Genomic DNA, 53,468 nt, shown 5'->3' with positions numbered 1-53,468 from the left:
GCAGGCCGTAGTTCTCGCCGGCGACCACCACCTCGGCACGGCCGATCGGCGTGCCGTTGACCTTGATCACGAGCGGCGTGCCCGCCACGGCATCGAGCTCCACCACACTGTCGTGCTGCAGGGCCATGACCTGGTCGAGCGTGATGTCGGCCGAGCCCACCTCCAGCGTCAGCGTGACCGGGATCTTGCGCAGCATCTGCGCGAAATCGCGGCGCGGGCGCTGCGGCGCGGCCACAGGGGCCTCGGCCAGCGGCAGGTCCTCGTCCGCGAGGTGGGGAGGAAGCTCGTCCAGCAGGGTGTCGAATCCGGGGTTGTCTTGGCTCATGGGAGTAGCTCGCCAGCGTCAGGCTGCGTCGTTGAATGCGGTGAGCCACAGCCCACCCTTGTGCTCTGCCACCGTGGCGGTGAACAGGCGCGAATCCTTGATCAGGACATCGGCCGTCTGGAAGCTGACCGGAATCACATCGCCCGGGCGCAGGTCCATCACCTCGCCCAGCGTCATGCGCCGGCGCAGCAGGCGCGCCGACAGGCGCAGGGGAATGCGCCCCGCCAGCGGGCGGGTTTCGGCATGCAGGCGCTCGCGCCGGGCCTGGGAGCGGCCGGTGGTCAGCTGGGCCAGCAGGCGCTCCATCCAGGCGTCGTCCAGACCGATCTGCACTTCGGAGCGCAGGCCCCAGCCGGGCTCCTCCACGGTCAGCACGAGCGACCAGGCCCCCACGGCATCGCGCGATTGCGCCAGCCATTGCACCGCAGCGTCGCCTTCGCTGTCCGGCTGCGGCCCCATGGCCAGCGCCGCCAGGCCGGCCTGCACACGCTGCGCCAGGGCCGCCACGAGGTCCTCGCCGAGCCGGCGCGCCAGCCGGTCCTCGGTGGCCGTGAAGGGAATGGTCGCCGGATCCAGCACCGCGCCGCTGCCCACGCCATAGCGGCAGTGCAGCAGGCGCAACAGCAGCTCGCGCTCCACCGCCACCCCCATGCGCCCCTGCGCCAGGCCATACACCTGCCAGCGTGGTGACGGGCTGGCAGGGCGGTGCGCCATGCGCGCCTCGGCTACGGCCAGGCGCGTGCCATAGCGCCGGTTCATGCCCTGGCGCAGCAGGTCCGACAGGTCGGCACCGAACTTGCGCGCAAACGGCGCCAGCAGGTGCACCGGCCGCCCCAGGGTGCGTGCGTCCAGGACGGGATGGAGCGCAGCCGAGTACTGCGCGGATTGCGTCATATCAAGCCAAACCGATGAGAGTTGAACAATGCTGCGTGTAGGACAACGATTACGGCCTTGACCCGGCCAGTTGGGCTATATTGGTCTGCATCCAGAACAGCAGCAGGTCGGACGGAGCATGGCCCCTTCCGACCTGTTTGCGCATTTGAGTGCAATTTACGCAACATTTTACAGGCAGAAACAAAATTGTCCAGTTTTGGGATCGCTTCTTAAGAAGTCGTTACTTTTTGTCGCCAATTTGCTGCACCCAAGGCAAAACACCATGATCGAGCCCAAGCATTCCGATCCGCACGACCCAGCCGCCGGCGACTTCGCCGGCGAGGAGCAGCAACCCACCAGCGTCATCTCGCGCCGCCTGCACGCCTTCTTCAGTGCGCAGGGCTGGCCGCGGCACAAGCATTCCTCCCAGCTGGCGGTCATCCTGGGCCTGTCGCGTTCGGGCGCGTTCCGCAAGTTCCAGGACGGCTCCTTCTCCAGCGCCGACCTGCTGGCCCTGGCCCAGTACTTCCAGGTGGATGTCAGCACCCCGCTGAGCAACCAGCCCAGCCAGGCGCAGCGCGAATCCGCAGATGCCGTGGCTGCCCAGATGCAGATGGGCGCACGCAGCCTGGCCTGCATGGCCACCCTGGGCACCGAACTCGGCCCCCATGAGCATTGCGAGCTGGTGGCCACACGCGATGGCAGCGAGTGGCGCGTGCAAGCCTATGCCGACGCCCCGGCCACGGCACCGCGGCACCGGGTGCTGCACCTGTCCATCACCCCCCTGCAACGCCCACTGCCACGCATCGCCATCCTGGAGGACTCCGCCGACCTGGCCGCCAACCTCCAGGAGGCCTTCACGCGCTCGGGCTACCATGCGAGCACCTTCGCCTCGGCCGCGGACCTGTCCTACGAGGCGGCCGTTGCGCCGTTCGACGCCTATGTCGTGGACTGGTGGCTGGGTGGCCAGACCGCCGCCGATGCGCTGCGCGCCATCCGCCGCGCCCAGCCCACCGCCCCGCTGATCCTGACCACCGGAGCGATCGCCTCGGGCAATGCGGCCGAGGAAGAGATTGCGCGCATGGCGCTGACCCTGCGCATCCAGGTGATCGAAAAGCCCTTTCGCCTGGCCCTCCTGATCTCCCAGGTCAAGCAGCTTCTGGGCGAAAGCAGCTAGGGCCGGCTCAGGCGAAGTGCTGCATGGCGGAGCGCAGGCGCGCCACCGAAATCGGTTTTTCGAACTTCGCAGCCAGCAGCAGATCCCCCTCGGCATCGCTCTCGTGGTAGGCCGACAGCGCCACAATGGGCGTTTCGACGTTCAGCCCCCCGGGCTGGCGCGCCGCACGGGCCACGTCATAGCCGCTGCCATCGTGCAGGCACAGGTCCAGCACCAGGCCGTCGTACCGGGTGGTCTGCAGCATCTGCAAGGCACGGGCCACGCTCGCAGCCCCCTCCGCCTGGGCCCCCAGGGCCTGCAGCATGGCCAGCAGGCCCTGGCGCACATCGTCGTTGTCGTCGACCACCAGCACGCGCTGGCGCCGTGACGTCGGCACCGCCGCCCGGACCTCCTGGGTGCGCTCGATCTCCACCGGAATCTGCACGATGAAGGCCGTGCCCTCGCCCACCCGGCTCACCACCCGGGCCGTGCCCTGCAGCAGGTCGGACATGAGCTTGACCACCGCCAGGCCCAGGCCCGCGCCCTGCTGCGTCTTGCTGCCACGCACGAAGGGCGCCCATACATCGACCGCAGCATCGAAGCCCGGCCCGCGGTCCATCACGGCGATGGTGACCTGGGCGGGCGCCTCCTGCACCTGCACCGAGCACAGCACCTCGCCCGGGTTGGCGTACTTCACGCTGTTGGAAATCAGGTTGGTGATGATCTGGCGCAGCCGCGCGGGGTCGGTGATGACCCGCGGACAGGGCTCGGGATCCACGCACACCTCGAGCCGCACCCCGCGCTCGCGCGCCGCCTCCTCGTATTCGGCGACGATGATGCGCATCATCAGGTCGGGCTGGAACAGCATGGGCGAGACCTTCAACCGCCCGCCACTCAGGCGCGCAAACTCCACCGTGTCGTTCATCTGCGCCTCCAGCTGCTGGGCGCTGCGGCGCAGGCGGCGAAACGCCTGGTCGTCCGAAGGCAGGTGCCCGCTGAGCTCGATGAGTTCGACCGAGCTGATCAGCGTCTGCAACGGGGTCAGCATCTCGTGGGCCATCATGCCCAGGAACTCATTGCGCTCAGCCAGCGTCTGCTGCGCCTGCTCCAGCGCCAGGCGCGCCCTGCGCAGGCCCAGGTAGACGGAAATCCCCCAGCCGCCTGCCACCAAGACCAGCCCCCCCACCACCGCCAGCTCGAATCCGTACTGCATCGCTGCGTCACCGCTCCAGGCGGCCCCTCACCTTTGTGCCCCCTGCGGAGCGAGAAGCCATGTGCAACAGATACACATGCTACTGAGAAATCAACAATTCATCCAACTTGGCACCATTTTCCTATGGAAAACCCTTAAAAGCGACCCCATGAGGCCACCATTTCTCAAACACACCCCCTCAACCGGGAGCAAGCAGCGCAACAAAGAGCCAGAAAATTCGCATCGTTGGTTTTTTGATGATTTTTACGCATCATTTGTAAAATCTCACTTACAATGAAGAACAAATTGCAACCATTGGCCTGGTGACATCCACCTGCAGGCCCGTTTGCACGGCGATTTTTCAAGGATGCATTCCCCATGAGCCAAGCCACCGCTGCCCTGATCCAGGCCGACCTGCGCCAGATCCAGGCCCCACTGGGCACCCTGAGCGCCCCGACCCCGATCCTGGGAGCCACGGGCGACGCCGACGCCGCCCCCGGGGCCGGCGGCTTTGCGGACCGCATGATGGCGGCGGTGCACTCCGTCAACCAGCAAGACCACGATGCGGGGGTGAAGATGGCCGAGGTGGACAGCGGCGCCAGCGACGACCTCGTGGGCGCCATGCTCGCCAGCCAGGAAGCCAGCCTGTCGTTCTCCATGCTGATGCAGGTGCGCAACAAGGTCATGGGCGCCATGGAAGACCTGGTCAAGCTGCCGCTGTAAGAGCGCACCGGAGTCGTTCGCGTGAATGCCACCACCCTGAAATCCGGCTGGGAACGCCTGCGCGCGGGCGGCCTGCCCCGCCTTGCGCCGGCCTTCGTGAAAAACCTCGCCCCCCTGGTCCTGCTGGCCGCCGGCCTCACGGCCGTGGTGCTGATGTTCCTGTGGAACGCCGAGGCCGGGTACAAGCCGGTGTTCGGTGCGCGCGAAAAGGTGGCTGCGGCCGACATGATGTCGGTGCTCGAAGCCGAGCAGATCCCCTACCGCATCCATCCCGAAAGCGGCCAGGTGCTGGTGCCCGAGAAATCGCTGGGCAAGGTGCGCATGCTGCTGGCCGCCAAGGGCGTGACCGCCAAGCTGCCCGCCGGCCTGGAGCTCATGGACCGCAACGACCCGCTCGGCGTGAGCCAGTTCGTGCAGGACGTGCGCTTTCGCCGCGGCCTGGAGGGTGAGCTGGCGCAGAGCATCGGCGCGCTCGATGCCGTGGAGTCGGCCCGCGTGCACCTGTCCATCGCCAAGTCGACCTCGTTCGTCATCAGCGATGGCACGCAAAGCTCGGCCTCGGTGATGCTCACGCTCAAGCCCGGCCGTCGCCTCGGCCCGGAGCAGATCGCCGCCGTCGTCAACCTCGTGGCGGGCAGCGTGGCCAGTCTCTCGCCCCAGCGCGTGCAACTGGTGGACCAGAGCGGCAACCTGCTCTCGGCCCATGTGGACCTGAGCCAGGGCCTGGATGCCCTGAACGGCGGCGAGGCCGCTGCGCGCCACCGCGATGCCACGCTGCGCAGCATCCGCGAGCTGCTCGCGCCCGTGCTGGGCGAAGACAACTTCAAGGCCAGCGTCACCGCCGAGGTGGACGAGGACCGCATCGAGGAAACCCAGGAAAAATTCGGCACCGACCCGCGCGTGACCGCCGAGGCGGTGCGCGACGAGCAAGACCGCGCCCTGGCCGCCATCGGCGTGCCCGGCTCGCTGAGCAACCGCCCCGTCAACTCCGACCCGGCCGCAACCCCGCCCGCCGACCCGAACGCCGCCAACGCGAACACGGCCCGCAAGAACGCCACCACGCGCCAGTACGCCTACGACCGCAGCATCAAGCAGATCAAGCGCAGCCGCAGCCGCCTGAGCAAGCTGCACGTGTCGGTGGTGCTCAACACCGCCGTCGCCCCCAAGGGCGCCACCGCCGGCTGGAGCGCCCCCGAGCTGGCCCACATCGAGAAGATCCTGCACAACGGCCTGGGCATCAATGCCGAGCGCGGCGACCAGCTCATCGTCTCGGCCCTGGCCTTCCGCGCCCCGCCTGCGCCGCAACCCTGGTGGCAGCAGCGCGACACCGTCGTCGACTGGGGCATGCCGCTGGTCTACCTGTTGGCAGCGGTACTGGCCTTTTTCTTCGTCGTGCGTCCTCTGGTGCGCAGCACCCAGCAGCGCCTGGCAGCCCCGGCGCCGCTGGCCCTGGGCCAGGCGCCCGCCCTGACGCCCGTGGTGCCGCTCGATGAGGGCGGCACTGCGCCTGCCGTCGCCGTCGCCAGCCCTGCCGCGGTGGCCGGCCCTGGCGCCATGCCCGTGGTGCCCCTGCTCGAAGACTACGACCTGCCGCCCCCCGGCTCGCCCGTGGATGTGATGGTGAGCCACCTGCGCGTGCTGGCCGAGAAGGAGCCCGAGCGCGTGGCCGAAGTCGTGAAACAGTGGATTCAGAAACATGGCCACCCGAATTGACCCCCCGATCGCTGCCCAGGGCGATACCACCAGCGGCCCGCTGGAGCAGGCCGCCATCGTGCTGCTGTGCATGGGCGAGGAGCCTGCCGCCGCCGTGCTGCGCTGTCTCTCGCGCGAGGAGCTGCTCGAGGTCACGCAGGTCATGTCGCGCCTGAGCGGCATCAAGGTCGAGACCGTGCGCATCTCCATGCAGCGCTTCTTCGACGACTACCGCGAGCAAAGCGGGGTGCACGGCGCCTCGCGCTCCTACCTCAAGCGCTCGCTGGACCTGGCGCTCGGTGCCGACATCGCGGGCAACGTGCTCAACAGCATCTACGGCGACGCCATCCGTCCCAAGATGGCGCGCCTGCAATGGGCCTCGCCCAAGTGGCTGGCCGAGCGCATCGCCCAGGAGCATGTGCGCATGCAGGCAGTGTTCCTGGCGTTCCTGCCGCCCCCCCAGGCCAGCGCCGTGATCGAGGCCCTGCCCGAAGCCAGCCGCGACCACGTGCTGCTGAACATGGCGCGGCTGCAGGAGATCGAGAGCGAATGGCTGATCGAGCTCGAAGAGATCGTCGGGCGCTGCCTGGACGACCTGGGCACGCAAAGCGCCACCGTCGAAGGCTCGCGCCAGGTCGCGGAGATCATCAACCGGCTCTCGGGCGACAAGCGCAGCATGATCGAGCTGCTGCGCGCGCACGACCCCGAGGTGGTATCGGCCATCGAGGTGCGCATGTACGACTTCTTCATGCTCTCGAACCAGACCGAGGCCGTGCTGATCCGCCTGCTCGACGACATCCCGCTCGAGCAATGGGCCATCGCGCTCAAGGGTGCCGAGCCCTCGGTGCGCGATGCCATCCTGCGCGCCATGCCGCGCCGCCAGGCCCAGAGCTTCGAGGACCTGCTGCGCCGCGCCGGCCCCATGCCGCTGAGCCGCGTGGAGCAGACGCGCCGCGAGATCATGGCCCAGGTCAAGGCCCTGGCCGATGCGGGCGAGATCCAGATCCAGCTGTTCGCGGAAGCCACCGTCGAATGAAGCAGCACCTGCGACTGCACCGCTTTCCGCCCCTGGCGCAGCTGCGCGACCGCCCCCCGGTGGTCGCGGGTGGCGACGCGTCCCTGGTGGCCGACGGCTTCCAGGAAGGCATGGCCAAGGGCTACGAGGAGGGCCTGCAGTCGGGCTGGCACAGCGGCCACCAGGAAGGCCTGGCGGCCGGCCTGGAAGAAGGCCGCAGCCAGGGCACGGCCCAGGGCCGCGAGGAAGCCGGCGCCCGGCTCGCGCAGATCGGAGCGCCCCTGCAGGCAGCGCTCGAACAGCTGCAGCAGCTGCAGGCCGACTACCAGGCCGCCATGCGCAAGGAAGTGGTGGAACTGGTGGCCAAGGTGGCACGCCAGGTGATCCGCTGCGAACTCGCCCTGCAACCCCAGCAGCTGCTGGCCATGGTCGACGAGACCCTGGCCACCCTGCCGCGCGTGAGCGACGAAGAGGTGCAGGTGCACCTGAACCCCGAAGAATGCCAGCGCCTGCACGAGCTGCAGCCCGAGGGCGCCCGGCGCTGGAAGCTGCGCCCCGACCCACGCCTCGAACCCGGCGAATGCCATGTGCATGCCGGCAACCACGAGGCCGACGCCGGCTGCCGCCAGCGCCAGGCCGCCGTGATGGAGCAGGTGTCCGCACAGCTGCTCGACGCACCAGCGCCCGCCGCGGCCGAGGCCACGCCATGATCGCCGCCGCGCTGCGCAAGCTGGAACTGGGCGCCGTGCCCGTGGCCACGCCCACGGGACGGCTCGTGGGGGCATCGGGGCTGCTGCTGGAAAGCGCAGGCTGCGCGCTGCACACGGGCCAGCGCTGCCACATCGAGACCGCGGCAGGCGGCTGGATCGACGCGCAGGTCGTGGGCTTTCGCGAGGACCTGTCCTACCTCATGCCCTTCAAGAAGACCGAGGGCCTGGCCACGGGCGCCCGCGTGCTGCCGGCTCCCGACCGCTCGGACCTGATGATCGGGCCGAGCTGGCTCGGGCGCATCGTCAACGGCCTGGGCGAACCGATCGACGGCCTGGGCCGCCTGGGCGGCGAGCATGTCCTGCCCGCCCACCCCCCGCACGTGAACCCGCTGCGCAAGCGGCCTGTGGACCAGCCGCTGGACGTGGGCGTGCGCGCCATCAACGGCCTGCTCACGCTGGGCCGGGGCCAGCGCGTAGGCCTGATGGCCGGCAGCGGTGTGGGCAAGAGCGTGCTGCTGGGCCTGATCACACGCCAGACCGTGGCCGACGTGGTCGTCGTGGGCCTGATCGGCGAGCGCGGCCGCGAAGTGCGCGAGTTCATCGAGCGCTCGCTGGGCCCCGCCGGCCTGGCCCGCGCCGTGGTGGTGGTGGCACCGGCCGACGAATCCCCGCTGATGCGCCTCAAGGCCACCGAGCTGTGCCATACGATCGCCGCGCACTACCGCGACCAGGGCCAGCATGTGCTGCTGCTCGTGGACTCGCTCACGCGCTACGCCATGGCCCGGCGCGAGGTCGCGCTGTCGCTGGGCGAGCCCCCGGCCACGCGCGGCTACCCGCCCTCGGTCTTCAGCCTGCTGCCGCAGCTCGTGGAGAGCGCAGGCAATGGCGAGAACCCCCAGGGCAGCATGAGCGCCATCTACACCGTGCTGGCCGAAGGCGACGACCAGCAGGACCCCGTGGTGGACACGGCACGCGCCATCCTGGACGGCCATATCGTGCTTTCGCGCGCCCTGGCGGAGCGCGGCCACTACCCGGCCATCGACATCACGGCCTCCATCAGCCGCTGCATGGCCCTGGTCAGCACGCCAGAGCAGCAGCGCGCCGCACGCCAGTTCAAGGAGCTGCTGTCGCGCTACGCCCAGGTGCGCGACATGCTGCCGCTGGGCGCCTATGTGCCGGGCGCCGACCCGGTGACCGACCGGGCCGTGGCGCTGTACCCGCGCATCGAGGCCTTTCTGCACCAGGGCACGGCCGAGGCCGCGCCCCTGCACGACACCCTGGCCCGGCTCGAAGAGGTGATGGCATGACGGCGACCGCGCAGAGCATCGCAAACCTGGCCCGCCTGGCCGAGCTGCGCCAGCGCGAAGTGGAGCGCCAGCAGGCCGAGGTGGCCGGCAAGCAGCGCGTGCGCGAGCGCTACCAGCGCAACCTGGACCGCCTGGACACGCTGACCCGCAATGTGGGGGCCAGCGGCGCCGGCCTGGCGGTGGCGGCCCTCAACAGCGGCAACTACAAGCACAGCGTGATGCAGCTGGCGCACACGCACCGCAACGACCTGGCCCTGCACGACGCCGACCTGGCGGTGGCACGCCAGGCCCTGGCCAGCGCCTCGCGCCAGCACGAATCGGTGAACCAGTTGCTCGAACGCCAGCGCCAGGACCTGCAGCGGGCCCGGGACGCCGAGGAACAGAAACGCCAGGACGAGATGGCCACCCTGATGTGGCAGCGGAGGCCCGCATGAGCCCCAGCCCTTGCCGCACCGATTTCATAAAGCGCGACTTTGTGTCGCCTTCTGCCTCAGACCGCCCTTTTTCACCCGTTTTGAGAGGAATCTGACATGGCAGACATCACCCCCAGCACGATGGCGACCCAGCTGGCCACCTCGTACACCGCGCGCGCCCAGAGCCTGCTGACATCGCAGACCAAGGCCGCCCAGGCCACCGGCACGGCCCTGACCAAGCTGCAATCGGCGCTGAGCGCCTTCAGCTCGGCCCTCGGCGGCCTGGCCGGCAGCACCGGCAAGAGCCTGGTGCAGCGCACCACCACGCTGAGCAGCACCGGCTTTGCCAGCGCCACGGCCAGCGCATCGGCCCCGGCCGGCAATTATTCGGTGTTCGTGCAGCAGGTGGCCGCGCCGCACCAGGTCGCGTTCGAGGACCTGCCCGCCGTACCGGTCTCGCTGGGCGGCCCCCTGGTCGTGAAGCTGCAGGACGGCACGGACTTCACCGTGGCCCTGACCCAGGCCGACACCGACAACGATGGCACCATCTCTCAGACCGAAATCGCCCGCGCCATCAACCAGGCAAACGACAACCAGGGCAAGGTGACGGCCGCCACGGCGACCGTGGACGGCAAGACCCAGCTCGTGCTGTCGTCCGGCAAGACCGGCGAGGCCGGCCGCATCACGCTGGACACCAGCGGGCTGCCTGCCAGCACCCTCAAGACGGCCCTGTCCACCGCCAAGGAGCTCTCGCCCGCCCGCGATGCGGTGGTCTACCTGTTCGGCGACGCGACCACCGGCACCCGGCTGCAGCAGGCATCCAACACGGTGACGGCCATCGACGGCGTCACACTGACACTGACCAAAGCCATGCAGCCGGCCGACAGCCCGCTGGTCGTGACGGTGGGCAACGACGACAGCGGCACCACGGCCAATGTGCAGAAGTTCGTCGATGCCTACAACGCGCTCGAAAAGACCCTGGACGAGCTCACGGCCCTGGGCGCAGACGGCAGCACCCGGGCGGCCTTTGCGTCCGATTCCGGCCTGCGCGCGCTGCGCGACCGCATGAGTTCGGTGCTGCGCCAGAGCCATGGCGGCATGAGCCTGTCCCAGTTCGGCATCAGCACGGACCGCAGCGGCAACATGTCGCTGGACAGCACCAAGCTGCAAAAAACCCTGGCCGCCCATCCCGAAGGCCTGGACAAACTGTTGGGCAACACCAGCCTGAGCGGCTCCAGCGGCGTGCTGGGCGCCCTGAACGACGCCGTCAAGGGCTGGACCGACACCAGCAAGGGCCATATCCAGCAGCGCAAGGCCTCGCTCGATACCCAGCAACGGGGCCTCACGGCGCGCCAGACCCGCCTGGATAACCAGTACGACATGGCCTACAAGCGCTACCTCGCGCAATTCACCCAACTGCAGAACCTGCAGTCGCTCATGGGCGACAACAGCAGCCTGCTCAGCAACCTCGGGGCGGCCTGACCGCGCCCCCACCCCTCCATGGACTACGACGCCTACCGCAGCTACCACGCCGTCAACCTGAACGCGCAAACCGCCAACGCTTCGCCCGTGCAGCTCGTCATGATCCTCATGGACGGCCTGCTCGAAGAGCTGGCGCGCGCGCGGGGCCACATCGAGGGGCGGCGCTACGAGCTCAAGGCGCGCAGCCTGGACAAGTGCGTGGACATCCTCAACGGCCTGTCCAGCGCGCTGGACTTCGACAGCGGCGGCGAGGTCGTGGCCAACCTGGGCCGCCTCTACGAATACTGTGCCTGGCGCCTGCACAAGGCCGGCCTGGAGCTGCAGGCCGAGATGGTCGACGAAGTGGTGGGCCTGCTCACCACCATCCGCAATGGCTGGCAGAACGTGCAGGCCGCCCATGGCTGATCCCCGGCACATGCTCGCGCTGGCCCGGCGCCTGCGCGAAGGCAGCCTGGCGCGCGACTGGGACGCGCTGGCCCACACCAGCCGCGAGCTCGCGGCCCTGCTCGCCCCGCTGGCTGCGGACCAGGTGCGCGCGCCCGCCGAACGCCAGGCCCTGCGCGAGCTGCAGCAGGCCCACCAGCAGGCCCATGCCCTGTGCAACACCGCCACCGAACAGCTGCAGCGCGCTCTGGAGGAACTGCGTGCCCACAAGGACGGCTGGATGGCCTATGCCGCCCACGGCGAGATGAACGAGTCCACGACATGAGCCTTTCCCTGACCCAGGCCTTGCCCGGCACCCTGCCGCTGCCCTCCGCCGCCGCCCCCCAGGCCCTGCTGCCCGCCGCACCGGGAACACCGGCCCCGGGCATGCCCGCGGGCGCAGCGTTCTTCCAGGCCCTGCAGCAGACCGCCCAACCCGCCCTGTGGGCCGCCCTGCCGCTGCAGGCCGGCAGCGCGCCCGCCGCGCCAGTGCCCCCGCTGGCCCTGCCCATCCCTGTGGCCGAATTCCCCGCTGGCGACAGCCTGGCCGAGGCGCCCGATGAGCAGCCGCCATCCGCGGACCTGCCGGCGGCTGCGCTGCTGACCCCGTTGTTCGCCCCCATCGCAAGCACCCCGGCCTTCCAGCCGCATGGCCTGGCCCTGCTGAATGCGGTGGCCTCCCCGGATGTCGCCGCGGCCATGTCCCCGGCCTCCGTGGTGCCCTCCTCTACGCCCTCCACGTCCTTCACGCCCGCAGCAGCCCTGGCGACCCCGCTCGCGGCCCCTGCCCCGGTGCAAGAGGCGTTACCCGCCTTTGCCGCCGCCCTGCTGCAAGCGTCTACGGCACCGCAAGCAGTTTCGCCACAGCCCGCCGCTGCCCCGCAGACCGCAGCGGCACAGGTGCCAGCCACGACGGCCAGCCCGATAGAGGCCGTGGCGGCACCGCTGGAGAAGGTACTGGCTGCCGCCACCACGGCCTCGCGCGAAGCCTCCACGGCGGCATGGGCGCCCGCGCCGGCCGATGGCCTGGCCGCGCCCCTCCCGTCCACGCCCGCCGCGGCGCCGAGCGCACGCGCCGAAGGCTCCACGGCCACCGACCTGGTCGAGGCCCTGGGCGAACGCATCCACTGGCAGATCCGGCGCGGTACGGAGCGCGCCCAGATCCGCCTCGACCCGCCCATGCAAGGCCAGCTCGAGATCAGCGTGCGCCGCGATGGCGCCGGCCTGCAGATCCACCTGAGCGCCACGCACAGCGATGTGGTGCGCCAGCTGCAGGCCATCAGCGACAGCCTGCGCGGCGACCTGGCCACACGCCAGACCGGCGACGTCACGGTCACGATCGCCCAGCACGCACCGCGCGAGCACGACGGCCGCGGCCGCCAGGCCCGGGACGACGCCCCCGATGCCCAGGGCCCGGGTCAGGCCCTGGCTGAAGCCGAACGCGGCCAGGTGCCACAGGCGTTTGAACCCATGACCTTCCCGGGCTGATCCCATGACCAAGACACGGCAACTCATTGTTTTCTCTCTGCTGGCGCTGGCCATGGCCGGCCTGGGCGGAGGCGGCGCCTGGTGGTGGCTCAAGGGCCGCGCACCGGCCGACGACACCGCGCAGGCGCCCGCCAAGCCGGTCTACGACAAGCAGGAATACAAGTACATCAGCCTGGACAAGGTGATCGTGATGCTGCGCGGCCAGGCGGGGGAACCGATGGCGCACTACCTCGCGGTGGACCTGGTGTTCAAGGCCCCGGCGGAGAAGGAGCGCATCGTGAAGGAGCACCTGCCGCTGCTGCGCAGCGTGGCGGTCTCGGCGCTGTCGACCTACCCGCTCGAGAAGGCCTCCAAGATGACCATCACGGAGCTGGCGGCAGACATCAATGCGGCCTACCAGGCGAGCTACGAGCGCGACCGCAAGGAGCAGCCCTTCGTCGAGGCCCTGATCGGCAAGCTGATCATCGAATAAACCCGCCTCATGGACATGTACATGGGTTATGCCGAAGTTCACGGCGCCGCTGCCACCTGCAGCGCCGCCGATGAGCAGCGCCATCTGCTGGCCTACGCCCCGCTGGTCAAGCGGATCGTGCGCCAGCTGACGTCGCAGATCGGCGCGGCCGTGGACCGCGAGGACATGGAACAGATCGGCCTTCTGGGCCTGCTCGACGCGCTGCGCCGCTATGGCGGGGCACCCGACGGGAAGTTCGGCTCCTATGCCTCGATCCGCATCCGCGGCTCCATCCTCGACGAGCTGCGCCGCCAGGACTGGCGCCCGCGCTCCGTGCGCCAGGACAGCCACCGCATGCGCGATGCCGTGCGCGCCCTCACGCGCCGCCTGGGCCGTGCGCCCAGCGACAGCGACATCATGGCTGCGCTGAGCATCACGGCCGCCGAGCTGCAGGAGTACCGCCTGGCGGAAAACGCCGAGATGCTCGTGAGCTTCGACGAGATCCTGCAGGAACTCACCCACATGCCTTCGGCCAGCCTGAGCCCCGAAGAGGCCTTGATGGACCGCCGCAGCCTGGAGCAGGCCCTGGGCACGCTGGACGAACGCGAGCAGCGCGTGGTCCAGCTGTACTACGAGTTCGATCTCAGCCTCAAGGAAATCGCCGCCGTGCTCGAACTCACCGACGCACGCGTGTGCCAGATCAACAAGGGCGCCCTGCGGAAGATGAAAGCCTTCCTGCAGGACGCCTGACCCCCCACCCAGAAGACCCATCCCATGCAAGCCCTTGTCGGCATCATCATCGTTCTAGGCTGTGTGTTCGGCGGCTTCATGCTGCACGGCGGCAGCTTCAAGGTCATCTGGCAGCCGGTGGAGCTGCTGATCATCCTGGGTGCAGGCCTGGGGGCCATCGTGCTGGGCAACCCCAAGCATGTGCTCTCGGAAATGCTGCTGCAGCTCAAGAAGGTGGTGGGCCGCAAGAAGCCCGGCGAGGAGTTCCAGCGCCAGCTGCTGCTTTTGATGTACGAGCTGCTGCAGACCGCTGCCGGAGGCCTCAAGGCCCTGGACGCCCACGTCGAGGCGCCCCACGAGAGCGAGCTGTTTCAGCGCTACCCCCTGATCCTCGAAGAGCCCAAGCTGCTGCACTTCATCGTCGACAACTTCCGCCTGATGGCCATGGGCAAGATCAACGCCCACGAGCTGGAGGGTGTGCTGGAGCAGGAGCTGGAGGCGATCTACGAGGAGCTGTCGCAGCCCGCCAAGTCGCTGGGCAAGATCGCCGAAGCCATGCCGGGCTTCGGCATCCTGGCCGCGGTGCTGGGCATCGTGATGGCGATGAGCTCGGTCGCCGACGGCGCCGGCACCGCCGAGATCGCGGTGATGGTGGCCGCGGCCATGGTCGGCACCTTCATCGGCATCTTCTTTTGCTATGCGCTGTTCGACCCGCTGGCGAACATGATGAAACAGATCGTGCACGAGGAGCTGGCGGCGCTGGAATCGGTCAAGGTGGTGCTCGTGACCCATGTCTCGGGCAAGCCGCCGCTGCTGGCCATCGACGCCGGCCGCCGCCTCGTACAGCTGAACATCAAGCCCAGCTTCGCACTGCTCGAAAGCTGGATCGACAACATGCAGAACGCGGACGCCGCCGACCGCACGCCCGGAGAACGCCGTGCAAGCTGATGGCAACGCCAGCAAGGCCGGCAAGGGCGACGGCCACCACCCGACCGTCGTCAAGCGCGTCTCGCGCAAGGCGCACGACGAGGCCCACGGGGGCGCCTGGAAGGTGGCCTTCGCCGACTTCTGCCTGGCCCTGCTGTGCCTGTTCCTGGTACTGTGGCTGCTGGCCTCGCGCAACGCCGAGCGCAGCGAAGAGATCCTGCGCACCACGGGCGGCAAGATGTTCGACGAAGGTGCGGGCCACAAGATCCACACCTTCACCACGGCCCAGGGCAGCCTGATCCCGCGCGAGCCCGTGCCTGCGCAGGGCGTGGTGCGCCAGCCCCGCCAGGCCTTCACCAACGGCGGCCAGGGCCTGCAGCCCGGCGCGGCCCCGGTGCGCTACGACACGGCGGCCGACCTGCGGCAGTTGGCGGCCATCCTCATGCGCATGAGCGAGGACGCCGGCCTGGCCAACAACCTGCAGGCCATCATCACGCCCTTCGGCCTGCGCGTGATGCTGCACGACACCGACAAGCAGGGCATGTTCGAGCGCGGCAGCGTGGTCCCCACCGAGCGCTTCAGGCGCCTGCTGCGCAAGATGGGCCCGGTGTTCGCGCAGATGGAAAACCAGATCATCGTCGTGGGCCACACCGACTCCCTGCCCTACGCCGACGGCGACATGGGCCCGGTCTCGAACTGGACGCTGTCCAACAACCGCGCCATCGCGGCGCGCTACCACCTGCTGGCCGGCGGCATGCCCGCCGGCACCACGCTGCAGACCGTGGGCATGGCCGACCGCGCGCCCTTCGACACCAAGGACCCCAAGGCCGACACCAACCGCCGCATCGAGCTGCTGGTCCTCACGACCGAGCATGCACGTCACATGGCGGCCATGTTCGGTGCCCCCGAAACGGTGACGCCCCTGCTGCCCGGCGTGGACTCCACCGTGCCGAACCGCGAGTCCCTGACGGCGCTGCGCGAAACCCTGAGCGCCCGCTGAACGCCATGGAAACCAGAATCCGAGGCCCCCGCATGAAAATCACCTCCACCGGCATCACCGCACTGCCCGCCGCCGCGCCCGTCGCAGACACCAGCGCCGCGGCCCCCGCGCAGGCCGCCGCTTCGCCCGATGAACCCACGCGCGCCTCGGGCGTGCTCGAGGCGGCCCAGTCTGCCCTGCGCGCCCTGCCCGAGATCGACGAGGCCAAGGTCGCCGCCGTGCGCGATGCGCTGGCACGCGGCGAGATCCGCTTCGACGCCGGCAAGCTCGCGGGGCTGATCACGCGCTACCACGGAGGGCGCGAATGAGCCGCCCCGGCCTTCTGCCACAGTTCGTGGCCGACATGGACGCCGACCTGCAGCGCTACCGCAGCCTCCAGGCGCTGCTGCAGGAGCAGTTCACGGCCGCGCTGCGGCACGACAGCGCCGGCCTGCTGGAGTTGAACGAGCGCATCCTGGCCCTGGTGGCCGAGCTGGACCAGCGCCGCGAGCGCCGCAGTGCGCTGCTCGTGCAGCTGCTGTCGCCGCAGAACCCGGCCACGCTGGACGCCCTGATCGAGCGCCTGCCACCCGCCACGCGCGGCGTGGTCCGTACGCGCAGCCAGGCCCTGGAGCAGCTGGTGCGCGACTGCAAGGAGCGCAACAGCCGCAACGGCCGCCTGGTGACCGACCAGCAGGCCATCCTGCAGCGCGTGCTGCGCGGCAAGGAAGAAGACACCTATGCTCAGGCCTGACACCACGCTGGCGCGCATCGCCATGCCCGCCGTGGCGCCGCCGCCCCTGCCCGCGCAGGGCCTGGGCCAGGGCGGCCCCTTCGCGGCCGTGTTCCGCCAGGCCCACGCCGAGGTGCAGCGGGTGATCGAGCAGGGCTGGCCCGGTGACGCCCTGCCCGCCATGCGCCCCGAAGCCTGGGTGCACCGCGCACAGGCCTCGGCGCCGGCAGTGGCGGGCAGCGCCCCCTCGTCCCTGGGCGCACAGCAGCAGGAGTTCCTGGCCAGCATCGCCCCCTGGGCCCGGCAGGCGGCGCAGACCCTGGGGGTCTCGGCCGATCTGGTGTCGGCCCATGCAGCGCTGGAATCGGGCTGGGGCCAGCAGCCGCTGCGCGACGCCACAGGCCAGAACACCCACAACCTGTTCGGCCTCAAGGCCCAGAGCGGCTGGCAGGGCGCGCGCGCCGAGGCCCTGACCACCGAGTACGAGGACGGCACGGCGCTCAAGAAGACCGAGTCCTTCCGCAGCTATCCCGACTACGCCAGCGCCTTTGGCGACTATGCGCGCCTGCTGCAAGGCAGCCCGCGCTACCGCGCCGCGCTCAATACCGGCGCCGACGCCCAGGCCTTCGCCCAGGGTCTGGCGCGCGGCGGCTACGCCACCGACCCGGGCTACGCGGCCAAGCTCGTGCGCCTGGCCGAACAGATTCAGTCGCGGGACTGATCGCCCATGGACTGCTGCCCCATGCTCTCCGGTTCCACCACACCCGCCTCGACGACGCGCGCGCGGATCACCTTGCCCGTGCCGCTGTTGCGCACGCGCACGACCTGGTCGCGCCGGCCCGGCTCCAGCGCCTCGCCGGGCACCTGGACTTCGATGAGGCCGTTGCGCGCGACGATGCTCACGCTGTCTCCGCGCTTGAGCAGCAGGGGCTGGACCAGCCAGCGCGGCGACACCACCTGGCCGCTGCGCAGCGCACGCGTGCTGGCCTGGCCGACGGCCGCATCGATCGACGGCAAGGCGTCGGCCATGTCGACCAGGGTGCGCCGCTCCTGCGCCAGGTCGGCCTCGGCCATGGCCCGGTTGGCCTGCACCGGTGCGGCCGCCACGACCACGAGCGCGGACACCTCGGCCCGCACGATCCATTCGCGCTGCCAGCCCGCGTTGCCCGGGCAGGTGGCGGCAAAGCGCATGCGGCTCAGGTACCGCGTTTCCACGGCCTCCACGGCCACGGCCTGGGCGCACGCCGCAGCCGGCGCGGTGCCGCCGCGTTCAACCAGGCTGAGCTCGAACTGGGGTGCCACCAGCCCCTTGACCGTGGCCTGCTCGGCCAGCCACTGGCGTGCCGCGGCTTCCACGCGCTGCGCCGGTGCCGACAAGGGCGCGGCAGACAAGGCCAAAGGCCCCCACAGCAGCACCGCACATGCGGCCCCGGCCCACCAGCGGCCATGAACGTTCTTGATGGACATCAGAAGAAGAGGATCAACATGGGAATTCACTTTGAAAAGGCCTTGGGCGTGCACGCCGATGCCCTGCGGTTGCGGGCGGATCGTACCAAAATCATCGCATCGAACCTGGCCAACGAGAGCACGCCGGGCTACCAGGCGCGCGACATCGACTTCGCCGCATCCCTGGGCCAGCGCCAGGCCGGCGAGGGGGCCCTCGCGCTCGACACGGGCGACGGCGATCTGCTCTACCGTGTGCCCAACCACCCCTCGCAGGACGGCAACACCGTCGAGCTCGGCGTGGAGCAGTCGCTGTTCTCGCAGAACGCATCCGACTTCCAGACCAGCCTGACCTTCACCAACATGAAGCTCAAGGGCCTGGCCAAAGCCATCGCTGGGCAGTAAGCCATGGCCTTTCGCAGCATCGCCCAGATCGCCGGCTCGGCCATGACAGCCCAGACCGTGCGCATGAACACCATCTCCAGCAACCTCGCCAATGCCCAGTCGGCCGCGGGCACCGAGGCCGGCGTCTACCGCGCGCGCAAGCCCGTGTTCTCGGCCATCGCCCAGCCCGGCGCGGACGGCCAGGTGGCCGGCGCCCGCGTGCAGGTGCTTGATGTGATCGAGAGCACTGAACCAGCGCGCAAGGTCTACGAGCCCGGCAACCCGCTGGCCAACGCCTCCGGCGAGGTTTTCTATTCGAACGTCAACTCCGTGGCCGAGATGACCGACATGCTGTCGGCATCGCGCGCCTTTGAAACCAATGTGGAGGTGCTGGGCCGCGTCAAGGCCATGCAGAACTCCCTGCTGCGCCTGGGAGAGGGCTGATCCATGGAAACCAATTCGACATCTTCGGCAACCCAGGGCAGTAGCGCGACCGGCAGCAATGCCATCTCCAGCGCGCTGGGCGGCGGCGGCTCGGTCTCCGACCTGTTCGTCAAGCTGCTGGTGGCCCAGATCCGCAACCAGAACCCGCTGGAGCCCACCGACCCGAGCGAATTCGTGGGCCAGCTGACCCAGCTGAGCCAGATGGAGGCGCTGCAGAAGCTCACCGAGCAGGGCACGACCGCGGCCAGCCTCATGGCCAGCACGCAGATGCTGACCCTGGGCTCGCAGGTCGGCTCCTCGGTGACCGTGCAGACCGAAACCCTGGCCGTGAACGGCCAGCCCATTGCGCTAGGCTTCCACCTGAACAGCAACAGCGCGCAGACCACGCTGGTAGTCACCGGCAGCGATGGTGCCAAGCACCGCGTGGAGCTGGGCACGCACAACACGGGCGACGTGAAGTACACGCTCGACCCCACCGCACTGGGCCTGGCTCCCGGCAAGTACGGCGTGCAGGTGGAGACCAGCACCCAGGAAACCCCGGCCATCGAGGTCACCGGCGAGCTCACCAACGTCCGCCTAACGGGCAGTGGCAGCGCCCTGCTGACCGTTGCCGGCGCCGACCAGGTCCAGCCGGGCCTCATCACCGCGTTCAACGGCAAACCCGCCACCGCCACCCCCTGAACCCCAAGGAATCGCCATGAGCTTCGAAATTGCCCTGTCCGGTATCAACGCCATCAACACCTCGCTGGACACCATCAGCAACAACATCGCCAACTCCGGCACCTTCGGCTTCAAGGCCAGCCGCGCCAACTTCTCCTCGATGTATGCGGGCACCCAGCCCATCGGTGCCCAGGTCGGCTCGCTCACGCAGAGCATCGACGTGGGCGGCGGCGTGCTGACCACCGGCCGCGCCATGGACGCCAGCATCCAGGGCCGGGGCTTCTTCGTCACCAAGGACAGCGCAGGTGCCCTGCTCTACACCCGCGTGGGCATCTTCTCCACCGACAAGAACGGCGCCCTGGTGGACGCCTCGGGCCGCAAGGTCCAGGGCTACCCCATGGTGCCGGGCACAACCACCCTGGGCGCTTTTGGCGACATCACCGTGCCCACGGGCCAGGTGCCGGCCCAGGCCAGCACGCAGATCAAGTACGTGGGCAACCTCTCGTCCGACTGGACCGTGCCCGCGGTGGCGCCCTTCGCCCCGGCCGACCCACTCTCCTACAACAGCTCCATGGTCTCCGTGGTGTACGACTCGCTGGGTGCCCAGCACACGGTCACGCAGTACTTCGTCAAGTCGGCCACGCCGGGCCAGATCGATGTGCACTACACGGTGGACGGCGGTGCTCCTGCGGCGCTGCCCAACCTGAGCTTCGGCCCCGACGGCCAGCTCACCAGCCCGGCGTCGGCCACCGTGCCGGTGATCACCCTGATGCCCGCGGCGCAGGACCTGAACATCACCATCAACTATGCCGGCACCACCCAGTACGCGGGCGACACGACGACCACGGTGAACTCCACCGACGGCTATGCCTCGGGCACGCTGACGGGGGTGGAGCTGGCCAAGGACGGCTCCGTCGTGGCCCAGTACAGCAACGGCCAGAAGCAGAGCGTGGGCAAGATCGCGCTGGCCACCTTCCCCAACGAAAGCGCGCTCACGGCCGTGAGCGACACCAGCTGGACCACCTCGGTCGGCTCGGGCAACGCGCTGTATTTCACGCCCGGCACGGGCATGACCGGTGACCTCACCGTGGGCGCCATCGAGCAGTCCAACGTGGACATGACCTCGGAGCTGGTGAGCCTGATGTCCTCGCAGCGCAACTACCAGGCCAACACCAAGGTCATCTCGACCGAGAACGAGATGATGCAGTCGCTGATGCAGGCCATCTGAGGCTGACGCGCCATGGACGCCCTGATCTACTCCGCCATGAGCGGCGCCGAGCGCACGCTGCACGCGCAGCAGGTGCGCGCGAACAACCTCGCCAATGCCGCAACCAACGGCTTTCGCGCCGACCTGGAACTGGCACGCAGCCAGTCCGTGCAGGGCTACGGCTACAGCGCCCGCCACCTGGCCGAGCTGCAGGCGAATGCCGTGTCCACGCGCTCGGGCACCCTGACCGCCACCGGGCGCGACCTCGATGCCGCGATCTCGGGCGATGGCTTCTTCGCCGTGGCCCTGGGCGATGGCGGTGCTGGCGAGGGCTATACGCGCAACGGCGCCTTCGTGGTGGACGCCAACGGCGCCCTCACGCTCAACGGCCGGCCCGTGCTCGGCGATGGCGGCCCCATCGTGCTGCCGGCCCATGTGCGCGTGGCGATCTCCGAGAACGGCACGGTGTCGGTGCAGCCCGAGGGCGAGGCCGACCTGCAGCCCGTGGACCGGCTCAAGCTGGTCAAGCCCGAAGCCGCCACCCTGGCCAAGAACACCGCCGGCTTCGTGGTCAGCCGCGACGGCCAGCCGCTGCCGGCCGACGACACGGTGCGCGTGCGCGGCGCCCACCTCGAAGGCAGCAATGTCTCGGCCGTCGAGGAGATGGTCGCCTCCATGGGGCTGAGCCGCGACTTCGAGGTCCACATGCGCCTGTTCAAGGTGGCCGACGACATGGCCGCCAACGGCAACCGTCTGCTGCGCGAATAACCCCTTTCACCCCCTCTTTCGACTAGGAGCCCCCCATGAATCCCGCCCTGTGGGTCAGCAAGACCGGCGTCCAGGCCCAGGACGCCAAACTCCAGGCCATCGCCAACAACCTCGCCAACGTCAACACCGTGGGCTTCAAGCGCGACCGCGTGGTCTTCGAAGACCTGTTCTACCAGGTCGAGAAGCAGCCGGGCGCGCAGATCGACGAGAACCGCAACTCCGCATCGGGCATCCAGCTGGGCAGCGGCACGCGCCTGGTGGGCACGCAGAAGGTGTTCACCACCGGCAACCTGCAGACTACGGGCCAGTCGCTCGACGTGGCCATCGTCGGCAACGGCTTTCTGCAGGTCGAACTGCCCAACGGCGAAGCGGCCTACACGCGCGCCGGCCAGCTGTCGGTGAATGCCGACGGCCGCCTGGTGAACGCCCAGGGCCTGGCGCTGCGCCCCGAGATCACGGTGCCCGCCAACGCCAGCGGCCTGACCATCCTCGAGAACGGCACCGTACAGGTGTCGGTGAACGGCAGCACCACGCCGACCGCGCTGGGCCAGCTCACGCTGGCCAACTTCGTCAACCCCGTGGGCCTGCTCGCACTGGGCGACAACCTGTACCAGGAAACCGTGGCCAGCGGTGCACCCAACGAAGGCGCGCCCGGCGAGGAAGGCCGCGGCAAGCTCAAGCAGGGCGCGCTCGAAGGCTCGAACGTGCAGGTGGTCGAGGAGATGGTCGACATGATCGCGACCCAGCGCACCTACGAGATGAACACCAAGGTGCTCTCGGCGGCCAACGAGATGATGCAGAACCTCGCCCAGGCGGCCCGCTGATGGCGGCCCGTGCATCCATGGGCCTGCTCGCCCTGCTGGCCAGCCTGCTGCTGGCCGGCTGCGAGACGCTGGCCACCGGACCCAAGGTGGAGCTGGAAGAGCCGCTCGTCACCATGCCCGTGGTGCGGCGCGGCCAGTCGGGCGGGGTGTTCTCGCCCGAGCACAGCTCCACGCTCACGGCCGACAGCCGCGCCATCCGCGCCGGCGACGTGCTCACCGTGGTGCTGCAGGAAACCACCCAGGCCAACCGGCGCTCGGGCACCACGCAGGGCAAGAACAGCAGCGCCGCCATCGCCTCGCCCGTGCTGCTGAACCAGACGCTCAAGACCCAGATCGGCACCGACGCCCAGCGCTCGTTCGACGCCAGCAACACGGCCACGCAGCAGAACACGCTGCAGGGCGCGATCACCGTGGTGGTGCACGAGGTCCTGCCCAACGGCCTGCTGCACATCCGCGGCGAGAAGAGTCTCACGCTGAACAACGGGGAGGAGTTCGTGCGCGTGAGTGGCTATGCGCGCGTGGCCGACATCGACACCGACAACCGCCTGTCTTCGCAACGCATCGCGAACTCGCGCATCACCTATTCGGGCCGCGGCGCCCTGGGCGACACCCAGCAGCCCGGCTGGCTCACGCGCTTCTTCAACAGCCCGCTGATGCCCTTCTGACCCCACTGCCCACCATGACGACGATGCTCCGCCCCCTCCTCCTGCTCTCCACCCTGCTCCTGGGCCTGGCGCCCCAGGCGGCGCTGCCGGCCCAGAACCTGCGCAACCTCGTGCAGATCGAGGGTGTGCGCGAGAACCAACTGATCGGCTACGGCATCGTCGTCGGGCTCGCGGGCTCGGGCGACAGCACCCAGGTGCGCTCGGCGGGCCAGTCGGTGACCAACATGCTCAAGCAGTTCGACGTGAAGCTGCCCGAGGGCAGCAATGCCGCCAAGACCAAGAACGTCGCCACCGTGATGGTCAGCGCCGTCTTCCCGCCCGGCTATCGCAAGGGCCAGACCATCGACGTGAACGTGTCCTCGCTGGGCGACGCCAAGAGCCTGCGCGGCGGCGTGCTGCTGCTGGCGCCGCTGCGTGCCGCCAACGGCGACACCTATGCCCTGGCCCAGGGCAATGTGGTCGTGGGCGGGCTCAGCGCCCAGGGGGCCAGCGGCTCCAGCGTCACGGTGAACACCCCCACGGCCGGCCGCATCCCCAACGGCGCCACCATCGAGCGCGAGATCGAGACCGACTTCGACACCCGCCCCACCGTGCGCCTGAGCCTGCGCCGCCCCAATTTCCAGACCGCGACCAACATCGTGGACACCATCAACCGGCGCTTCGGTTCCATCGCGACGACCACCGACGCCACCAGCATCGAGGTGCAGGCCCCCGCCAACCCGACGCAGCGCGTGGCCTTCGTGGCACGCCTGCAGGCGCTGAACGTCGACGTGGGCGACGAGGTGCCCAAGGTGATCTTCAATTCCAAGACCGGTACCGTGGTCATCTCCCAGGGTGTCACGGTGCGCCCGGCAGCCGTCTCGCACGGCAGCCTCAAGGTGGTGATCAGCGAGTCGTCCCAGGTCAGCCAGCCGAATTCGCTGGGCCGCGGCGAAACCGTGGTCACCCCGCAGTCGCGCGTGCAGGTGGAGCAGGGCAACAGCCGCATGTTCCGCTGGCCGCCCAGCGCCAAGCTGCAAACCATCATCGACACCATCAACAGCACCGGTGCGACGCCGGACGACATCATGGCCATTCTGCAGGCGCTGGACCAGGCGGGTGCGATCAATGGCGAACTGGTGGTGATCTGACATGGACCACCGCATCGACTTCCAGGCTGCGCCGCAGCCGGCCCCGGCCCAGGGAGACACCATCGCGCCCGCCGCGGACGCGCAGTACCGCGCCCGGGCCGAGCAGGCCGCCGTGCGCTTCGAAGGCCTGTTCATCTCGCAGATGCTGCAGCAGATGCGCAAGAGCGCCAGCGAGATCGCGGGCGAGGACGGCCTGTTCCAGCAGCGGCGCAACGACATGCTCGACTACGCCGACACCCTGGTGGCCGACCAGCTCGCCAGCCAGCGCGCCTTCGGCATCGCCAACACACTGCTGCAGCAACTGCTGCCGCCACCGGCTTCTGCGCCGGCCACGCCTGCGGCGCTTAATGTTTCCGCGCCGGCTGCCGCCTTCAAGCCCTAGGACTCTCCAGGGATTGTTTTCATGAGCATGCTCACCAACGCGCTGTCGGGCGCACTCGCCGCGCGCACCGCGCTCACGGTCACCAGCCAGAACGTGGCCAATGTCATGACGGCGGGCTACACCCGCCAGGGCGTGGTGCTGACCGCGGCCCAGCCCTCGCGCTCGGGCCCGTTCGCGGCCGGCGATGGCGTGAACACGCCCGCGCTGATCCGCTTCAGCGACGACTACAAGAGCCTGCAGATGTGGCAAGCCGCCTCCAACCAGGGCCAGCACGCCTCCACCCAGCCCTACCTGACCCAGCTCGAACAGGTGATGGGCGACGACAGCGCCAGCATCAACGCCGCGCTCGACGGCTTCTACAGCGCGCTCAATGCCGCCAGCGTGGAGCCCACCTCCAGCCCCCTGCGCCAGCAGGTCCTCAGCGCGGCCGATGCCCTGGCCAAGCGCTTCAACAACCTCAACCAGGTGCTGGCCGGCCAGCGCAGCGCCGTGAACCAGCAGCGCACGGCCACAGTCACCCAGGTGAATGCGCTGAGCGCCGATATCGCCGCGCTGAACCAGAAGATCGCGGCCGCCTCGGCCACCGGTGCCAGCCCCTCGGGCCTGATGGACGAGCGCGACAACAAGATCGACGCCCTGTCCGCCCTGGTGGGCCTGCAGGTGGTGAACCAGCCCGATGGCACGCGCGACCTGGCGCTGCGCAGCGGCCAGCCGCTGGTGGCCGGCGCCATCGCGGGCACGCTGGAGGTCGAGACCGACGCCAGCGGCACGCAGAGCCTCAAGGTGGGCTTCGCCAAGGAGACCTTCCGCGTGCGCAACGACCACCTGGGCGGCGAGCTCGGCGGCCTCAACGATTTCGAGGGCCAGGCGCTGGCGCCCATGCGCACCGCCATCTCCGACCTGGCACGCGAGGTGGCGACCCAGTACAACGCCGTGTTCCAGAGCGGCTATGCGATGAACAGCACGGCGGCCGCGCCCGTCAACGGCAAGGCCTTGTTCGTGTACGACGCCTCGAGCTCCAACGCCATGCTCACGCTCAACCCGGCAATCACGCAGCAGGACCTGGGCTTTTCGTCCAACCCGGGCCTGCAGGGCAACAGCGACAAGCTGATCGAGGCCATCAACCTCAAGAACCAGCCGGCCACCATCACCTCCCTGGGCACCGTGCTGCTCGGCGATGTCTACACCCAGCTGGTAAGCCGCCTGGGCACGAGCAGCCAGCAGAACAGCACCGCCCTGTCGGTGGCCGAGACGGTGCGCGCCTATGCCGAGAGCAACTGGAAGTCCACCAGCGGCGTCAACGAGGACGAGGAAGCCATCAACCTCGTGCAGTACCAGCAGATGTACCAGGCCAACATGAAGGTCATCGCCGTGTCCAACGAGCTGTTCGATAGCACGCTGGCCATGCTCTGAGACACCCCCAGGAACCGGCATGCGCATTTCCAGCACCCAGTACCACGCCACGATGAACCAGGCCTTGCAGAACGCCAATGCGCGCCTGGAACATGTGATGAAGCAGATGGCCTCGGGCCAGCGCTACCTGCTGCCCTCGGACAACCCCGTGGCGAACGTGCGCCTGTCGCGCATGGTGCGCGAGGAGGCCACGCTGACCCAGTACCGCGACAACATCGCGGCGCTCAAGACGCGCCTCACCCAGAACGAGACCACGCTCGGCAGCACCGTCAAGGACATGCTGGACGCGCGCGACCTCATGGTCTGGGCGGCCGACGGCGCCAATGCCTCGGAGGACCTGCAGGCCATGTCAAGCTCGCTGGCCGCACTGCGCGACAGCCTGTTCTACACCGCCAACAGCAAGGATCAGGAAGGCCGCTCGCTGTTTTCGGGCACGTTCACGAATGCGCCGACCATCACCGACAACGGTGCCGGCGCCTCGCCGCGCTACCAGTTCACAGGCAACACGGCGCGGCAGGCGGTGGTGGTGGGTGAAGGCATCACCCAGGCGGCCAACGTGAGCCTGGACGAGATGGACGACCTGCTCAACCAGCTGGACACCGCCGTCAACACCCTGAGCGTGCCGGGTGTGAGCGCCAACAACCCCGCCACGCGCGCGGTCGTGGCGGCCGCCCTGCAAAGCCTGGACGACACGCTGAGCAGCGTCAACGGCAAGATCGCCGGCCTGGGCGGTGCGCAGAACATCCTCGACACGTTGGACAGCAACCATGGCAGCGTCAGCGTGGCCAACCAGCAGTCCATGATCACGCTGGGCCAGCTCGACTACGGCGAGGCCGCCACGCGCCTGAGCGCCTACAGCACGGCGCTGCAGGCCACGCAGAAGTCCTACAGCAAGGTCAGCGGGCTGTCCCTTTTCGACCTGATCTGATGCAGCTCCCAGCGCTCTCCGGCTCCGACCACAGCACGGCCCTGTCCACCCGGGTGGGGGCGGCCGGCCCTGCCCAGCGCCCTGAGCCCGTAGCGGCCGGGCCTGCACCGGCCCCGCTGCCTACCAGCCATTTCACCTTGCCGCGCCCCGGCGCGGGCGTGGCCCCGCCGCAGTTCAACCAGAACGTGGCAAACGCCCAGCAGGCGCTGTCGTTCCTCGATGAGCTGTCGGGCCAGTTGCAGCAGCTCAAGGGGCAGATCAGCCGCCAGCTCACGGGCAGCGCGCCCACCACCAGCGCACTCGACGGTGCGCACAAGCGCCTGGCGCAGCTGTGGGCGGCGCGTCCCGAGCGCAGCGGCTACCGCCTGGACAGCCAGCTCACCTACAGCCCCGAGGCGCCGGCCCGACAACGCTTTCGCCTGCGCGGGCTGGACTCCCGCACCCTGGCAGCAGCCAGCGCCGAGACCGTGGCATTCTCCCTCACCGGCACGCAGCGCCAGGCCATGGGCGTGCGCCTGGACCCGGACCTGCCCCCCGAAGCCCAGGCCCGGCGCCTGGACCAGGCTCTGGCCCCGGCCGGCATCCGGGCCCACCCCAGCGCCCAGGGCGATGTCGAGTTCAGCGTGGCCGAAACCGAATGGCCGCGCGTGCGCGACCAGCTCAGCGTCAAGGGCGAAGGCAAGCGCTTTCCAACCGGCCAGTTCGTGCGCGCCCGCACCGAGCCCGAAACCCCGCTGCTGGCCCCCGAACGCTGGCAGCTCGACACGCCCGAGGGCCTGCGCCAGGCCCTCCCCCAGATCCTGCGCGCCGAGCAGCAGGGCCAGCACAGCCGCAGCGTGATCGAGCGCAGCCTGGCCGCAGCCGGCCAGGTGCTCGATCGGTCTGCCGCGGCCCAGGGGGCACCGGCCGCACAGCGCTTTGCCGACAGCTTCACCGAGCAGACGGCAGAGGCCAACTACCCGCTGCTGGCCACACTCTCGCCCAGCCTGCTGGGCCTGCCGCGCCCGCGCATCGACCGGCTGCTGGCACTGGGCTGACGCAGGCAACCCGGCAGGTGCCGCGGCCCGGAATCCGCGCCACAATGGGGCCCATGGACGCAAACACCCAACTCAACGAGAGCCGCCTGGCCGATGCCTGGGCAGAGCTGCAAAACCACGCCGCCAACGGCAACCCTCTGCACGCCGACGCCTACCGCCTGGCGTTCGCCGACCCGGAGTTCCTGTTCCGCCGCGAGACGCGTGGCATCCGCTTCCAGCTGGAGATGCTCAAGCCCGACCTCGGCCAAGCCGCGCAGGGCATCGAGAGCACCGTGGTGGTCTATGGCAGCGCGCGTTTCGTCGCCCCCGACGAGGCGGCCGAACTCCTGGCCGCCGCCGAGGCTGCGGGCGACGAGGCCGCCATCGCCAAAGCCCGGCTGGCGGTGCGCAATGCACGCTACTACGACCTGGCGCGCCAGTTCGCCCGCCTGGTGGCCGAGCACAGCGAGCGCAATGCGCCGGCCGACCGCATCTACGTGTGCACCGGCGGCGGCCCCGGCATCATGGAGGCCGCCAACCGCGGCGCCCACGATGTGGGCGCGCTCAACGTGGGCCTGAACATCGCCCTGCCGCACGAGCAGAGCGGCAACCGCTTCATCTCGCCCTCGCTGTGCTACAAGTTCCACTACTTCGCGCTGCGCAAGATGCATTTCATGATGCGCGCCAAGGCGCTGGTGGCCTTCCCCGGCGGCTTCGGCACGCTGGACGAGCTGTTCGAGGTGCTGACCCTGGTGCAGACCGGCAAGGCCAAGCCCGTGCCCATCGTGCTCTTCGGCACCGACTACTGGAAACGGCTCGTCAACTTCGACGTGCTGGTCGAAGAAGGCACGATCTCGCCGCAGGACCTCCAGCTCTTCCACTACACCGATGACCCCCAGGAAGCCTGGGACCTGATCAAGGCTTTCTACAAGATCTGATCCCGCTGCACCTGCCAGGGATGTCGCCAGCGGCAGCAGCCCTGGGGCCGCCGCGCCCTCAGCGTATCGGTGGCGGAGCCGGGGGCAGCAGGATCACCCCGGGCGGCAGCACGAAGATCGGCGTGGTCGGCGGCGGCGGTACCGGCCGGGGTGGCGTGGTCGTCGGCGGTGTCGTCGTGGCACCGGGCGTGGTCGTGGTGACCGTGCCGGTGCTGGGCGGTGGCGGGGGCACGACCTCCGGTGGCGGCGTCGGCACCGGTGCCGGGCCCGGTGCTGGTATCGGCGGACCCACCGGCGCTGGTGGCGGAGGCGGTGGTTGCGGCACCGGAACCGGTGCAGGCGGCGGTGGCGGAGGCGGAGGTGGCAAGGGCACGACCGGGTCCACCACGGGCGGTGGCGGCGGTACATGCACCGGTGGTGGTGGCGGCGGTGGTGGCGGAATCACGAACACGCTGGTGCGGTGCCCATCGCCCCCCAGTTGGTCACCCGCCATCTGCGGCAGCGGCAGCAACGGCAGGGGCAGCAGCGCACGCGTGTTGGTGTACACCGGCAGCTTCTGGCTGGAGAGCACCAGCACCGACTCGCCGGCCTTCACGCCGACGCAGCCGGCCTCGGTGCAGACCTCGATCTCGTCCTGCTCACCCGCCACGGTGAGCTGGCCCTGCGCATTGAAGCCCACCAGGAAGGCCGAGCCGCGGATGCCGACCACCGCCGTGGGTGTGGTGACCTTGTAGCTGCCCGGGTTGCGCTTGCCGATCAGGCCGGTGATCGCCCGCATGCCGCCGCGCAGCAAGGTCACCGCAAAGCCGTCCTGCGCCACGTCGCCGCTGTCGGAATACCGGGTCACGGTGAACTGCGAGTCCGGGTACAGCGCCACCAGGCCGCCGTCGGTGAAGCGGATCTGCGCGCGGCCGGCGCTGCCGGTCAGCAGCACATCGCCCGTGTCCACTTCGGCGCCCTTGGCCACGCTGCTCGTGGCATCGCCCCGGCGCAGGCTGACCTCGCCGGTGGCGAACTGCACCAGCCCGGCAGCAGCGAGTGTGGAGGCCGGCCACGCAGCCACCATGGCCATGAGCAGCGCAATGCGAGACAGGCGAGGTTCGGTCGTCATGGATGCACCTCTTCCTTGTTCAGAATTCGCGGCGTACGGTGACGGACCAAATGCGCCGCCGGTATTCGGAAACCGGCAGCGTGGAGTCGTTGTGCGTGCCCGTCCACTGCGGCGTGACGCGCCAAGCCGTGGCGGGGATCCACGACACGCCCAGCGAGGCATTCACCTGCCGGTCGCGCCGCACCACGGCAAAGAAGGGGTCGGGCGCGCCATAGCGGCGCCGCTCCCAATCCAGGTTGGCGAACAGGGCCCAGTTGCGCGCCAGCGCCAATTGGCCACCGGCCCGCAGGCCGACCAGCCGGTGGCCCAGGTAGTCCACGCCAGCCGCATCGGGTTCCTCACGCCCACCATGCACGCCCGCATAGGCCAGGCTGCCGTCGCGGAACACATGGGCATAGGAGGTGCCTGCCACCGTGCGCTGCACATCACGCAGCGGCTGCGTGGGGTAGTGCAGGCGCGCCGATTGCAGGAAGCTGCCCCACTGCCGGTAGCCGTCGATCCGGTAGATCCATTCGCCCAGCACGCCGCCGATGCTGCGCAGGCGCGTGCCGTCGAGCGCATAGTAGGAGCCCTGCCCTTGCAGGATCAGTTCGTGGCGCTCCGCGCGCCAGGCCACGCCCGCACTGGCGTCGAACTGGTCGGAATCGAAGGCCCCCGCCCCACCCTCATTGCGCCGCGGGGTGCCGGCGGCCGCACCCACCAGCGACCAGCGCGCGTCCATCACATAGCGCCCGCGCACTGCCACCAGCGCGGCCAGGAAATCCGAGGAGCGCGCCAGGGCCGAGGGTGCCAGCGTCCAGGCCGGCGTGCCCGGCACGGGCGAAGGCAGCAGCATCGAGGCCGGCCCGGCGTTGACGTTGGAGTCATGGCCCAAGGCCAGCTCGGCATAGCCCTTGAGGCTGGAGCCGCCGTCGGCCGCGGCCCGGTCGTAGGACACGAGGAACTGGTCGATGCTGAGCGCAGCATCCACCGGGATGCCCAGTGCACGCGCCCGCTCGGACAGCGCCAGCACCGCGCGCTGGTCGCCCACGGCGTAGAGAGCGCGGGCCAGGGCCACCTGGGCTTCCATATCGTCCGGCCGCGCCGCCACCACGCGTTCCCAGGCCAGCACCGCACGGCTGTACTGGCCGGCGGCATGCGCGGCACGGCCCATGGCGGCATCGAAGGCCGGATCGCCAGCGCGCGCCGCTTCCTGCGGGTCGAGCAGGTCGAAGGCCTCGCGTGCCGCACCTCTCTGCACCAGGGCACTCGCCTGGTCGACCAGCGCATCGGCCTGCGCCATCCCCGTGGGCGCGAGCCACAGCCAGGATGAAAGGGCCAGCGGCCATGCACCGCCGCGGGCAAGACGAAAAACACCCATGGGAAGTCTCCTCATGCGGGTTGGGCGTCCAGGCTCGACACGGCCACAGAAACACCGCAGGCGGCCCGAGAACACGGGCCCGCCCTGCAGCTTTTTGCAAACGATGTGAGCAGACGCTACCGGAATCTACTCCGATTTCGGCGGCGCAGGCGGATTTTTACAAACAGGCGCCCGCGCGCCGGTCACCGCATCAGTGGCCGTGGCCACCTTCCGGTTTGCCCATGTTCCAGGCCATGCGTGCCCCGGCCCCCACGGCGGCGCCCACCACCCAGAACACCCCGCCCACGCCGATCACGGCACCGGCGCTGCCGAACAGCATGGGCATGAGCACACTCGATGCGTTGATGGCCATGAGGCGCAGGCCCAGCGCCTCGCCATGGCGGTGGGGCGGCGTGATCTGGTGCAGCAGGCTCATCACCATGGGCTGCACCGATCCGAGCGCAAAGCCCAGCAGCACCGAGCACACGCCCATGGTGAACGCCGTGGGCATCACGGGATAGACCGCGAACAGCAGCGCCGTGGCGACCATGGCCACGGCCACCACCACGCGCTCGCGCAGGTGCTCGGCCACCAGGGGCATCAGCACCCGGATGAGGGCCGCGGCAATCGCGAAGGCGCCCAGGATGGAGCCGATGACCGAGGCCGACAGCCCCCGTTCGTGCCCGATCAGCGGCACGACGAAGGTGTGCACATCCCAGCACGAGGACAGGATCCAGTTGACGATGAGCAGGCGCCGAAAAGGCACCTCGTTCATCAGATCCCAGGCGCGCTGGGGCGGGCCCCCGGCCGCGGCGATCACGGGGGGCAGCTCCTCGGTGCTGCGCACCCAGAACCAGGTGGCCAGCGGCAGCAGCGCCATGAGCGCGAACGCGGCGCGGTAGCCCTGGGTGTCACCAGCGATGACGCCACCATGGTCGATCATGAGACCGGCGCAGAACGGCCCGAGGAAGTTGGAGACGGCGGGCCCGATGGCCAGCCAGCTGAACACCTGCTTGAGCGCCGTGGCATCGTGCGCGGCGCGCCCCACATGGCGCTGCAGCGCAATCGTGGCCGCGCCCGTGGCGCCGCCGGTGGCCAGCGCCGCCAGGCACAGCACCGGGAACACCGGGAACACCAGCGCGGCGGCGGCGCCTGCGGTGGCCACGGCCACCGCATAGCCCACCGGGCGCTTGAGGCCATGGCGGTCGGCATAGCGCCCCGCCGGCAAGGCCAGGAACACCTGCGTGAGCGCGAACAGCGCCAGCAGCACGCCCACTGCGGCGGCGCTGTAGCCCTCGCGCAGCGCGAGCAGAGGAGCGGCCAGCCGCATGCCCGCCATGCAGGCGTGCACGCAGATCTGGCCGGCGATCAGGCGGGCCAGCGCGGCGTTCACAGCAGCTCGTCCTGCGCGTCGGCGGCCGACATCGGCGGCCTGAGCTTGGGCACGGCGCCGCTGGCATCGGGCGCGGGCAGGTCCTGCACGTCGCGCAGCCGGCGCTGGATGGCTCGGGTGCGCACGCCCACTTCCTCAAAGCGCTTGGCGGCCGAATCGATGGATTTCTTGGTCGCCTCCACCACATCGCCGAACTTGGCGAACTCGGTCTTGACCATGCCCAGGAGGCTCCACACCTCGGACGAGCGCTTCTCGATGGCCAGGGTCTTGAAGCCCATCTGCAGGCTGTTGAGCATGGCCGCCAGGTTGGCCGGGCCGGTGATCATCACGCGCGAGTCGTTCTGCAGCGCCTCCACCAGGCCGGGGCGGCGGATCACCTCGGCGAACAGGCCTTCGGTGGGCAAGTAGAGCACCGCGAAGTCGGTGGTGTGCGGGGGCGAGACGTACTTGCCGAAGATCTTCTTGGCTTCGAGCTTGATCGAGGCCTCGAAGGCATTGCCCGCCGAGGCGATGAGCCCCTTGTCGGCCGTGTCGTGCGCATCGAGCAGGCGCTGGTACTGCTCCACCGGGTACTTGGAGTCGATGGGCAGCCACACGGGGTGCTCGTCGCTGCGCCCGGGCAGGCGGATGGCGAACTCCACCAAGTCGTCGCTGCCTGGCACGGTCTTGACGTTGCGCGCGAACTGGTCGGGCGTGAGCACATTCTCGATGATGGCGCCGAGCTGCATTTCGCCCCAGGTGCCACGCGACTTCACGTTGGTCATCACGCGCTTCAAGTCGCCCACGCTGCCGGCCAGGGTCTGCATCTCCCCGAGGCCCTTGTGCACCTGCTCCAGCCGGTCGCTCACGAGCTTGAAGGATTCGCCCAGGCGCTGCTCCAGCGTGGCGTGCAGCTTCTCGTCCACCGTGCGGCGCATCTCTTCGAGCTTGGTGGAGTTGTCGGCCTGGATGGCGGCCAGGCGCTCGTTGAGCGCATTGCGCAGTTGCTCGGCATTGGTCTGGCTGCCCTGCAGCATGCCAGTGAGCTGCTGCGAGACAGCATCCTGCAGCACCGCGAATTGGTTGCGGATCTGGTGGCCGTTGGCTTCGAGCTGGTCCTTGAGCGCGCCGGACATGGTGCCCAGTTGGCTCTGGATGTCGCCCTTGAGCGAATCGAGTGTGGTGCGCGTGGCCAGGGTCAGGGCCTCGAAGCGCTCCTGAATGCGCTTTTCGAACAGCGCCCCGCTCTCGGCCATGGCCTCACGCGACTTGACGCTTTCGGCCGCCAGCGCGGCCGTGGTGCTGGTAAGTTCGGCGCGAAAGCCGGTGAGCGTGTCCGACAGCTCCTTGCGCGCCACGGCGGCATCGGCCTGGCCCTGGGCCAGGTTCTGCAGCAGGGCCTTGCGGCTGTCTTCGAGCCGGCCGGCGACAGACTGCTGCAGGCCTTCGATGCGCTGTTCCAGCCGCTGCTCGAACACGCCAAAGGCTGCCAGCAGCTCGGCGCGGCCGGTGCGCGACTCGGCCACGGCCTGGGCCAGGCGCTCGTCCACCGCATGGCGCACCGTTTCCAGCGTGGCCTGTGTGGTCTGCGTGAAGCCGCGCATCTGCTGCGCCAGGGACTCCATGGCCCCATCGTTGCGCGCCACGGCCAACTGGGTGGCCTGGGCCGTCTGCTCCAGGGCCAGCAGGCGGGCCGCGAGTTCAGGGGGCAGATCGACGCGCGGGCGGCGCAGCAGCACGAGCACCAGCAGCAACAGGACAAGGGCCAGCGCGGCCAGCAGGATGAGGGTGTCGGTGGTCAAAAGCGGAGCCGGGCAAGAAGAGGCGCACCAGGGCGGTGCGCGCTATTGTGTACGGAAATCAGCGTGCGCGCGGGGCCGGTGTGTTCACAGGGGTCAGCGGCGCGCCCTGCTCGAAGAAGGCGATCAGGTTGTCGGCCGCCAGGTTGGCCATGGCGCGGCGCGTGGGCACGGTGGCGCTGGCGATGTGCGGTGTGAGCACCACGTTGGGCACGGTGAGCAGGTCCGGGTGCACACTGGGCTCGCCCTCGAACACATCGAGCCCCGCCGCCGCAATGCGCTGCTCGCGCAGGGCCACGGCCAGGGCCGCATCGTCCACGATGCCGCCGCGCGCAATGTTGACCAGCGTGGCCGTAGGCTTCATCAGCGCCAGCTCCGCCGCACCGATGGTGTGGTGCGATGCCAGGGTGTAGGGCACCACCAGCACCACATGGTCGGCCGTGCGCAGCAGCTCTTCCTTGCCCACGTAGCGGGCCTTGCATTCGGCTTCGAGCTCGGGCGACAGGCGCGAGCGGTTGTGATAAACCACATTCATGCCAAAGCCGTGCGCGCCGCGGCGCGCGATGCCCTGGCCGATGCGGCCCATGCCGATGATGCCCAGCGTGCTGCCGTGGATGTCCGAGCCCGAGAACATGTCGTAGCTCCACTTGGTCCACTTTCCGGCGCGCAGGTAGTGCTCGCTCTCGGTCATGCGGCGCGCGGTGGCCATCAACAGCGCAAAGCCGAAGTCGGCCGTGGTCTCGGTCAGCACGTCGGGCGTGTTGGTGCCCTGCACGCCCGCGGCCGTCATGGCGTCCACATCGAAGTTGTTGTAGCCCACGGCCATGTTGGCCACGATGCGCAGGCCGGGCGCCGCCGCCAGCAGCGCCGCGTCGATGCGCTGGCTGCCGGTGGTGAAGGCACCGTCCTTGTCGGCCAGGCGCTCGGCCAGCTCGGCCGGGGTCCAGATCACGTCCTCGGGGTTGTCCTGCACCTCGAAGTGCTGGCGCAGGCGCTCGACGATGTCGGGGAAGATCGCACGGGCGACTAGGATGCGGGGCTTTTCCATGATTTCAATCTGTCTGATGTGAATGGTTCACGCAGGCTAGGGAGGAGATGGAAGTCTCACGCGCCCATCAGCCTCCGCCTGTCAACGATTACGGGATCGTTAGATTTTTGACAAGCGCCTTGTGGGTAGGATGGCTTGTTTGGAATGTTGATGAACGCCTCTGGGAAGGTGTTAAAGCATAGCTCTATAGCCTGCAGCACCCTTAACTGGGTTTGGCTGTTTCTTATAGCCTGCGCGCCTTCAGGAAGGTAGTCACCAAGGCCGTAGCTCAGATGCGCGCTAAGCCATCCAAGCCCCTCATGCGACCTGATTGCCTGCCTCACTCGTCCAGCAGACCGCCGCAGCAAGTCCGTCTGAAGAGGATCAGCCATTACGGGATTGAGAGGCCCCATTCGACCCTCTTCATCAAGCACCGTTCCAACCCAAAACTCTCTCCAGTTCGTTTCTGGACTGCCATTGGAAAGGATTAAGTGGAGCACACCTGCGCGAGGAAATCCATGCACTAAGAGTGCACTGGCTTGCGAAATGCCCCATTGATTAGGTGACTTGGATTGGTTGGAAAAGCTAGCTCGCACGATTTTCACTTCCAGTGCGATTGCCTCCGAAACGAGCAGATGACCATCCGAGTAAGGGATCATAAGAACATCCACATCGCCAGGAAAAGTCATCTCACCGTTAAGGATACGGGAGGGGATTTCCTGCGCCGCGAACACACCACTTACCGAACCAAGCTGTCGAAAAATTCCTGGCGTCAGCAAATGAAGGCAGTGCCCAATCAGGCGGCGACGGGCTAGCCATTGAAATGCCAGAAGCATCTCCTGCCCCTGTTTGATAGTTTGATGATTTATCAGGAGGACTGGCTCTTGGTCGTCTGCAGGGCGAATCCACCTTTTCATCGGATTAACGTACTCTGACAGGTAGTAACTCACGACAGTCCTCCGATACTTCGCCCGATGATCACAGCAGTGCAAAGTCGATCATCACCAACACTTAAGAGGTCCAGCGTCAACGGAACCAGATGAAAGTCATGGCGACAAACAGCGGCACCAGGATGCCGCCCGACCACAGCATGTAGCCGAAGAAACTGGGCATCCTCACCCCCCGGTCTTCGGCGATGGCCTTGACCATCATGTTGGGGGCGTTGCCGATGTAGGTGTTGGCGCCCATGAACACGGCGCCGGCCGAGATGGCTGCCAGCGTGGGCGCCAGGGTGGTCATGAGCACGGCCGGGTCGCCGCCAGCGGTGTTGAAGAACACCAGGTAGGTGGGCGCATTGTCCAGAAAGGAGCTGAGCGCACCGGCGGCCCAGAAGTACATGGCCGGGTCGGGCGAGCCATCGGGCCGGGTCACGGCGGCCACGATGGCGCCGAAGGGGCCGTCAACGCCCGCCTTGAGCATGGCGATCACCGGGATGATGGTCAGGAAGATGCCGGCAAAGAGCTTGGCCACCTCCTGCATGGGCCCCCAGCCGAACTGGTTGTCCGCATGCACCTGCGCGGGCGTGGTGCGCAGCGAGATGATGGTGATGAGGATCAGGCCCGCATCGCGCACCAGGCCGGGCAGGCTGACCTCGGTGCCCGCGATGCTCCAGGCCACCGGTGATTTCCAGAACCCGCTGAGCAGCACCAGGCCGACCACGGCGCCCAGCAGCGGGAGGTTGGCCTTGCCGTCAAAGCCCAGGGTGGGCGTGTCGGGCGTCGGGTCCTGCGGCAGCAGCTCTTCGCGACGGTGGTAGTACCAGGAGTCGAGCACAAAGAAAACCACCAGCAGGCTGCCCACCAGGAACAGCGTCTCGGGAAAGATATGGCGCACCGTCCAGAAAAAGTCCACGCCCTTGAGGAAGCCCAGGAACAGCGGCGGATCGCCCAGCGGCGTGAGCGAGCCCCCGGCGTTGGAGACGATGAAGATGAAGAACACCACCACATGCGCCACGTGCCTGCGGTTGTCGTTGGCGCGGATCAGCGGGCGGATCAGCAGCATGGACGCGCCCGTGGTGCCCATGAAGCTGGAGAGCACGGCGCCGATGGCCAGGAGGGCTGTGTTGAGCCCCGGGCTGCCATGCAGGTTGCCGCGGATGTAGATGCCGCCCGCCACCGTGAACAGCGCGGTGAGCAGGATCACGAAGGGGATGTACTCCGCCAGCAGCGCATGCACCAGGCTGCCAGCCGCGGCAGGCACACCGAACACCAGCGCGAACGGAACCAGAAAGGCCAGCGCCCAGGCCGCCGTGATCTTGCCGAAATGGTGGTGCCACACCGTGGGCGCCCAAAGCGGCAGGATGGCAATAGACAGCAGCACCCCGGCAAACGGCACGCCCCACAGCACGGACAGCGCGCGGCCATCCACCTCGGCCGCCGTGGCCAGGCCCGGCAGCATGAAAAACAACAGTGCGGCCAATGCGGGCAAGCGCAGGGGCTTCATCGCCTCAGTGCGGCGCCGGGATCTCGAACACCTGGCGCAGGTAGGCCAGGTACTTCTCGTCATCGCACATGCCCTTGCCCGGCGTGTCCGAGAGCTTGGCCACGGGCTGGCCGTTGCACTGGGTCATCTTGATCACCACCTGCAGCGGCTCGTGCTCGGGCGGGCTGCCCAGGTCGTTGGTCAGGTTCGTGCCGATACCGAAGGCCAGCTGGCAGCGGCCGCGGAACTGCTGGTACAGCTCGATGGTGCGCGGCACGGTGAGCGCGTCGCTGAAAATCAGTGTCTTGGTCAGCGGGTCCACGCGGTTCTTGCGGTAGTGCTCCAACAGGCGCTCACCCCAGGCGAAGGGGTCGCCGCTGTCGTGGCGCGCACCGTCGAACAGCTTGCAGAAATACAGGTCGAAGTCGCGCAGGAAGGCGCTCATGCCGTACACGTCGGACAGCGCGATGCCCAGGTCGCCCCGGTACTCCTTGGCCCACATCTCGAAGCCGAAGACCTGGCTGTCGCGCAGCCGCGGGCCCAGGGCCTGGCAGGCCTGCAGGTACTCGTGCGCCATGGTGCCCAGCGGCGTCACGCCAAGCTTCATGGCATACAGCACATTGCTGGTGCCGGCGAACTGGCCCGGCCCCCCGGGCGTGCCGGGGCGGCGGTCGCCCGTGCCCAGGCGGGCGCAGAGCACGCGCAGCACCTCCTCGTGCCAGGCGCGCGAAAAGCGCCGGCGCGTGCCGTAGTCGGCGATCTTGAGCTCAGACAGGCCCTCGGCCTGCAGCTGGGCGATCTTGGTATCGAGCCGGCGGCGGCCTTCGGGAAAATTCGGCACCTTCTGCGTGTTGCGGAAGTAGACCTCGTTGACGATGGCCAGCACCGGAATCTCGAACAGGATGGTGTGCAGCCAGGGCCCGCGGATGGTGATCTCGATCTCGCCGTTGGGCTGGGGCGTGATGGTGATGTACTTCTCGTTCAGGCGGAACAGGCCCAGGAAGTCCACGAAGTCGCTCTTGATGAAGCGCATGGAGCGCAGGTAGGCAAGCTCGGCGTCCTGGAACTGCAGGCTGCACAGCGAGCGGATCTCATCGCGGATCTCGTTGGCATAGGGCGCCAGCTGCACGCCAGGGTTGCGGCACTTGAAGCGGTACTCGACCTGGGCCCCGGGGAACTGGTGCAGCACCACCTGCATCATCGTGAACTTGTACAGGTCGGTGTCGAGCAGGCTGGTGATGATCATTGTCGAAGCGGGCCGCAACGGATGGCCCAGGCCAGGGGGCAGCAAAGCAGCACAGTGTAGGCCATTGCAACAATCGTTGCAGCGCAGGGCCAGGGCTCCCCTAGCCCGGCACCACCAGGGCCTGCAGCACCTCGCGCAAGGGCTCCGGCACGGGCACCGGGCGGCGCGTTGCGCGGTCCACGTAGACGTGGATGAAATGCCCGGCCGCGGCGCTCATCTCTTCGCCATAGGCGAACAGCCCGACTTCGTAGCGCACGCTGGAGCCGCCCAGGCGCGCCACGCGGATACCGGCCTCCACCACCTGCGGAAAGGCCAGCGGCGCAAAGTAGTTGCACTGCGTCTCGATCACCAGGCCGATGGTGCTGCCCGCGTGGATGTCGAGCACACCCTGCTCGATCAGGTGGGCGTTCACGGCCGTGTCGAACCAGCTGTAGTACACGACATTGTTCACATGGCCATAGACATCGTTGTCGGCCCAGCGGGTGCTGATGGTGCGGAAGGTGCGGTAGCTGCTGCGCGCTTGCGGCGCCGGGCGCGCTGCGGGGGAAGTGGTGGTCATGGTCAGAGACTGGGTTGCAAGGAATTCTGCCAGCGCTGCTGGTATTGGAAGGCCACGCGCCAGGTGGTGAGCTGGGCCTGGATGGTGTCGGCAATGTCGGTGCCATAGCCGCCGGCCATGGCAAAGGCCGTGGGTACGCGGCGCTGCCAGGCCCAGTCGAACACGCGCCGGTCGCGCGCCTCCAGGCCGTCGTGGCTGATGTGAAGACGGCCCAGGCGGTCGCCCACATGCGGGTCGGCACCGGCCAGGTAGAGCACCAGGCCGGGCGCGAAGCGCTGGTCCAGCGCATCGAGCGCCTGCTCCAGCGCGGCCAGGTAGTCGTCGTCACCACAGCCGTCGGGCAGCTCCACATCGAGGTCGCCCGCTTCCTTGCGGAAGGGAAAGTTGCGTGCACCATGCACCGAGAGCGTGAACACCGAATCGTCGCCCTGGAAGATGCGCGCCGTGCCGTTGCCCTGGTGCACGTCCAGGTCAATGATGGCCACGCGCAGCGCCAGCGGGTTGGCGCCCATGGCCGAGGCGGCGCGGGCATGCTCGTCCTGCATCAGCCGTGCGGCCACGGCCATGTCGTTGAACACGCAGAACCCGCTGCCCTTGTCGGCATAGGCGTGGTGCGTGCCGCCGGCGAGGTTGCCCGCGATGCCGCCCGCCTCGCCCCCCGCCATGGCCACCCGGCAAGCGGCCAGGGTGGCCCCCACGGAGCGGCGCGCGCGCTCGGCCATGGCCGGGCTCCAGGGAAAGCCGATCTCGCGCTGCGCAGGTGCGGGCAGGGTGCCCTGGGCAATGGCGTCGATATAGGCCGGCGTGTGGGCCAGGGCCAGTTCGCTGTCGCTCGCGGGCGGCGCCACCTGCAGCACCACGCCGGGCAGGTGGGTGGCCACGGCGTCGCGCAACAGGCGGTACTTGGCCATGGGAAAACGGTGGCCCTCGGGCAGCGGCAGAACGAACTGGTCCGCGTAATAGGCATGCATGACGCCATTGTGGCAAGGGGCGCGGTGTTGGACTGTCACCTCTAAATTGCTGCATCGCAACAAAAAGAACTTGCAATCACCGGCCAAGTCCCTAAAATTCAACCCATGCTGCACTGCAACATGACTCACGAAGTCGACGACAGCGCAGTTTCTTTCTCTGTAAACCACCTGGCCTTCGGGCCCCATTCTTAGGAGATACGACATGTCGCTGACCGCTGAGCAAGTTCTGGCATCCCACAAGGCCAACCTCGAAACCCTGTTCGGTCTGACCACCAAGGCCTTCGAAGGCGTGGAAAAGCTGGTCGAGCTGAACGTGACCGCTTCGCGCGCTGCCCTGACCGAAGCCGCCAACCACACCCAGGCCGTTCTGGGCGTGAAGGACGCACAAGAGCTGCTGGCCCTGCAAGCCGGCCTGTTCCAGCCCCTGGCCGAGAAGACCGCCGCCTACAGCCGCCACCTGTACGACATCTCGTCGGGCACCGCCGCTGAATTCGGCAAGGCTTTCGAAGCCCAGGCCGCTGACGCACAGAAGAGCTTCACCAACCTGGTGGACAGCGCCGCCAAGAACGCTCCCGCCGGTTCCGAAACCGCCGTGGCCGTGATGAAGAGCGCCGTCTCTGCCGCCAACAACGCGTTTGAATCGGTGCAAAAGGCCGTCAAGCAAGCGTCTGACGTGGCCGAAGCCAACTTCAACGCCGTGGCCAGCACTGCTGCCAACGCTGCCAAGTCCGCAGCCCCCCGCAAGCGCGGCTGATCGATCATCGGGTCCCGGCGGCTGCGTCTGGAGTGCAGACTCTAGGCACGGTGCAGGGATTACCCTGATAATTCAACCCATGGCCCCGAGACGCACGCAAGCGCAGTTCGGGGCCCCCAGTTGTCTCCTTGGATCCTCTCGAAACCCCCGTTTCTGGGATCCATTTTGAAGCCCGGTATCTACCGGGCTTTTTTTTCGCCTGGCGCTTTCGCACGGCGTTCACCAGCGCCCGCGCCTGCAGACACACCCCGCCAGCCAGTAGACAGCCAAGTCCACTCCCGGCCCCTGGTTTTATTAAGAACAATTCGCGTTTGTCTTATCATCGCGCGGTCGCAAAACCCCCGAAAGATGCATTCCATGTCGAAGACCGTGAAAGCCCTGCTGACCGCCTGCGCACTGGCCGCTGCCGCCGGCACCGTATCCGCCCAGGAGCAGGTCGTGAACCTGTACTCGGCACGCCACTACTCCACGGACGAAGCGCTGTACACGGGCTTCACCAAGGCCACGGGCATCAAGATCAACCGCGTGGACGCAGACGACGCCGGCATCCTCGCGCGCCTGAAGGCCGAGGGCACGGCCTCCCCCGCCGACGTGATTCTGCTGGTGGACGCTGCGCGCCTGTACAAGGGCGAGGTCGATGGCCTGTTCCAGCCCATCCAGTCCAAGGTGCTGACCGACGCCATCCCCGCCAACCTGCGCAGCACGCCCGCGGCCGATGGCAGCATCGCCTGGTTTGGCCTGTCCACCCGCGCCCGCGTGATCGTCTACAACAAGATCAAGGTGCAAAAGGAAGACGTGGACACCTACGAAGAGCTGGGCGACGCCAAGAACAAGGGCAAGCTGTGCATCCGCTCGGGCTCGCACCCCTACAACCTGAGCCTGTTCGGCGCCGTGACCGAGCACATGGGCGAGCAGAAGGCCGAGGCCTGGCTCAAGGGCATGGTGGGCAACCTGGCCCGTCCCCCCAAGGGCGGAGACACCGACCAGATCAAGGCCGTGGCCGCTGGCGAGTGCGACATCGCCGTCACCAACAGCTACTACCTGGCGCGCATGATGCGCTCGGGCAAGCCCGAGGACGTGGCCGTGGTCAACAAGGTGGGCGTGGTGTTCCCCAACCAGCAAAGCTGGGGTACGCACCTGAACATCGCTGGCGGCGCCGTGGCCAAGAACGCCAAGAACCGCGAGAACGCCATCAAGTTCCTCGAGTACCTGGCCAGCGCCGACGCGCAGAACTACTTTGCCAACGGCAACAACGAATGGCCTGCCGCCAAGGGCCTGCACATCGACAACCCGGCCCTCAAGGCCATGACGGGCAACGCGCCCTTCAAGAGCGAGACCATCCCGATCAGCGCCGTGGGCGCCAACGTGACCAAGGTGCAGCAGATGCTGGACCGCGTGGGCTTCCAGTAAAGCCTGCGGGACACCGCCCCTCCAGGAAAGCCCGGCTTCGCCCGGGCTTTTTTTGCGTTCATAATTGACGTTTACGTTAACGTCAACTTCTGGAGACCATTCATGGACATCAAGGGCAAGGTATTCATCGTGACCGGCGGCGCATCGGGCCTGGGCGAAGGCACGGCACGCATGCTGGCCGCCCAGGGCGGTACCGTGGTCATCGCCGACATGCAGGCCGACAAGGGCGAGGCGGTGGCGAAGGACATCGGGGGCGCCTTCGTGAAGTGCGATGTGAGCAGCGAGGCCGACGGCCAGGCCGTGGTGGCCAAGGCCGTGTCGCTGGGCAAGCTGGTGGGCCTGGTGAACTGCGCCGGCATCGCCCCGGCCGAGAAGACCGTGGGCAAAAACGGCGCGCACGCCCTCGCGGTGTTCAGCAAGACCATCACGGTGAACCTGATCGGCAGCTTCAACATGATCCGCCTGGCCGCCGAAGCCATGAGCAAGAACGAGCCTGAAGCCACGGGCGAGCGCGGCGTGCTGATCTCCACCGCCAGCGTGGCCGCCTACGACGGCCAGATCGGCCAGGCCGCGTACGCTGCATCCAAGGGCGGCGTGGTTGGCATGACCCTGCCCATCGCCCGCGACCTGGCGCGCAACGGCATCCGCAACATGACCATCGCCCCCGGCATCTTCGGCACGCCCATGCTGTTTGGCATGCCCCAGGAAGTGCAGCACGCGCTGGCCGCCGGCGTGCCCTTCCCCAGCCGCCTGGGCACGCCCCAGGACTACGCCAAGCTGGTCAAGCACATCCTGGAAAACGACATGCTCAACGGCGAAGTGATCCGCCTCGATGGCGCCATCCGCCTGGCGCCGAAGTGATCCCTTGCGCCGCCAGCGCGGCGCCTTGAAACGACCATGACGCCCCGGCCCGTGCCGGGGCGTTGTCGTTTTACGGTGCCCGCGCGCCAAAGCGCAGCTGCAGCGCCATCGACGCCGCAAACGCCAGTGCCGCGACCACCACCGACATCCACAGCGCCGCCGCCGCGCCGTGCGCATCCATGACCGCCGCATAGACCACCGGCGCGCTGGCCGACAGCAGAAAGCCCGGCGCCACCAGCCGGCCCACGAAGGCGCCATAGGTGCGGTGGTCGAACAGCACCAGCGGCAGCGTGCCACGCGTGATGGTGAGCAGCCCGTTGCCCGCGCCGTACAGCAGCGCAAACACCAGGGCAGCCGCCACGGCCTGCCCCGACCACAGGCCCGCCAGGCAGGCCAGGGGCAGGAGCAGGGCCGCAAACGCCCCCAGCGCGAGCGGGTGCAGCCGGGTGCCGAACAGCACCTCGGCCAGGCGCGCGCCCGACTGGCCCACACCGCGCAGCGAGGCCATGCCCACGGCCACGGGCAGCGCCAGGCCCAGGCCGGCGAGCAGCCCCACCATGTGCGCCGACATGCCCGCGTTGAGAAAATTCACCAGCGTGGTCACTGCCGCGAACAGTGCGGCGGCCAACAGGCGATCACGCCCCGACTCCGCCAGCGGCACGGACGAAGCAGGCGACACAGGGGCCGCGTGCCCGGCCCCACCCACGCGCGGAATCGCCAGGTGCAGCGGCAACGTGCACAGCGCCAACGCCGCATACACCCACAGGCCCCCGCGCCAGCCCAGCGCCTCGGCCAGCGCATGCCCCAGGGGCCAGAACGCGGTGGACGCCAACCCGCCCAGCAAGGTGATCTGCGCCATGGGCCGGCGTGCGCCCGGCCCGGCCACATGGGCCAGCGTGGCAAAGGCGGCGTCGTACAGCGTGAGCCGCATGGCCAGCCCGAGCACGGCCCAGGCCGCGTAGTACGCCGCCACGCCCTGCCCCAGCGCCAGCCCCAGGCAGCCCGCGCAGAGCAGCAGCGAGCCCGCCACCATCACCGTGCGCCCACCACGCTGGTCCACCCAGCGGCCAGCGATGCCCGACACGCCGCCCATCACCAGCAGCGCCAGCGCAAAGCCGCCATGCACCTGCGTGCGCGGCCAGCCCAGGTCGCGCACCATGGCTTCGCCCATCGCCCCGAGCAGGTAGTACGAGATGCCCCAGCAGATGAATTGAGACAGGCCCAGGCACCACACCAGCCGGCGCATCATGCGGAAGGCGCAGGCAAATCGCCGTCGCCCACGCCCAGGGGCCGCTGCATCAGCACCGTGTCGAGCCACTGCCCGTGCTTAAAGCCCACGGAGCGCAAGGCCCCGATGCGCGTGAAGCCCATGCGCGTGTGCAGGGCGATGGAGCCCCGGTTGCCATCGCCCTGCCCTATGGTGGCCATCATCTGGCGCCAGGGCCCGGCCTCGCAGCGGGTGATGAGCGCGGCCAGCAGCGCCGCACCAATGCCCCGCCCCGCCATGCCCTGCGCCACGTAGACCGAATCCTCCACCGTGTGCCGGTAGGCCGAGCGTGGGCGGTAGAGCGTGGCATAGGCATACCCCGCCACCGCGCCATCGACCTCGGCCACCAGGTAGGGCAGGCCCGCGGCACGCACCGTGGCCAGGCGGGTGCGCAGTTCGTCCACGCCGGGCGGCACCTCCTCGAACGAGGCCAGGCCATGCAGCACATGGTGGGCGTAGATGAACTGGATGGCAGGCAGGTCGGCATCGGCCGCATCGCGTACTTGCGGCAATACGGGGGATGGCGACGGGATCAAAAGAGGAGCGGTAGACACATGCATGCCGCCAGTGTGGCGCGTTGCCATGCATAAAAGAAGCTTTCCCAACTTATGCAAAGTATGAGAAATTCTTTGGCATGGAACGCCTCAACCTCGACCAACTGCACGGCTTTGCCACCGCCCTCGAACTGGGCAGCTTTTCAGCCGCCGCCCAGCGCCTGGACCTGACCCAGCCGGCAGTGAGCCTGCAGGTGCGCCAGCTCGAAAAACGCCTGGGCACGCCCCTGGTGGAGCGCGTGGGCCGCGTGCTGCGCCCCACGGCCGCAGGTGCCGAGCTGCTGGCCCATGTGCCGCGCATCGACGCCGCCGTGGCCGACGCACTGCACGCCGTGGCCCACCACGCCAGCGGCACGGCGGGCCGCGTGCGCCTGGGCACCGGCGCCACGGCCTGCATCTTCTTGCTGCCGCCCGTGCTGGGCGCGCTGCGCCAGCGCTTTGCGGGCCTGGAGATCACCGTGCGCACCGGCAACACGGCCGACATCGTGCAGGCCGTGGAAGACAACACCCTGGACCTGGGCCTGGTCACCCTGCCCGCCAGCGGCCGCATGCTCGACGTGACCCCCGTGCTGCAGGACGCCTTTGTCGCCATCGCCCCCAAGGGCACGGCCCTGCCCAGGAAGGTGACTGCTGCCGACCTGGCCCGCCACCCCGTGCTGCTGTTCGAACCCGGCGGCCAGACCCGCCGCATCGCCGACGCCTGGTTCGCCCAGGCCGGCGTGGCCCTGCAACCCGCCATGTCGCTGGGCAGCGTGGAAGCCATCAAGGAACTGGTGGCCGCCGGCCTGGGCTGCGCCGTGCTGCCCGGCATGGCCGTGCAGGGCACGCATGGCAACGCGGTGGAAGTGCGGCCCCTGTCGCCGCCGCTGGCCCGCACCCTGGCCGTGGTGGTGCGCAAGGACAAGCGGCTGCACCGGGGGTTGAGAGAAACGGTGGCGGCGCTGAAGGCCCTTCAACCCGCACGCGGCAAGGTCCACCAAGGCCACGAAGGGTAAGCCGTCATCAGGGAAAGCCGCGCAAGCTCCTGTCCTTCTTGGCCTGCTCCAGCCGGCGCTGGCGCCCCTCCTTGTCCACCGCGTCCACCTCCTCGTCCAGCAGCATCTGCCAGTCGTAGCCGACCCGTGTCTCCCTCGCCATCGTCAAACCGATCTGCACCGAGTACAGGCCATTGGGGTTCTGTCGGTCCGGTGAGTAGATCTGGATGGTCAGCTGGTACTGGCCGCAGCGCAGCTCCAGCACCACCCCGCCAAAGCCATCCCGTTCGCGAACGCACTGCTCGCGGTAGAGCGTGGGCAGCAGGTCCTTGTACTTGTCGGCCAGGGCGAACGCCGCCGTTCGCTCCGGCAGGCTCTTGGTCGCGTAGATGTTGCCGATGGTGTAGGTCTTGGGGGTGGTGAGCAGTTCGAGCTTCTCGAACTCGGGCGGGATCTCGGGCTTGTCGGCAATGATGATGGCCCGCCCTGCACTCCAGTAGCCCATGGTGCTTGGCGATGTCGCGAGACGGGCACCCAGGCGGTGGCCGAAGAGATCGCCATCGGTCACGCCGGCGTAAACATTCGCGCACAGGCAGCAGGTGACAGCCAGGCACGCGTGAAACACTGAACGAGGCCCTTTACGGATCATGATGGTTCTCCTGTGCATCGCCCCATGCTGATCGTACTGGTTTGCAGCGCAGACGGGGGCGCCCGCCAAACCCCGGGCCTCGTGACCGCGAGGCCTCTCATTGGCGCGCTGCATGTATGAAGCAGCCTGGTCACGCACGTGGCCACGGCGCACCTGCCGATGGCGCTATTCCGACTCGCCCAGATGGGTGAGCAAGTCCAATAGACCTTGCAACACCAGGCGCCATATGTAGCATGTGGATACAACTGGGGTGATTTCATGTGGAGCCGCCCTGACAAAACATCCACCGCTTAATGTTCGGGAGCTTGCTTCATGTCCATTTACCGTCGCTATATCACGTACCCGCTCGCCAATGCGCTGGTGGGAATGGTGGTGGCACTCTCCATCAATACAGCATCTGCAGCCAACACGCCAGCGGATTGGGCAGGCGCTATCGCGCAGGACATCACCCAAAGTGCCAAAGCCGCTCAAAACAGCGCGGCGCTTGCTGTTCAATCGGCAACTGTGCAGGCGGCGGATGGTTCAGGCACCGGCGCCCATTCGCAAAAGTCTGCTTCCTACAGAATCAACAGCACCACGCTCGCCAGTTTTTTGTGGAGCAACACCACAAAGAACTCCATTCCAGCAGGCCAAATCGAACTGGCCTTGTTTGACCGCAATACCGCGTCGGCAACTTTGCGTGCCTTGTTCGACTGCCGCTACGACCACACCGAAGGCCCCCATACCGAATTGGTTTTGTACTCGGACTACTACGTCTGCCCTAGCCTGGGTGGATTTGTGATGGTGTCCTTTTGGGCAGACAACCTGCTGGTGCCCTTCATTCACTACTTCGTCGTCATCCCCTGACCGCTCGCACTGAACCCAGGCCCCCAGCGCCGGCCTTTCCATTGCTTGTTTGTTGAGAGAAACAGCAAGCCTGGGCCTTGCTGCGAAGCCCGAATACACCTGTCACCCGCCCATCCGCCTCATCCATGATCGTGGGCAGACGTATGCGCGCACTCCGCGAGGGCCTGGGCTGGCCTCAGGAGCGTATGGGTGTTGCCATAGGGATCGAGGAGTCAACTGCCCGCGTGCGGATCAGCCGGTATGAAGGTGGCGTGCATGAGCCCCCTGTGGCCACGGCTCGCTTGATTGCGGACGCGCTGGGTGTGCCGCTGGCCTATCTCTACTGCGAGCAGGACAACATTGCGGCTCTACTGCTTGCGTTGCACAAGCAGCCTCTCAAGATTCAGGAAGAAGCGGCTGAGAGGTTCATCGCGGAGTTGAGCTAGGTCGGGTAGCCTGTCGGAAACTCTGGCGGTGAGCCACTGACGACCCGACGACCTGACGGGGCGCCCCCTGGGGAAAGTCTGCGCCCCCACCCGACGGCTCGACGAGGGGCACCACTGGAGGGTCGACCATGGGCCATTTAGCGGCCCTTTTCCAGGGTGCATAAATGCCACATACCCTGCCGCTCCTTCTACCTAGTGCCGGGAGGATACATCTCATTGACCCAATCGATAGCCGCCCAAATTCCGTTGGTGCGAGCCTCTTCCTCGGTTTCAAAGACGCCATCGCCACGTACTGTGAATTCGCGCTTCTCGGCAAGCTTGGCGAACTTGACCTCGCCATTGGAGCCCCACTTTCCGTCATGGGTACGATAAGTCGTCGCCGAAATAACCAACTCTCCATTGAGAAGCATCCGTTTGCGCATCGTGTCCTCGTAGCTGTAGCCGCAAGACTATCACTGCATATTCCGAATGTCCGCTGTCGGCGGATTGCAGTCATCGTAGCTGATGTAGACAGCAGCTTGCAGAGGTGTGTCGACATCTTCCAGTCCGTTGCGCCGCACGCTCATGCCAGACTGAGCCATGCTGACCTGAACTACCGGGAAATTTCCCACACCCACCCGACGACCTGACGACTCGACGCCCCCCCCGAGGAATGTCACCTTTGGGCCCGAATCGGCAGATCGCTGTTGCTCTATGCGGACATTCAGTACGGCCTCGCCAGATTCGAGCTGCCTCAAGGAAACCTGCGCAGCGCATCTTTGGAGATTGCGTTGAATATTTCCAAAATCTCTCCATATACATTTATGTCATCACGCACCCTTAACCCCTCCAATCCAAGGGCCTCCAGCGCAGCGTCTGGAATCTCTCCACCGAACAAGCTGAAAATATTATCCACTCTAGCAAAAGTGGAGCACATAGCTACAGCTGATTTCCTATCAACAATTATCTCATCAACATCGAATTGGAGCATATTGGACCCAGCGAGCCAACGCAGGCTGCGCAAGTCAGCTCGCAAATCATCCTCCCATACTTCGCTGCAAGATGATCGCCTTATATTCAGCGAGGCAATGGTCAGCCAAACTGCCAACGCATAGTCATCAACCCATCGATCTTCACCTTGGTAGACAATTAATGCTCTGGACATGGCTTTATGGGAATATTTAGAAAATTCGTTTAGCATGAATTTCGATTAGCGATGCGCTACAAAGCCCATCTAACCCATGACTTCTTTCTACACAACGCGGCACATTAAGCATTCGACCTAAAGTCGCATTGCTCTTTGCCATTGAATGAATTCGTCTTCATTTGGAGAATTTTCGAGAAACTCATAAAAATGAACCCTATCCGCCATAGTTAATGCCTCTTCACATTGGATCAGTTCGAGCGTCTCAATCGGAAAACCATGAGCATCACAAAACTCCTTGCTCATAAATTTTCGCAAATACCCATTCACCAGCTCGCGAGCCTCTTGATTGGAATGCTTGTACCTAGAACTTAATTCCTCTAAAATTCGCTCAAAAAGCCAAATCACATCCTCATCATCGGAAGGAACCACCAGTCCATTCGACATATTTACTCCCCAGTATGCACTGATCTAGCTATCAATTCGAATACGCATCTCGATGCAGGCAATTAATGTAGCCCTCTCGGAGAGGTTCGTCGTCGATGTTTTCACACAGCCTCGGCCGACAGCAACCATCTGAGCGGATGACTGAATGAATAGAATCCAATGTTGCATTTTAGGCGGAAGATCAGCTCTTTTCGTCGCTCCAAAGAAAGTCTAAATTCTCAGGCTCCCCCGAATATGGGACCACCCTGTGCAAATCGTTGAATTTTGACGGTGGTTCGCCAGCCAATATGCTTTCGTGCATACGAAGAAGGTGAAATAGGCTTTCCGCCGCCCATGCATTTTCAGGCAGTTCTTCATAGCCATATTTAGCTCGAATGAGGACGCCAGCGCGTTGAGCAGCCTCCCAGAATTCCCCCCTTTCTGCTTCAGGCAGCCCGCGAATATCAAACTCGCAGAAAGGGGGCGTACGATCAGCGATGTCACTGAGCCAAACCTGCAGTTTCGAATAAGGCTCCGCCACCTCTCTGGCGATGAGGTTTATCATGCCGCAGTACCCGATATTGGATCGATGCAGTACTCGACCATCTTCAAGAAATAGCATCGCTGACACGTTTTTTCCTCTGAATGACTGCTCTTGGTCGATGGCAGCCATCGTAGCAGTGGCAAGGACATCACACAGAGCAACCTACAAACCTACGTCAGTTCAGCCCGCTCGCCGCAGATTGGGCAAATGACCAGCTTGGCATATCCGGTCAATGTGTGTCCGCAGTGTCCGCCTTCTTGAGAAGGCTCAGGATCATTTTCTACGCGCATTTCGGGATCAACGGATGGCGCGATCAGCAAGACTTCCCACTTACTGGGCGCGGGAAGGTTTGCACCTTCATGAAATCGATGAAGTCGAGCCAAGCAATATCGGGCTTCCTCCCACTCAAGCCGGCTGACACTTGCTGCCCGCACCTCCAGCGCACGTGCGAGGATATGAACGAACTCATCCTCTTGAAGCTGAGCAAGGGCGTCAACGAGTGAATTGGTGGGCATTGAATGTCCGGCTATTGGCGATCGTGGTCATGGTAGCCGATGCAGACACCAGCTTGCAGAGGTGTGTCGGCACCTCCACGCTGTAGCGCCGCGTGCTCATGCCAGGCTGAGCCATGCTGACCCGAACTGCCGGGAAAACACTCCACGCCCACTACGACTCAAGCGAGCTAGCCATTGAAGAATTCTTTGCGCCATTGCACGAAGGATGAGTGGCCGGAAGGCCCCTTCACAACGACCATGTAGTACAGCAGGATTGCCACTGCGGATGCCCCCTCGTGAAGCAAGTATTCGTCATCATGAAACATGCTTCCATCACGCTGCCTGTTGGACGACAAGCGGCAGCGGAGCTTGTACTCGCGAATCAGACTTGCCGTCGCGCCCTCGGAATAGTCGAAATGTCGTACCAAGAATGCCTCGACATCCAGGAAAAGTCCAGCCATCTCCTCACTGTCGGTTGCCAGTATCGAGTACGAGGGAACGCCCTGCGCTGGAAATCCAAAGCTATAGCTGATCATCGACCTTTGCAAAATCTGTTGGTTGACGAAACCATCCTAGCTTGGAAGGGGTTGGTTCAGTGCATGTCAAAGATGCGCAACAGCTGAAATCCACCGGGGAAAAAGTAGAGAATGGCGACTCCACTTGGCAATTTAAAACTTGACCCATGTCCAACTACAAAGCACTCCTCGCCCGCAAAGCCGAACTCGACCGACTCATCGAGGAGACCCGCAAGGCCGAGCAATCAGGCGCCATCGCCGAAGCACGCGCCCTCATCGCCGAGTTCGGACTGACTTCCGAGGATGTGTTTGGGGGCAGCAAGAAGGTCCGCACGTCTGCAACCAGGGGCACCAAGGTAGAGGCGAAATACCGTGATCCCGCGACGGGTGCGACTTGGACGGGCCGGGGCCGTGCTCCTGTGTGGATTGCCGACAAGGACCGCTCTGCGTTTGCGATTTGAAGGTCACAAGCCAAACGTAAGGCTGACCAATTGCTCGCTAGGTCCAACTCAGATAGTTAGTCTGAAATCTTGAGGTAGGTGCGGACTCAACAGCGTCAGGCCTTTCTAGGTGGACCATGCCTGTTTTTGACAGTTCAACTAGTGAGACTGCTGGGAACGGGCGTTGAGCTGGCCAAACAGGAAAGGTTTGCAACCTTAGTGCAGGCCACAGCGAAGAAACATAGGCGATCGGGTTTTCGCCTTCATAGGAGGTCGAGACTATTCCGATCAAACACCCCCGTTCATCAAATACTGGACCTCCACTCATACCACCAAACGCTGCACACTCGACCGCAAAGCACGGACCAGGCATCATTACTTTGTCGCGCCCGTCGTGATAAATCTCTATCACCTTTCCGCTTGTATAACGCGCAGTCAGTGGAATCGTTGCATCGCCGCCCACAGGCATGACTGTACCTTCTCGGCCAGGAAGGCCGTAGAGCACTACACGCTCATCAACCGCAGGCGTCCGGGTTGTCAGATGCGCAACGAAAAACTGGTTCTGAGCAGGCATCCGACTTGCCAAATCCATGTACAAAAGAGCTAGGTCTGTACCCTCCACGTATGCCACACGCGCAGACGACCAAACAGTAACTGTTTCACCAGTCGGGCCGCCACAAAGAAGGCTACAGTCCCCCCTTTGCATCGCATCTAAATAGTCTGCAACTACATGCTGCGCGCATATCGCAATTCCTGGAGCAACAAGTGCTGCCGAGCCTACTACGTGATCACCTGTGCGGTCTCTAAAAACCATCGCCAATATAGAGCCATGAAACATGCTCAGTACAAAATGGCCTTCAGCACGCCCTTCTAGCATTTGAATTTCAATGCCTTTTACAGTAAAACTCATGCGCTCACCCGGCTTCAAAAGCGATGTTGGGTCTTTTTCAATTACGCCCACTGATGACTCCTCGCGCAATGCTCCGGTAGTGCCAATGTCGATAGAAAGTGGTGACTTCATGACACCGAGGATACCCACGTCTGGGGAAAATCGAAATATTTCGAGGCACTGATCATCAGCTTCGATGGAACCTCTCTCATAGCCACCATAGATGCACCCGACATCAATCCGCGCGGCATCTATCGCCTTGATGTGCACCGCCCAAGCCACCCCGCATCGTGGCCCGCAAAGAGCCCCACATAGCGACCATCAATGCCCTGCGATCATCAAGTCATGACCTGCCACTCGCTGACCAGTGCAGTGCACGGAGCCTTGCGCGGCAACGGCCCCACAGCAGAACCCGCCGAACCTCACCGATCCGATGCCGCGCAGTCCATCAAGCGCATGATGCGAGCCCCATGCAGCAGACCTATCGGACCAGCATCAACCGCCACCCCAAAGCAAAAAGGCCACCCCGAAGGGTAGCCTTTTACTGCCAATGAATGGCTCCTCGACCTGGGCTCGAACCAGGGACCTACGGATTAACAGTCCGGCGCTCTACCGACTGAGCTATCGAGGAA

General features: G+C 66.9%; 62 protein-coding genes and 1 tRNA gene (1 of these 63 cut by a window edge). 38 read left to right on the top strand and 25 right to left on the bottom strand.

Translation table 11 applies throughout. From position 1 onward, the window contains the following. Nucleotides 1–325: the 5' portion of a FliM/FliN family flagellar motor switch protein gene (locus tag AC3WOH_RS15480; RefSeq protein ID WP_492230179.1), read on the bottom strand. Its footprint begins 53 nt before the window's first position; only the first 325 of its 378 coding nucleotides appear in the window; the start codon lies at nt 323–325; the stop codon falls past the left edge of the window. Nucleotides 326–343: 18 nt separating this feature from the next. Further along, entirely contained in the window at nt 344–1,219 is an 876-nt protein-coding gene (locus AC3WOH_RS15475; protein ID WP_492230178.1) for a FliM/FliN family flagellar motor switch protein, read from the bottom strand. Between the two features lie 262 nt (nt 1,220–1,481). Between AC3WOH_RS15475 and AC3WOH_RS15470 the strand changes: the two genes are divergently transcribed. Continuing rightward, nucleotides 1,482–2,375 (top strand): helix-turn-helix domain-containing protein, encoded by an 894-nt coding sequence (locus AC3WOH_RS15470; RefSeq protein ID WP_492230177.1) that lies wholly within the window; start codon nt 1,482–1,484, stop codon nt 2,373–2,375. Between the two features lie 7 nt (nt 2,376–2,382). Here the strand turns inward: AC3WOH_RS15470 and AC3WOH_RS15465 are convergent, their stop codons facing one another. Beyond that, complete coding sequence (locus AC3WOH_RS15465; protein WP_492230176.1) at nt 2,383–3,567, bottom strand: sensor histidine kinase; 1,185 nt, start codon at nt 3,565–3,567, stop codon at nt 2,383–2,385. Between the two features lie 357 nt (nt 3,568–3,924). Here AC3WOH_RS15465 and fliE point away from each other — a divergent pair, with 357 nt between their 5' ends. From fliE to flgJ, 17 genes are all read left to right on the top strand, one after another. Next, a complete protein-coding gene (fliE, locus tag AC3WOH_RS15460) occupies nt 3,925–4,269 on the top strand; it encodes a flagellar hook-basal body complex protein FliE (protein ID WP_492230175.1) in 345 nt (114 codons plus the stop codon). A 21-nt stretch (nt 4,270–4,290) separates the two neighbouring features. After that, complete coding sequence (fliF, locus tag AC3WOH_RS15455) at nt 4,291–5,982, top strand: flagellar basal-body MS-ring/collar protein FliF (RefSeq protein ID WP_492230174.1); 1,692 nt, start codon at nt 4,291–4,293, stop codon at nt 5,980–5,982. Then, complete coding sequence (locus AC3WOH_RS15450; RefSeq protein ID WP_492230173.1) at nt 5,966–6,997, top strand: flagellar motor switch protein FliG; 1,032 nt, start codon at nt 5,966–5,968, stop codon at nt 6,995–6,997. The genes fliF and AC3WOH_RS15450 overlap by 17 nt, the downstream gene beginning before the upstream one ends. Next, on the top strand, nt 6,994–7,686 hold the full coding sequence (gene fliH, locus AC3WOH_RS15445) for a flagellar assembly protein FliH (protein ID WP_492230172.1): 693 nt from the start codon (nt 6,994–6,996) through the stop codon (nt 7,684–7,686). Before AC3WOH_RS15450 ends, fliH begins: the two co-directional genes overlap by 4 nt. Beyond that, nucleotides 7,683–8,993: a flagellar protein export ATPase FliI gene (gene fliI, locus AC3WOH_RS15440; RefSeq protein WP_492230171.1), complete on the top strand. Its 1,311-nt coding sequence runs from the start codon at nt 7,683–7,685 to the stop codon at nt 8,991–8,993. The genes fliH and fliI overlap by 4 nt, the downstream gene beginning before the upstream one ends. Further along, on the top strand, nt 8,990–9,427 hold the full coding sequence (locus tag AC3WOH_RS15435) for a flagellar FliJ family protein (RefSeq protein WP_492230170.1): 438 nt from the start codon (nt 8,990–8,992) through the stop codon (nt 9,425–9,427). Before fliI ends, AC3WOH_RS15435 begins: the two co-directional genes overlap by 4 nt. 96 nt (nt 9,428–9,523) lie before the next feature. After that, nucleotides 9,524–10,888, top strand: coding sequence for a flagellar filament capping protein FliD (gene fliD / locus AC3WOH_RS15430; protein WP_492230169.1), 1,365 nt, complete (start codon nt 9,524–9,526; stop codon nt 10,886–10,888). An 18-nt stretch (nt 10,889–10,906) separates the two neighbouring features. Beyond that, the gene (gene fliS / locus AC3WOH_RS15425) at nt 10,907–11,293 is read left to right on the top strand and encodes a flagellar export chaperone FliS (RefSeq protein ID WP_184862668.1); all 387 of its coding nucleotides are present in this window, start codon (nt 10,907–10,909) and stop codon (nt 11,291–11,293) included. Next, nucleotides 11,286–11,597, top strand: coding sequence for a hypothetical protein (locus tag AC3WOH_RS15420; RefSeq protein WP_492230168.1), 312 nt, complete (start codon nt 11,286–11,288; stop codon nt 11,595–11,597). The genes fliS and AC3WOH_RS15420 overlap by 8 nt, the downstream gene beginning before the upstream one ends. Then, complete coding sequence (locus tag AC3WOH_RS15415) at nt 11,594–12,799, top strand: flagellar hook-length control protein FliK (RefSeq protein ID WP_492230167.1); 1,206 nt, start codon at nt 11,594–11,596, stop codon at nt 12,797–12,799. The genes AC3WOH_RS15420 and AC3WOH_RS15415 overlap by 4 nt, the downstream gene beginning before the upstream one ends. A gap of 4 nt (nt 12,800–12,803) precedes the next feature. After that, nucleotides 12,804–13,271, top strand: coding sequence for a flagellar basal body-associated FliL family protein (locus AC3WOH_RS15410; protein WP_492230166.1), 468 nt, complete (start codon nt 12,804–12,806; stop codon nt 13,269–13,271). A 9-nt stretch (nt 13,272–13,280) separates the two neighbouring features. Continuing rightward, nucleotides 13,281–14,000, top strand: coding sequence for an RNA polymerase sigma factor FliA (fliA, locus tag AC3WOH_RS15405; protein ID WP_492230165.1), 720 nt, complete (start codon nt 13,281–13,283; stop codon nt 13,998–14,000). 24 nt (nt 14,001–14,024) lie between these two features. Further along, the gene (motA, locus tag AC3WOH_RS15400) at nt 14,025–14,927 is read left to right on the top strand and encodes a flagellar motor stator protein MotA (protein ID WP_492230164.1); all 903 of its coding nucleotides are present in this window, start codon (nt 14,025–14,027) and stop codon (nt 14,925–14,927) included. Then, nucleotides 14,917–15,906, top strand: coding sequence for a flagellar motor protein MotB (locus AC3WOH_RS15395; RefSeq protein ID WP_492230163.1), 990 nt, complete (start codon nt 14,917–14,919; stop codon nt 15,904–15,906). Before motA ends, AC3WOH_RS15395 begins: the two co-directional genes overlap by 11 nt. A gap of 32 nt (nt 15,907–15,938) precedes the next feature. Further along, nucleotides 15,939–16,214, top strand: a complete 276-nt coding sequence (flgM, locus tag AC3WOH_RS15390; RefSeq protein WP_184862655.1) for a flagellar biosynthesis anti-sigma factor FlgM — start codon at nt 15,939–15,941, stop codon at nt 16,212–16,214. Beyond that, nucleotides 16,211–16,639 carry a flagellar protein FlgN gene (locus tag AC3WOH_RS15385; protein WP_492230162.1) on the top strand — a complete coding sequence of 143 codons (429 nt, stop codon included), beginning with the start codon at nt 16,211–16,213 and terminating at the stop codon, nt 16,637–16,639. The genes flgM and AC3WOH_RS15385 overlap by 4 nt, the downstream gene beginning before the upstream one ends. Beyond that, nucleotides 16,626–17,339: a flagellar assembly peptidoglycan hydrolase FlgJ gene (gene flgJ / locus AC3WOH_RS15380; protein ID WP_492230161.1), complete on the top strand. Its 714-nt coding sequence runs from the start codon at nt 16,626–16,628 to the stop codon at nt 17,337–17,339. The genes AC3WOH_RS15385 and flgJ overlap by 14 nt, the downstream gene beginning before the upstream one ends. Here the strand turns inward: flgJ and flgA are convergent. Continuing rightward, nucleotides 17,324–18,085 (bottom strand): flagellar basal body P-ring formation chaperone FlgA, encoded by a 762-nt coding sequence (gene flgA, locus AC3WOH_RS15375; RefSeq protein WP_492230160.1) that lies wholly within the window; start codon nt 18,083–18,085, stop codon nt 17,324–17,326. The genes flgJ and flgA overlap by 16 nt on opposite strands. 18 nt (nt 18,086–18,103) lie before the next feature. Here flgA and flgB point away from each other — a divergent pair, with 18 nt between their 5' ends. The 13 genes from flgB to AC3WOH_RS15310 are packed head-to-tail and all read left to right on the top strand — an operon-like array spanning nt 18,104 to nt 28,820. Continuing rightward, on the top strand, nt 18,104–18,466 hold the full coding sequence (gene flgB, locus AC3WOH_RS15370; protein WP_492230159.1) for a flagellar basal body rod protein FlgB: 363 nt from the start codon (nt 18,104–18,106) through the stop codon (nt 18,464–18,466). Between the two features lie 3 nt (nt 18,467–18,469). After that, nucleotides 18,470–18,889, top strand: a complete 420-nt coding sequence (flgC, locus tag AC3WOH_RS15365) for a flagellar basal body rod protein FlgC (protein WP_184862646.1) — start codon at nt 18,470–18,472, stop codon at nt 18,887–18,889. A gap of 3 nt (nt 18,890–18,892) precedes the next feature. Then, the gene (locus tag AC3WOH_RS15360) at nt 18,893–19,570 is read left to right on the top strand and encodes a flagellar hook capping FlgD N-terminal domain-containing protein (RefSeq protein ID WP_492230158.1); all 678 of its coding nucleotides are present in this window, start codon (nt 18,893–18,895) and stop codon (nt 19,568–19,570) included. Nucleotides 19,571–19,586: 16 nt separating this feature from the next. Continuing rightward, on the top strand, nt 19,587–20,777 hold the full coding sequence (locus tag AC3WOH_RS15355; RefSeq protein WP_492230157.1) for a flagellar hook protein FlgE: 1,191 nt from the start codon (nt 19,587–19,589) through the stop codon (nt 20,775–20,777). A gap of 12 nt (nt 20,778–20,789) precedes the next feature. After that, the gene (locus AC3WOH_RS15350; protein ID WP_492230156.1) at nt 20,790–21,524 is read left to right on the top strand and encodes a flagellar basal body rod protein FlgF; all 735 of its coding nucleotides are present in this window, start codon (nt 20,790–20,792) and stop codon (nt 21,522–21,524) included. Between the two features lie 35 nt (nt 21,525–21,559). Further along, nucleotides 21,560–22,348, top strand: coding sequence for a flagellar basal-body rod protein FlgG (flgG, locus tag AC3WOH_RS15345; protein WP_492230155.1), 789 nt, complete (start codon nt 21,560–21,562; stop codon nt 22,346–22,348). Then, nucleotides 22,348–23,013: a flagellar basal body L-ring protein FlgH gene (gene flgH, locus AC3WOH_RS15340; RefSeq protein WP_492230154.1), complete on the top strand. Its 666-nt coding sequence runs from the start codon at nt 22,348–22,350 to the stop codon at nt 23,011–23,013. The genes flgG and flgH overlap by 1 nt, the downstream gene beginning before the upstream one ends. 23 nt (nt 23,014–23,036) lie before the next feature. Next, complete coding sequence (locus AC3WOH_RS15335; RefSeq protein ID WP_492230257.1) at nt 23,037–24,143, top strand: flagellar basal body P-ring protein FlgI; 1,107 nt, start codon at nt 23,037–23,039, stop codon at nt 24,141–24,143. Nucleotide 24,144: 1 nt separating this feature from the next. Further along, nucleotides 24,145–24,525, top strand: coding sequence for a rod-binding protein (locus tag AC3WOH_RS15330; RefSeq protein ID WP_492230153.1), 381 nt, complete (start codon nt 24,145–24,147; stop codon nt 24,523–24,525). 21 nt (nt 24,526–24,546) lie between these two features. Beyond that, entirely contained in the window at nt 24,547–25,938 is a 1,392-nt protein-coding gene (gene flgK / locus AC3WOH_RS15325) for a flagellar hook-associated protein FlgK (protein WP_492230152.1), read from the top strand. A 19-nt stretch (nt 25,939–25,957) separates the two neighbouring features. Then, nucleotides 25,958–26,866 (top strand): flagellar hook-associated protein FlgL, encoded by a 909-nt coding sequence (gene flgL / locus AC3WOH_RS15320; RefSeq protein WP_492230151.1) that lies wholly within the window; start codon nt 25,958–25,960, stop codon nt 26,864–26,866. Beyond that, nucleotides 26,866–27,903: a hypothetical protein gene (locus AC3WOH_RS15315; RefSeq protein ID WP_492230150.1), complete on the top strand. Its 1,038-nt coding sequence runs from the start codon at nt 26,866–26,868 to the stop codon at nt 27,901–27,903. The genes flgL and AC3WOH_RS15315 overlap by 1 nt, the downstream gene beginning before the upstream one ends. 53 nt (nt 27,904–27,956) lie before the next feature. Continuing rightward, nucleotides 27,957–28,820, top strand: a complete 864-nt coding sequence (locus tag AC3WOH_RS15310; protein ID WP_492230149.1) for an LOG family protein — start codon at nt 27,957–27,959, stop codon at nt 28,818–28,820. Between the two features lie 58 nt (nt 28,821–28,878). Here the strand turns inward: AC3WOH_RS15310 and AC3WOH_RS15305 are convergent, their stop codons facing one another. The 10 genes from AC3WOH_RS15305 to AC3WOH_RS15260 all read right to left on the bottom strand — a co-directional run bounded on the left by AC3WOH_RS15305 (nt 28,879) and on the right by AC3WOH_RS15260 (nt 40,665). Then, nucleotides 28,879–29,931: a FecR family protein gene (locus AC3WOH_RS15305; protein ID WP_492230148.1), complete on the bottom strand. Its 1,053-nt coding sequence runs from the start codon at nt 29,929–29,931 to the stop codon at nt 28,879–28,881. Between the two features lie 19 nt (nt 29,932–29,950). Further along, complete coding sequence (locus AC3WOH_RS15300) at nt 29,951–31,291, bottom strand: porin family protein (protein WP_492230147.1); 1,341 nt, start codon at nt 31,289–31,291, stop codon at nt 29,951–29,953. 190 nt (nt 31,292–31,481) lie between these two features. Further along, nucleotides 31,482–32,663 carry an MFS transporter gene (locus AC3WOH_RS15295; RefSeq protein WP_492230146.1) on the bottom strand — a complete coding sequence of 394 codons (1,182 nt, stop codon included), beginning with the start codon at nt 32,661–32,663 and terminating at the stop codon, nt 31,482–31,484. Beyond that, complete coding sequence (locus AC3WOH_RS15290; protein ID WP_492230145.1) at nt 32,660–34,444, bottom strand: DNA recombination protein RmuC; 1,785 nt, start codon at nt 34,442–34,444, stop codon at nt 32,660–32,662. The genes AC3WOH_RS15295 and AC3WOH_RS15290 overlap by 4 nt, the downstream gene beginning before the upstream one ends. A 58-nt stretch (nt 34,445–34,502) precedes the next feature. Then, nucleotides 34,503–35,489, bottom strand: a complete 987-nt coding sequence (locus AC3WOH_RS15285) for a 2-hydroxyacid dehydrogenase (RefSeq protein ID WP_492230144.1) — start codon at nt 35,487–35,489, stop codon at nt 34,503–34,505. Between the two features lie 56 nt (nt 35,490–35,545). Then, nucleotides 35,546–36,418, bottom strand: a complete 873-nt coding sequence (locus tag AC3WOH_RS15280) for a hypothetical protein (RefSeq protein WP_492230143.1) — start codon at nt 36,416–36,418, stop codon at nt 35,546–35,548. A gap of 76 nt (nt 36,419–36,494) precedes the next feature. Continuing rightward, nucleotides 36,495–37,910: a sodium:proton antiporter gene (locus AC3WOH_RS15275; RefSeq protein WP_492230142.1), complete on the bottom strand. Its 1,416-nt coding sequence runs from the start codon at nt 37,908–37,910 to the stop codon at nt 36,495–36,497. Nucleotides 37,911–37,914: 4 nt separating this feature from the next. Continuing rightward, nucleotides 37,915–39,135, bottom strand: a complete 1,221-nt coding sequence (pncB, locus tag AC3WOH_RS15270; RefSeq protein WP_184862615.1) for a nicotinate phosphoribosyltransferase — start codon at nt 39,133–39,135, stop codon at nt 37,915–37,917. Nucleotides 39,136–39,235: 100 nt separating this feature from the next. Beyond that, nucleotides 39,236–39,694, bottom strand: a complete 459-nt coding sequence (locus AC3WOH_RS15265; protein WP_492230141.1) for an acyl-CoA thioesterase — start codon at nt 39,692–39,694, stop codon at nt 39,236–39,238. Nucleotides 39,695–39,696: 2 nt separating this feature from the next. Further along, nucleotides 39,697–40,665 (bottom strand): histone deacetylase family protein, encoded by a 969-nt coding sequence (locus AC3WOH_RS15260; protein ID WP_492230140.1) that lies wholly within the window; start codon nt 40,663–40,665, stop codon nt 39,697–39,699. Nucleotides 40,666–40,867: 202 nt separating this feature from the next. On the opposite strand from AC3WOH_RS15260, the gene AC3WOH_RS15255 reads away from it, so the two are divergent. The 3 genes from AC3WOH_RS15255 to AC3WOH_RS15245 all read left to right on the top strand — a co-directional run bounded on the left by AC3WOH_RS15255 (nt 40,868) and on the right by AC3WOH_RS15245 (nt 43,690). After that, nucleotides 40,868–41,419, top strand: a complete 552-nt coding sequence (locus AC3WOH_RS15255; RefSeq protein ID WP_184862609.1) for a phasin family protein — start codon at nt 40,868–40,870, stop codon at nt 41,417–41,419. A gap of 357 nt (nt 41,420–41,776) precedes the next feature. Then, nucleotides 41,777–42,829 (top strand): extracellular solute-binding protein, encoded by a 1,053-nt coding sequence (locus AC3WOH_RS15250; protein WP_492230139.1) that lies wholly within the window; start codon nt 41,777–41,779, stop codon nt 42,827–42,829. Nucleotides 42,830–42,931: 102 nt separating this feature from the next. Continuing rightward, nucleotides 42,932–43,690 (top strand): 3-hydroxyacyl-CoA dehydrogenase, encoded by a 759-nt coding sequence (locus AC3WOH_RS15245; protein ID WP_492230138.1) that lies wholly within the window; start codon nt 42,932–42,934, stop codon nt 43,688–43,690. 70 nt (nt 43,691–43,760) lie between these two features. On the opposite strand, the gene AC3WOH_RS15240 is transcribed toward AC3WOH_RS15245, so the two are convergent. Further along, nucleotides 43,761–44,939: an MFS transporter gene (locus tag AC3WOH_RS15240; protein ID WP_492230137.1), complete on the bottom strand. Its 1,179-nt coding sequence runs from the start codon at nt 44,937–44,939 to the stop codon at nt 43,761–43,763. After that, a complete protein-coding gene (locus tag AC3WOH_RS15235; protein WP_492230136.1) occupies nt 44,936–45,517 on the bottom strand; it encodes a GNAT family N-acetyltransferase in 582 nt (193 codons plus the stop codon). Before AC3WOH_RS15235 ends, AC3WOH_RS15240 begins: the two co-directional genes overlap by 4 nt. A gap of 74 nt (nt 45,518–45,591) precedes the next feature. Between AC3WOH_RS15235 and AC3WOH_RS15230 the strand changes: the two genes are divergently transcribed. Next, a complete protein-coding gene (locus AC3WOH_RS15230; protein ID WP_492230135.1) occupies nt 45,592–46,506 on the top strand; it encodes a LysR family transcriptional regulator in 915 nt (304 codons plus the stop codon). Between the two features lie 7 nt (nt 46,507–46,513). Here the strand turns inward: AC3WOH_RS15230 and AC3WOH_RS15225 are convergent, their stop codons facing one another. Continuing rightward, entirely contained in the window at nt 46,514–47,053 is a 540-nt protein-coding gene (locus tag AC3WOH_RS15225; protein ID WP_492230134.1) for a hypothetical protein, read from the bottom strand. 393 nt (nt 47,054–47,446) lie between these two features. Between AC3WOH_RS15225 and AC3WOH_RS15220 the strand changes: the two genes are divergently transcribed. Together AC3WOH_RS15220 and AC3WOH_RS15215 are read left to right on the top strand one after the other, a co-directional pair. Further along, entirely contained in the window at nt 47,447–47,980 is a 534-nt protein-coding gene (locus AC3WOH_RS15220; protein WP_492230133.1) for a hypothetical protein, read from the top strand. 143 nt (nt 47,981–48,123) lie between these two features. Next, on the top strand, nt 48,124–48,405 hold the full coding sequence (locus AC3WOH_RS15215; protein ID WP_492230132.1) for a helix-turn-helix domain-containing protein: 282 nt from the start codon (nt 48,124–48,126) through the stop codon (nt 48,403–48,405). Between the two features lie 188 nt (nt 48,406–48,593). Here the strand turns inward: AC3WOH_RS15215 and AC3WOH_RS15210 are convergent, their stop codons facing one another. The 6 genes from AC3WOH_RS15210 to AC3WOH_RS15185 all read right to left on the bottom strand — a co-directional run bounded on the left by AC3WOH_RS15210 (nt 48,594) and on the right by AC3WOH_RS15185 (nt 51,528). After that, nucleotides 48,594–48,827 (bottom strand): hypothetical protein, encoded by a 234-nt coding sequence (locus AC3WOH_RS15210; RefSeq protein ID WP_492230131.1) that lies wholly within the window; start codon nt 48,825–48,827, stop codon nt 48,594–48,596. A gap of 311 nt (nt 48,828–49,138) precedes the next feature. Next, nucleotides 49,139–49,585 carry a hypothetical protein gene (locus AC3WOH_RS15205; RefSeq protein WP_492230130.1) on the bottom strand — a complete coding sequence of 149 codons (447 nt, stop codon included), beginning with the start codon at nt 49,583–49,585 and terminating at the stop codon, nt 49,139–49,141. 81 nt (nt 49,586–49,666) lie between these two features. Beyond that, nucleotides 49,667–49,975 (bottom strand): hypothetical protein, encoded by a 309-nt coding sequence (locus tag AC3WOH_RS15200; RefSeq protein WP_492230129.1) that lies wholly within the window; start codon nt 49,973–49,975, stop codon nt 49,667–49,669. 181 nt (nt 49,976–50,156) lie between these two features. Further along, nucleotides 50,157–50,627 (bottom strand): hypothetical protein, encoded by a 471-nt coding sequence (locus AC3WOH_RS15195; protein ID WP_492230128.1) that lies wholly within the window; start codon nt 50,625–50,627, stop codon nt 50,157–50,159. Between the two features lie 41 nt (nt 50,628–50,668). Continuing rightward, complete coding sequence (locus AC3WOH_RS15190) at nt 50,669–51,013, bottom strand: hypothetical protein (RefSeq protein WP_492230127.1); 345 nt, start codon at nt 51,011–51,013, stop codon at nt 50,669–50,671. A gap of 167 nt (nt 51,014–51,180) precedes the next feature. After that, nucleotides 51,181–51,528 (bottom strand): hypothetical protein, encoded by a 348-nt coding sequence (locus tag AC3WOH_RS15185; protein WP_492230126.1) that lies wholly within the window; start codon nt 51,526–51,528, stop codon nt 51,181–51,183. A 146-nt stretch (nt 51,529–51,674) separates the two neighbouring features. Here AC3WOH_RS15185 and AC3WOH_RS15180 point away from each other — a divergent pair, with 146 nt between their 5' ends. Further along, nucleotides 51,675–51,968 carry an H-NS histone family protein gene (locus AC3WOH_RS15180; protein ID WP_492230125.1) on the top strand — a complete coding sequence of 98 codons (294 nt, stop codon included), beginning with the start codon at nt 51,675–51,677 and terminating at the stop codon, nt 51,966–51,968. A gap of 37 nt (nt 51,969–52,005) precedes the next feature. On the opposite strand, the gene AC3WOH_RS15175 is transcribed toward AC3WOH_RS15180, so the two are convergent. Then, the gene (locus AC3WOH_RS15175) at nt 52,006–53,106 is read right to left on the bottom strand and encodes a S1 family peptidase (protein ID WP_492230124.1); all 1,101 of its coding nucleotides are present in this window, start codon (nt 53,104–53,106) and stop codon (nt 52,006–52,008) included. Nucleotides 53,107–53,391: 285 nt separating this feature from the next. Further along, nucleotides 53,392–53,467, bottom strand: a tRNA-Asn gene (locus AC3WOH_RS15170). Between the last annotated feature and the right edge of the window lies 1 nt (nt 53,468).

Source organism: Acidovorax sp. FW305-C-20-28 (assembly GCF_058783375.1).
The sequence above is the reverse complement of the archived record's forward strand: the minus strand, read 5'-3'. Positions and strand labels throughout refer to the sequence as shown.

What these genes read in the sequence shown, in the direction of transcription:
- AC3WOH_RS15475 (WP_492230178.1), bottom strand. Translation starts at nt 1,219, where the DNA reads ATGACGCAATCCGCGCAGTACTCGGCTGCGCTCCATCCCGTCCTGGAC.
- AC3WOH_RS15470 (WP_492230177.1), top strand. Translation starts at nt 1,482, where the DNA reads ATGATCGAGCCCAAGCATTCCGATCCGCACGACCCAGCCGCCGGCGAC.
- AC3WOH_RS15465 (WP_492230176.1), bottom strand. Translation starts at nt 3,567, where the DNA reads ATGCAGTACGGATTCGAGCTGGCGGTGGTGGGGGGGCTGGTCTTGGTG.
- fliE (WP_492230175.1), top strand. Translation starts at nt 3,925, where the DNA reads ATGAGCCAAGCCACCGCTGCCCTGATCCAGGCCGACCTGCGCCAGATC.
- AC3WOH_RS15450 (WP_492230173.1), top strand. Translation starts at nt 5,966, where the DNA reads ATGGCCACCCGAATTGACCCCCCGATCGCTGCCCAGGGCGATACCACC.
- fliH (WP_492230172.1), top strand. Translation starts at nt 6,994, where the DNA reads ATGAAGCAGCACCTGCGACTGCACCGCTTTCCGCCCCTGGCGCAGCTG.
- fliI (WP_492230171.1), top strand. Translation starts at nt 7,683, where the DNA reads ATGATCGCCGCCGCGCTGCGCAAGCTGGAACTGGGCGCCGTGCCCGTG.
- AC3WOH_RS15435 (WP_492230170.1), top strand. Translation starts at nt 8,990, where the DNA reads ATGACGGCGACCGCGCAGAGCATCGCAAACCTGGCCCGCCTGGCCGAG.
- fliD (WP_492230169.1), top strand. Translation starts at nt 9,524, where the DNA reads ATGGCAGACATCACCCCCAGCACGATGGCGACCCAGCTGGCCACCTCG.
- fliS (WP_184862668.1), top strand. Translation starts at nt 10,907, where the DNA reads ATGGACTACGACGCCTACCGCAGCTACCACGCCGTCAACCTGAACGCG.
- AC3WOH_RS15420 (WP_492230168.1), top strand. Translation starts at nt 11,286, where the DNA reads ATGGCTGATCCCCGGCACATGCTCGCGCTGGCCCGGCGCCTGCGCGAA.
- AC3WOH_RS15415 (WP_492230167.1), top strand. Translation starts at nt 11,594, where the DNA reads ATGAGCCTTTCCCTGACCCAGGCCTTGCCCGGCACCCTGCCGCTGCCC.
- AC3WOH_RS15410 (WP_492230166.1), top strand. Translation starts at nt 12,804, where the DNA reads ATGACCAAGACACGGCAACTCATTGTTTTCTCTCTGCTGGCGCTGGCC.
- fliA (WP_492230165.1), top strand. Translation starts at nt 13,281, where the DNA reads ATGGACATGTACATGGGTTATGCCGAAGTTCACGGCGCCGCTGCCACC.
- motA (WP_492230164.1), top strand. Translation starts at nt 14,025, where the DNA reads ATGCAAGCCCTTGTCGGCATCATCATCGTTCTAGGCTGTGTGTTCGGC.
- flgM (WP_184862655.1), top strand. Translation starts at nt 15,939, where the DNA reads ATGAAAATCACCTCCACCGGCATCACCGCACTGCCCGCCGCCGCGCCC.
- AC3WOH_RS15385 (WP_492230162.1), top strand. Translation starts at nt 16,211, where the DNA reads ATGAGCCGCCCCGGCCTTCTGCCACAGTTCGTGGCCGACATGGACGCC.
- flgJ (WP_492230161.1), top strand. Translation starts at nt 16,626, where the DNA reads ATGCTCAGGCCTGACACCACGCTGGCGCGCATCGCCATGCCCGCCGTG.
- flgA (WP_492230160.1), bottom strand. Translation starts at nt 18,085, where the DNA reads ATGTCCATCAAGAACGTTCATGGCCGCTGGTGGGCCGGGGCCGCATGT.
- flgB (WP_492230159.1), top strand. Translation starts at nt 18,104, where the DNA reads ATGGGAATTCACTTTGAAAAGGCCTTGGGCGTGCACGCCGATGCCCTG.
- flgC (WP_184862646.1), top strand. Translation starts at nt 18,470, where the DNA reads ATGGCCTTTCGCAGCATCGCCCAGATCGCCGGCTCGGCCATGACAGCC.
- AC3WOH_RS15360 (WP_492230158.1), top strand. Translation starts at nt 18,893, where the DNA reads ATGGAAACCAATTCGACATCTTCGGCAACCCAGGGCAGTAGCGCGACC.
- AC3WOH_RS15355 (WP_492230157.1), top strand. Translation starts at nt 19,587, where the DNA reads ATGAGCTTCGAAATTGCCCTGTCCGGTATCAACGCCATCAACACCTCG.
- AC3WOH_RS15350 (WP_492230156.1), top strand. Translation starts at nt 20,790, where the DNA reads ATGGACGCCCTGATCTACTCCGCCATGAGCGGCGCCGAGCGCACGCTG.
- flgG (WP_492230155.1), top strand. Translation starts at nt 21,560, where the DNA reads ATGAATCCCGCCCTGTGGGTCAGCAAGACCGGCGTCCAGGCCCAGGAC.
- flgH (WP_492230154.1), top strand. Translation starts at nt 22,348, where the DNA reads ATGGCGGCCCGTGCATCCATGGGCCTGCTCGCCCTGCTGGCCAGCCTG.
- AC3WOH_RS15335 (WP_492230257.1), top strand. Translation starts at nt 23,037, where the DNA reads ATGCTCCGCCCCCTCCTCCTGCTCTCCACCCTGCTCCTGGGCCTGGCG.
- AC3WOH_RS15330 (WP_492230153.1), top strand. Translation starts at nt 24,145, where the DNA reads ATGGACCACCGCATCGACTTCCAGGCTGCGCCGCAGCCGGCCCCGGCC.
- flgK (WP_492230152.1), top strand. Translation starts at nt 24,547, where the DNA reads ATGAGCATGCTCACCAACGCGCTGTCGGGCGCACTCGCCGCGCGCACC.
- flgL (WP_492230151.1), top strand. Translation starts at nt 25,958, where the DNA reads ATGCGCATTTCCAGCACCCAGTACCACGCCACGATGAACCAGGCCTTG.
- AC3WOH_RS15315 (WP_492230150.1), top strand. Translation starts at nt 26,866, where the DNA reads ATGCAGCTCCCAGCGCTCTCCGGCTCCGACCACAGCACGGCCCTGTCC.
- AC3WOH_RS15310 (WP_492230149.1), top strand. Translation starts at nt 27,957, where the DNA reads ATGGACGCAAACACCCAACTCAACGAGAGCCGCCTGGCCGATGCCTGG.
- AC3WOH_RS15305 (WP_492230148.1), bottom strand. Translation starts at nt 29,931, where the DNA reads ATGACGACCGAACCTCGCCTGTCTCGCATTGCGCTGCTCATGGCCATG.
- AC3WOH_RS15300 (WP_492230147.1), bottom strand. Translation starts at nt 31,291, where the DNA reads ATGGGTGTTTTTCGTCTTGCCCGCGGCGGTGCATGGCCGCTGGCCCTT.
- AC3WOH_RS15285 (WP_492230144.1), bottom strand. Translation starts at nt 35,489, where the DNA reads ATGGAAAAGCCCCGCATCCTAGTCGCCCGTGCGATCTTCCCCGACATC.
- AC3WOH_RS15275 (WP_492230142.1), bottom strand. Translation starts at nt 37,910, where the DNA reads ATGAAGCCCCTGCGCTTGCCCGCATTGGCCGCACTGTTGTTTTTCATG.
- pncB (WP_184862615.1), bottom strand. Translation starts at nt 39,135, where the DNA reads ATGATCATCACCAGCCTGCTCGACACCGACCTGTACAAGTTCACGATG.
- AC3WOH_RS15265 (WP_492230141.1), bottom strand. Translation starts at nt 39,694, where the DNA reads ATGACCACCACTTCCCCCGCAGCGCGCCCGGCGCCGCAAGCGCGCAGC.
- AC3WOH_RS15260 (WP_492230140.1), bottom strand. Translation starts at nt 40,665, where the DNA reads ATGCATGCCTATTACGCGGACCAGTTCGTTCTGCCGCTGCCCGAGGGC.
- AC3WOH_RS15255 (WP_184862609.1), top strand. Translation starts at nt 40,868, where the DNA reads ATGTCGCTGACCGCTGAGCAAGTTCTGGCATCCCACAAGGCCAACCTC.
- AC3WOH_RS15250 (WP_492230139.1), top strand. Translation starts at nt 41,777, where the DNA reads ATGTCGAAGACCGTGAAAGCCCTGCTGACCGCCTGCGCACTGGCCGCT.
- AC3WOH_RS15245 (WP_492230138.1), top strand. Translation starts at nt 42,932, where the DNA reads ATGGACATCAAGGGCAAGGTATTCATCGTGACCGGCGGCGCATCGGGC.
- AC3WOH_RS15240 (WP_492230137.1), bottom strand. Translation starts at nt 44,939, where the DNA reads ATGATGCGCCGGCTGGTGTGGTGCCTGGGCCTGTCTCAATTCATCTGC.
- AC3WOH_RS15235 (WP_492230136.1), bottom strand. Translation starts at nt 45,517, where the DNA reads ATGCATGTGTCTACCGCTCCTCTTTTGATCCCGTCGCCATCCCCCGTA.
- AC3WOH_RS15230 (WP_492230135.1), top strand. Translation starts at nt 45,592, where the DNA reads ATGGAACGCCTCAACCTCGACCAACTGCACGGCTTTGCCACCGCCCTC.
- AC3WOH_RS15220 (WP_492230133.1), top strand. Translation starts at nt 47,447, where the DNA reads ATGTCCATTTACCGTCGCTATATCACGTACCCGCTCGCCAATGCGCTG.
- AC3WOH_RS15215 (WP_492230132.1), top strand. Translation starts at nt 48,124, where the DNA reads ATGCGCGCACTCCGCGAGGGCCTGGGCTGGCCTCAGGAGCGTATGGGT.
- AC3WOH_RS15210 (WP_492230131.1), bottom strand. Translation starts at nt 48,827, where the DNA reads ATGCGCAAACGGATGCTTCTCAATGGAGAGTTGGTTATTTCGGCGACG.
- AC3WOH_RS15205 (WP_492230130.1), bottom strand. Translation starts at nt 49,585, where the DNA reads ATGCTAAACGAATTTTCTAAATATTCCCATAAAGCCATGTCCAGAGCA.
- AC3WOH_RS15200 (WP_492230129.1), bottom strand. Translation starts at nt 49,975, where the DNA reads ATGTCGAATGGACTGGTGGTTCCTTCCGATGATGAGGATGTGATTTGG.
- AC3WOH_RS15195 (WP_492230128.1), bottom strand. Translation starts at nt 50,627, where the DNA reads ATGGCTGCCATCGACCAAGAGCAGTCATTCAGAGGAAAAAACGTGTCA.
- AC3WOH_RS15190 (WP_492230127.1), bottom strand. Translation starts at nt 51,013, where the DNA reads ATGCCCACCAATTCACTCGTTGACGCCCTTGCTCAGCTTCAAGAGGAT.
- AC3WOH_RS15185 (WP_492230126.1), bottom strand. Translation starts at nt 51,528, where the DNA reads ATGATCAGCTATAGCTTTGGATTTCCAGCGCAGGGCGTTCCCTCGTAC.
- AC3WOH_RS15180 (WP_492230125.1), top strand. Translation starts at nt 51,675, where the DNA reads ATGTCCAACTACAAAGCACTCCTCGCCCGCAAAGCCGAACTCGACCGA.